The sequence below is a fragment of the Micromonospora sp. WMMD961 genome, from assembly GCF_029626145.1.
Classification (GTDB): domain Bacteria; phylum Actinomycetota; class Actinomycetes; order Mycobacteriales; family Micromonosporaceae; genus Micromonospora.
Map to the genome: position 1 here is coordinate 5,962,501 of NZ_JARUBJ010000002.1, position 57,671 is coordinate 6,020,171.

Sequence of the window (57,671 nt, forward strand, 5' to 3'; positions counted from 1 at the left end):
GGACCTCCCAGTGGTCCCGCCCGGTGTGCATCATGAATGCCGCAGGCACCACCAGCAGGTGTGCGCCCCCATCGGTGGCGAGCAGCCGGTACAGCTCCGGGAAGCGTAGGTCGTAGCAGATCGACAGACCGACTCGCAGGCCCTCGACGTCCACCACCACCGGTTGGACCCCGGGCGCGACGGTTGCGGACTCCAGATAGGAGACCCGACCGGGGATCTCCACGTCGTACAGGTGGATTTTGCGGTAGCTCGCGGCCAGGCTGCCGGTGCGGTCGAAGACCAGCGACGTGTTCCAGGTGTGTTCCGGGTCCGGGCCGGCCTCGTGGAACGAGCCGGCCACCACCCAGATCCCGAGCCGCCGGGCGATCCCGGCGAAGAAGCTGCCGACCTCCCCGTCCACCGGCTCCGGTTCGGGCAGCCCGGCGGCCGGGCCGAGGTAGTCGACGTACTCCGGTAGGACGGCCAGGTCCGCGCCACCCGCCGCCGCGCGTTCCAGCAGGACCTCCGCGGCGGCCAGGTTGGCCTTGCGGTCCTCCCGGGCGTTGAGCTGGCAGACGGCGACACGCATGAGGCCAGGGTACGGCCGGAGGAGCCGGCATGGACAGCGTCAGAGGCTGGCCAGCACCAGCGCCCCGGCGGCGAACCCGAGCCCGGCCACCTGGACCGGGCGCAGCCGCTCCCGGTCGACGGCCAACGCCAGCAGCACGGTGCTGGCCGGGTAGAGCGCGGTGATCGCCGCGATGATGCTCAGGTGCCCACGGGCGGCGGCGGCCAGGAAGAGCCCGTTGGCGGCACTGTCCAGCAGACCGGCGACCGCCGCCCAGCCCAGCACCCGTCGTCCGACTCGCAGGCGTACTCCGGTGCTGGCGGCCAGCGCGAGGCCGACCGCGATCGAACTGGCCCGCACGGCCGCCACCGGCCACATCCCGGCACTCTCGTCGGCCTGACCGAGGAGGGTGAAGAAGACACCGAACAGCGCTCCGGCGGCGAGGGCGAGCCAAACGAGCCGTACCGGGACCCCCCTCCGTTCACCCCTCTCCCCGAGGCTGACCAGGGCGATCGCCAGCACCGCGAGACCCGCGCCGGTGAGCGCCAGCACACCGGGGAAGGACGCGGTGAACAGGCCGGCGACGATCGGCACCACTGCGGCGGTGATGGCGGTGACCGGCGCCACGACGGCCATCATCCCGCCGGCGAGGGCCCGGTAGAGCAGCATGACCCCGCCCGCGCCGGCCACCCCGGCGAGCAGGCCCCAGCCGATGTCCCCGACGGTCGGGGTGCCGGGCACCAGCAGCACCAGGACGACCAGCAGTGGAACGCTCAGGAGTTGGGACACGACGGTCACCGCGATCGGGTTGGCGCGACGGGACGCCTTCCCGCCGGAGAAGTCGGCGATGCCGAACGCAACGGCGGACACCGTTGCCAGGACAATGGGGAGCATGCCACTGTCGTATCACAATAGTGACCGTGAAGGATAGTTCAATGACCGAGGCGGGAGCGGATCGGGTGGTCGCGGTGACCGCCGGGGTGGCCCGACAGGTACGTGACCTACGGGCCGCCCGAGGCTGGTCATTCGAGGAGTTGGCCGGCCGGTCCGGGGTGAGCAAGGGAATGCTCGTGCAGATCGAGGGCGCGCGCACCAACCCGAGCGTCGGCACGCTGTGCCGGGTCGCCGACGCCTTCGGCGTCAACATCGCCCAACTCCTGGAGCCGGCCGAGGAACGGGCCGTGAAGATCACCTCAGCGGCCCAGGCGCCGGTGCTCTGGCAGGGTGGGCACGGCGGCGAGGCCCGTCTGCTGAGCGGGCTGGGCGAGCCGGATCTTGTCGAACTGTGGGACTGGCGGCTGGAGTCCGGCGAAGCCCACCGTTCCGCCGACCATCCGCGCGGCACCCGGGAGGTGCTGCACGTCCTCACCGGTGCGGCGATCGTCCGCGTCGACGGGCAGGACCACCGCGTGCGGGCCGGCGAGACCATCGAGTTTCATGCCGACCGGGAACACGGCTACCGCAACGACAGCGACGAACCGTGCCGGCTGATGATGGTGACCGTCACCCCGTCGGGCGAGTGGGACCGCCGAACGCGATCACGCCGGCCGCGTCAGGACTGAGCGGCCGGCGTGCGGCGGGGAGGGTCAGGCCGACTTCTCCTCGCGCTCCCGCCGGGCCCGTCGCCCGGTGAACTCGCGCGGCACGATCGTCGGGTTGACGTTTTCCAGGACGACCTCGCGGGTGATCAGCACCCGGGCGGCGTCCGGGTTGCTCGGCACCTCGAACATCGCGGAGAGCAGGACCTCCTCGATGATGGCCCGCAGACCACGGGCACCGGTGCCCCGCAGCATGGCCTGGTCGGCGATCGCCTCCAGCGCCGGCTCATCGAACTCCAGCTCGACCCCGTCCAGCTCGAACAGGCGCTGGTATTGCCGAACGAGCGCGTTGCGCGGCTCGGTGAGGATACGCACCAGGGCGCTGCGGTCGAGGCTGCGTACGTTGGTGATCACCGGCAGCCGGCCGACGAACTCGGGGATCAACCCGAACTTGAGCATGTCTTCCGGCATGACCTGGCTGAAGATGTCATCGGTCGACCGCTCGGACACCGACCGGAGCCGGGCACCGAAACCGGTGCCGCCCTGCCCGGTGCGGGACTCGATGATCTGATCGAGGCCAGCGAAGGCACCACCGCAGATGAACAGCACGTTGGTGGTGTCGATCTGGATGAACTCCTGATGTGGGTGCTTACGGCCACCCTGCGGCGGCACGTTCGCCACCGTGCCCTCGAGCATCTTGAGCAGCGCCTGCTGCACACCCTCACCGGAGACGTCGCGTGTGATCGACGGATTCTCCGACTTACGGGCGATCTTGTCGACCTCGTCGATGTAGATGATGCCGGTCTCGGCGCGCTTGATGTCGTAGTCGGCGGCCTGGATCAGCTTGAGGAGGATGTTCTCCACGTCCTCGCCGACGTAGCCCGCCTCGGTCAGCGCCGTGGCGTCGGCGATGGCGAACGGGACGTTCAACATCCGGGCGAGGGTCTGCGCCAGGTGCGTCTTGCCGCACCCGGTCGGGCCGAGCAGCAGGATGTTGGACTTGGCCAGCTCGACGGCATCACTGCCGGAGCCGGGCGCGTTGGCCGCCTCGGCCTGGATCCGCTTGTAGTGGTTGTAGACCGCCACCGCGAGCGCCTTCTTGGCCTGGTCCTGCCCCACCACGTAGTTGTCGAGGAACTGGCAGATCTCCATCGGCTTGGGAAGCTCTTCCCACTTCACCTCGCCGGACTCGGCCAACTCCTCTTCGATGATCTCGTTGCAGAGATCGATGCACTCGTCGCAGATGTAGACCCCTGGGCCCGCGATGAGCTTCTTGACCTGCTTCTGCGACTTGCCGCAGAAGGAGCATTTCAGTAGGTCGCCGCCGTCACCGATCCGTGCCACCTACGTTCTCCCTGCACTCATCGGCCGGAACCCCGGCCCTGACCTGCGGACGCTGCGCGCCGCCCGGTTAGTTCACCCCGCCGGCCCGACCGGCGAAGCGGTACGGACCCGACGTTACCCGCTGCCGGGGCAATCTCCGACCCCCAAAACGGGTGTGTCAGAGGTCGGCCGGGAACTTCACGCCCCGGCCAACCTCTGACCCGGTACTGCTCAGCTCGCGGCCTGAGCGGCCAGCAAGCCCTTCTTGCGGCTGGTCAGAATCGTGTCGACCAGCCCGTACTCCTTGGACTCCTCGGCCGTCATGATCTTGTCACGGTCGATGTCCTTGCGAACCTGCTCGATGGGGCGGTTGCAGTGGCGGGACAGCATGTCCTCCAACTGCGTCCGCATCCGCAGGATCTCCCGAGCCTGGATCTCGATGTCCGAGCCCTGCCCGTAGCCGCCCTCGGTGGCCGGCTGGTGGATGATGATCCGCGAGTTCGGAAGAGCCATCCGCTTACCCGGAGTGCCCGCCGACAGCAGCACCGCCGCCGCGCTGGCGGCCTGCCCGAGGCAGACCGTCTGGATGTCCGGACGGACGTACTGCATGGTGTCGTAGATCGCCGTCATCGCGGTGAACGAGCCACCCGGCGAGTTGATGTACATGATGATGTCGCGGTCCGGGTCGGTGCCCTCGAGCGTCAGCAGCTGGGCCATCACGTCGTTGGCCGACGCGTCGTCCACCTGGACGCCGAGGAAGATGATCCGGTCCTCGAAGAGCTTGTTGTACGGGTTGGACTCCTTGACCCCGTACGACGTGCGCTCCACGAACGACGGCAACACGTAACGGTTGTGCACGGCCGCGAACTGGGGCGGCAGGCTCAGATCAGTCATCGTCAGCTCCTCAGCTCAGGGTCCCGGCGCCATCCGGAACCTGAGCGGCCCCGATGATCACCTTGTCGATGAAGCCGTAGTCCATGGCCTCCTGGGCGGTGAACCAACGGTCCCGGTCCGAGTCCGCCTCGATCTGCGACTGGTCTTGGCCGGTGTGGTGCGCGACCCGCTCCTGGAACATCCGCTTGGTGTAGAGCATCTGCTCCGCCTGGATGGCGATGTCGGACGCCGTGCCGCCCAGCCCGCCGGACGGCTGGTGCATCATGATCCGGGCGTGCGGCAGGGCGTAACGCTTGCCCTTGGTGCCCGCGCAGAGCAGCAGCTGGCCCATCGAGGCCGCCATGCCCATCGCCACGGTCGACACGTCGTTGTCGATGAACTGCATGGTGTCGTAGATCGCCATGCCGGAGTAGACCGAGCCACCCGGCGAGTTGATCCACAGGTTGATGTCGCGGTCCGGGTCCTCCGCGGCGAGCAGCAGCAGCTGCGCGCAGATGCGGTTGGCGACCTGGTCGGTCACCTCACTGCCCAGGAAGATGATGCGTTCCTTGAGCAACCGGTTGTAGACCGAGTCGTCGAGGTTGCCAATGGAGTCGCCACCGCGCGCGTCAATCGCCCGGAGCGACTTCTTGGGGATGTGCATGTCGGTCATGGCAGCCCTTCGCTCTCCGTACCGTCTTTCCCGACACTAACCGCTGTGCGGGGCGGCAGAGTCCCGGTCGGGGCACTGTTCGCTCTCAGCGCAGCTGTGTCAGGCACACCCGCGACGCGGGCTCCCGGCGTACCCGGGAAAGGATTCGGCCGCCGTCCACCGCACAGCGGCGGACGGCGGCCGCACCCGATGATCAGTGCTGGTGGTTGTGCTCGGCCTCGTTGGCGGCACGCAGCGCGTCAAGGGTGATCCCGTTGCCGGCCGCGTCCTTGATCGTGATCCGCTCCATGACGGCCGCGAGCGCCTTGCCCCGCCGCACGTCGCCGAACACGGCGGCGGCCGCGCCGGAGCGCACCAGCTGGTCGTAGTACTGCTGCGGGGCCATCCCGGCGCGCTGCGCCCGGTGCACGATCTCGTGACCGAACTCGTCGTCGGAGACCTGCACGTCCTCGGCGTCGGCCAGCGTGTCCAGCAGCAGCTGGACCTTGACGCCCTCGGTCGCCGCCTCGGTCAGCTCGGCGTCGATCTGCTCCTCGGTCTTGTCCTCGGCCGCGAGGTATTCCTCCATGGAGGCGCCGATCCGCTCCAGCTGGTCGACCATCGCCTGCTTGCGGCTCGCGACCTCCTCGCGGACGACACCCTCCGGGGCCGGGATCTCGGCGGCCTCGACCAGCTGCGCCAGGGCCTTGTCCCGAGCGGCGTAGATCTGCTCGACCTGCTTGCCCTGGGTGACCCGCGCACGCAGGTCGCCGCGCAGCTCCTCGATCGTGTCGAACTCGCTCGCCATCTGGGCGAACTCGTCGTTCAGCTCGGGCAGCTCCTTCTCCTTGACCGTGCGCACGGTCACCGCCACCTCGGCGTCGCGACCGGCGAAGTCGCCGCCGACCAGCTGGGTGGTGAAGGTGGTGTCGTCGCCGGCGGCCAGGCCGACCACGGCCTCGTCGAGGCCCGGGAGGAGCTGCTTGCTGCCCACCTCGTGCGAGATGTTGCTCGCCTGCCCGCCCGGCACGTCCTCGCCGTCGACGGTGGCGTTGAGGTCGATCTGGACGTAGTCACCCTCGGCGGCGGCCCGCTCGACGGTCTTGAGGGTCGCGAACCGCTCCCGCAGGTTCTTCACCTGCTCGTCGATCTCGCTCTCGTCGATCTGCAGCTCGTCGACGACCACCTCGATGGTGGTCGGGTCCGGGATGGTGATCTCCGGGCGGACGTCGACCTCGGCGGTGAAGTTCAGCGAGTCACCGTCGTTGAACTCGGTGATCTCGACGTCGGGGCGCCCCAGCGTCTTGAGGTCGTGCTCGCGCACCGCGGCGAGGATGTTCTCCGGGATGGCCTCCTGGACCGCCTCGTTGAGCACGGTGCCCCGGCCGACCCGCTGGTCGATCACCGCGGTCGGCACCTTGCCCCGGCGGAAGCCCGGAACCTGGACCTGCGAACCGATCTCCCGGTACGCCTTCTTGAGGCTCGGCTCGAGCTCGACGAACGGCACCTCGATGGCGAGCCGCACGCGCGTCGGGCTCAGAGTCTCGACGGTGCTCTTCACAGGCGTACTCCTTGACGGATCTCAGTTGAGTCTGGGCGTGATTCAGCCCATCGAGTGTAGGCGAGCCGGCCTGACGCTCCGGCATCGCCCGGGGACCGCACTGGACGGCACCCGGGTCGGCCCGGCCGCGGACGACAGTCGGGGTGGCGGGATTTGAACCCACGGCCCCTCGCTCCCAAAGCGAGTGCGCTACCAAGCTGCGCCACACCCCGTGGCGACGAGCAGTCTATGCCGTCGTCGCGCCCCAGGCGGTGCCGGGGCATCCACCACCCGGGCAAATATCCCAAAGCTCCCAAAACTCCCGATGCCAGACCACGCAGGGCCGACCCCCGCACCGCAGGACCCGCGCGACCCGGGCCACGCGACCGCTCCCCGCGCCAGGATCCGCACAACTTCCCGGTTGTAGCGGCCTCACGACGCGCGGAGACCACTACATCCCTGATGTAGTGCGGATCTTGAGGGGTCGCGCGACGGATGCCGTGCGGATCTTGAGGGGAGGTGCGACGCGGCGTCGGGACGACCCGGCACCGCGGGGCGGTGGCGCGGTTACGCGTCGGGCGTCGACATTGGGTACGCTGTGCATGCGCCTCGTTCCGGCGGGGTGCACGCGGGCGTAGCTCAATGGTAGAGCTTCAGTCTTCCAAACTGACTACGCGAGTTCGATTCTCGTCGCCCGCTCCACCACGAAGGCCCAGGCAGACCGCATGATCGCGGCACCTGGGCCTTCCGCGTATCTCCCCGTCTTCGATCGCGCGTGCCACCCGCCCGCTCCGCTGGCCGACGGCGCTGGCGGCCGTCGGGCAGCGGCGGCCGTCCGGCCACGTCGCCGCAGATGGAGGCCTCCGATCCCCGTTTCGAGGTAGTCACGCGGGGTCGGGCGCAGAGGGTTGCTCCTGAGCTCGCACTCGTCTCACGGTGGTCAACGACCACCTGTCGCGGTCAGCGGCGTACGGCCCGCCAGAGCTGACGGTAGAAGTCGAGATACGTCTTCTCCACGTGTTCGGCGTACCGGAGTGTCTCGGGGTGTCGCGCCGGCAGTTGGCTGATCGGCACGTTCATCGCCGCGTGGTGCTCGATGTGCAGGTTGTTGCCGTTGGTGTACCAGGTGCTGAACCAGCTGCCGCGGATGGATCGGGTGTTGCGGAGCACGTCGGTGCTGTCGGTGTCGCAGAGCACGTGCTCCGGCAGCTCCACCAGGAAGTGGGCCGGCACCGCGAGCAGGAGGGGCAGCAGCCACAGCCGCAGGACCGGCTCGTGGTGTCCGGTGCCGGCCAGCACCGCTACCAGGAGGAGCACGGCCCCGAGGATCACGTGCTCGGTGACGATCCGGCGGCGCATCGTCGGGCTGATGTCACCGAACTCGTACCGCCAGCGTCCGGTCGCCGCCCGGACGACGTCGCGGAGGACGGCGGCCAACCGCGAGTAGTCGAACAGCCCGCGCAGCAGCATGCCCCGGGTCAGCGGCACTCGCGTGTCGAAGCCGAAGAACTCGGTGTCCTGCGGGGTGCCCAGGTAGCGGTGGTGTTGCAGGTGCCGGACCCGGTAGTGGCTGTAGACGACGAGCAGCGGCAGGCCGAGGGGCACGCCGACCAGCCGGTGCGGCCAGGATGCCCGGAACGCCGAGTGGTGCAGGGCCTGGTGCTGCAACTCGACCGCGTGGGTGTACATGGCGGCGAGCAGCACCACGCCGACGAGCGCGGCGAGGGGTTCGGGGCGCAGGGCGAGCACGCCGCCGAGGGCGGTGAGGACGACCAGCACGGCCAGCTTGGCGATGAAGATCCGTTCGTCGGCGCGGGAGGTACGAGCGCGGGCGAACAGCAGCAAGGGGGGTGCCACGGTTGTCATGGGGGTGGTCTTTCGTAGTGGGAGTGCTCAGCGCCCGCTGAGCAGCACGACGTGGGTGCCGGTGAGAGCGGTGGTGCGGGCGTGCCGGAGCAACCCGGCCAGGGCGACCGATCCGGCGGCGGTGGGTTGGGCACCGTGCTGGGCGAGCAGCGCCTGCGCGTGCAGAAGCTCGTCGTCGTCGGCCCCGTGCACGAGCCCGCCGGTGGCCGCGACCGCCTCCATCGCCTCGGGCCCCTGTAGGGCGTGCCAGTTCACCAGCGGCTGGTTGTGGTCGGTGGTGACGACGCAGTCCGGCGGCAGGGTCTGGTACGGGCCCGGCCAGCAGGTGACGACCGGGTTGTTGTCGGCGGAGCCGACCCCGTGGATGGGTACGGACCAGCCGAGCGCCCGCAACTGCCGGTGCACCGCGATGATCGTCGTACCGTTGCCGACCGGGATCCACAGCGCTGCCGGCGGCTCGCCGAGCGCCCGGTGCAGGGCGTGGGCGACGACGCCGTGACCGGCGAAGACGGCGTCGACGTAGGGGCCGTCGACGTTCCCGTCGATCGAACCCTCGGTCTGCGCGAGCCGGCGCGATTCGTCGACGGCGTCCTCGTAGCTGCCCGGCACGAGGTGCACGTCGGCCCCGGCGGCCCGCATGAAGGCGCCGCCGTCACTCCAACCGGTGGGCAGCACCACAGTGCAGGCCATCCCGGCGTCGGCGCTGGCCATCGCCATGGCCCGGCCGTAGTTGCCGCAGGTGGCGATGACGACCCGGCGGTATCCGGCGGCGGCCGCACGGGCGACGACTGCCCGGGCGGCGGGCTCCTTGTGGCTTCCGGAGGCGTACCGGGTCTCGTCCTTGATCAGGACACGGGTGCCGGGCACGAGTTCTCCGGCGTCGATGAGTGGCGTGCCGTACGCGTCGACGGGCGCCTCGGACAGGACTTCGGTGGACACAGGGCTTCCTTATCGGGTGAGCGCGAGCAGGGCGTCTGCTTCGCGTTGGAGTTCGTCGCGGGACCCGATCTCGGCGGGCGGCAGGGCGTCGGGCAGGTGGTCTTCGAGCAGGCGCAGGCGCGGGGTGAACCACCCGCGTACGGCCCAGGCCAGTTGCAGCAGGCCGCTGACGACGACGAGCAGGGCGAGGCCGCGTCCGGGGCCGGTGCCGAGCAGGTGGCCGACCGAACCGGCGAGGGCGCCGCCGGGTTCGAGCAGGGGTTGGACGTAGCGTTCGGCGAGCGGGCCGACGATCAGGTAGCCGACCGGCATCGTCAGCATCATCACCGTGATGAAGATCGACAGGACCCGGCCCTGGAGTTCGAAACCGACCTTCGTCTGCACGAGGGCGATCCAGTGGCCCTCGGCGAGGGATTCACCGAAGGTCACCAGGAACATCCCCGCCACGACGAGGACCGGCGCGTTACCGAGGCCGACGACGGCCATGGCGAGGCTGCCGACGCCCATGAAGATGATCAGACCGTTGGCCCGGCGGGCGGTGCCGCCCCAGAGGCCCATGGTCAGACTGCCCACCAGCCCGCCGAGACCGCCGGCCCCCAGGGCGAGGCCGAGTACGGCCGGGCTCTGCTCGATCAGCAGCATCGGTGTGATCACGGCGAAGCCGAGGGTGTAGAACGCGTGGTCGATGACGAAGAAGCGCAACGCGGCGCGCAGCCCTGGTCGCCGGGTGATGTACCGCCAGCCCGCGGTGATCTCGGTGCGGAAGGTCTCCTCCCGGCGGTGGAACATCAGATCCGGGAACCGGACCGCCAGCAGGGTCAGCACGCCGATGGCGAAGGAGACGACGTCGATCGCGATCACGCCCGGCACACCGATCAACCCGACCAGCCCCGCGCCGAGCATGGGAGCGAAGACCAGGCCGACGCTGACCCCGAGCTGGCTGATGCCGTTGGCGTGCCCCAGGTACCGCTTCGGAACGAGCTGGGCGACCGCGGCGAGGTAGGCGGGCCGTTGGAAGGCCCCGGCCAGTGATGTCACCGATACCGCGAGGTAGACGTGCCAGAGCTGGAGGCCGCCACCGGAGAACACGACCACGGCGAGGGCCGCCATCGCCGCCGCCGAAGCGCCGTCGCTGGCCAGCATGACGGTGCGCCGGTTCCATCTGTCGGCGACGGCACCGGCGAGTGGTCCGACGAGGATGCCGGGCAGCAGGCCGACCGCGTTCACCACCGCGAAGTCGGTGATCGACCCGGTCCGCTGGAAGACCCAGATACTGAGGACGAGTGCACTCAGCCCGCTGCCGACCATGGATACCAGCTGGCCCAGTGCGACAAGCGCGAACCGGGACAGGCTGGGCTCGGGCCCCTGCCTGCGCGGCGGGGCGGGCGGCGCGGCCGGCGCGTTCTCGTCCGCCGACGGTGCGGGCTCGACGAACGACACCAGTGCCTGCGCGAGTGGTTCGGCGTGACTCTTGACGAAGAAGTGCCCGGCCTTGGGCAGGACCGCCAGGCCCACCTCGTCGGCGAAGTGTCCCCACTCCTGGTGACGTTCCTGGTAGTGCTCGGTCACCCGGTCGCGCGCACCGACGACGGCCAGCACCGGTGTCCGCAGCCGCTCGGCCTGACGCTGGTACGCCGCCGTGAAGTACTCCTCGGCGTCGCGGGCGTCGTGGCGGACGTTACGCAGGACGAATGCCTCCTGGGCCGGGTCGTCCACGTCGGTGAAACCACCCCGACCGCGCAGGTACGCGAGGTACTCCCGGTCGGAGGTGAACCGGTCGGTGGGCACCAGGCGGTAGAACCAGTCGAAGAAGCGGCCGGGAAGTCGGGCCGTGGGGAAACCCGCGCCCAGCGCCACGCCGGCCAGTGGCACGCCGGCCTCCTCCGCTCGCCGCGCGATCTCGACGGTCGCCGCGACGCCGAGGCAGTGGCCGTACAGCAGGATCGGCCCGTCGATGTCCCGCAGCTCGGCCAGGACCAGATCCGCGACGGCCCGCGCCGACAGCAACTCCTCGTCGGGTCGGGAGTGGTCGTGGCCGGGCAGTTCCACCGCCTGCAACGCCCAGTTCGAGGGGAGGGCGGCGGCGAGTGGCTGGTAGGCGATCGCGCTGCCCCCGGAATAGGGCACGGCGACGACAGTGACGCCGCCGCTTGCCAGGTCGGCGTCCGACGCGGTCAGCCGGTGCAGCATCCGGCGCTCGTCGAGGGAGTCCGGGTCGCGCTCGCCGAGCGCGGCGGCGAGTCGACGCACGGTCGGGTGCTGGTAGATGTCGAGCAGGGCCGGGGCGGGCTCGATGCGCCGGATGACCCGCAGGGCGGCGAACGAGTCACCACCGAGGGCGAAGAAGCTGTCGTCGATGCTGATCTCGTCGATGCCGAGCACCTCGGACCACACGCCCGCGATCTGCCGCTCCAGCGGCGTTCGCGCGGCCGTGCCGGCGGCGTCGCCGGTCGCGTGAGCGGGTGCGGGCAACCGGCGCCGGTCGAGCTTCCCGTTCGGGGTGAGCGGCAGTGCCGGCAGGCTCACCAGCCGGGCCGGGACCATGTGCACGGGCAACGTCTTGGCGAGCGCGTCGCGGATCGACACCTCGTCCACCGGCTCGTCCCCGCCCGGCACGACGTAGCCGACGAGCTGGGCGACGCCGGAGGGCAGTGGGTGCACCGCGACGGCGCACGCGACGACGTTCGGCAGTGCACCGAGAGCCGCCTCGACCTCGCCCAGCTCCACCCGGTAGCCGTTCACCTTCACCTGGTCGTCGAGGCGACCGAGGAAGTCGACGTCCCCGCCGAGGTGGTAGCGCGCCGAGTCGCCGGTCCGGTACATCCGGGCGTCCGGCTCCGGCGCGTACGGGTCGGGCACGAAACGGTCGGTCGTCAGCTCGGGACGGTCGTGGTAACCGGGCGCCACGCCCAGACCGCCGAGGTACAACTCGCCCACCACCCCCGGAGGCACCGGCTGGCGGTACGCGTCCAGCACGTACACCCGGTTGTTCGGGAACGGCCGGCCGATCGGCAGCGGCGCCTCGTCGGCGAGGTGGTCGACCGGGCCGTCGAAGTAGACGTTGTCCACGGTGACCTCGGTGACGCCGTAGGCGTTCACCACCCGGTTGCCCGGCCCGACGAGCCGGCGGGCCAGCTCGTACTCCCGCACGTGCCACTTCTCGCCGCCGCCGACGAGCAGGCGCACGAAATCGAGGCTCTGGCCGGTCTGGTCGGCGTACGCGAGCAGGTTGCGCAGCACCGCCGGAACCAGTTCGGTGCACTGGACCTGCTCGGCGCGCATCAACGCGTACAGGTCGGCGGGGTCGAGGAGGGTCTCCCGGGGTACGACGACCAGTCGACCCCCGGTGCACAGCGCCCGCAGCGTCTCACCGACGAACATGTCGAACGAGAAGCTGGCCGCCTGCTGGTAGGTCCAACCGGGTTCCAGGTGGTAGGCGTGCTGCCACATCCGTGCGGCGTGCACCAGGTTGCCGTGGTTGACGACGACGCCCTTGGCCTTCCCGGACGACCCGGAGGTGTAGATGACGTACGCCGGGTCGGTGCTGGCGTTGACCAGTGGCAGGTCGTCCTGCTCCGACGGGAGCGGGCCCCGCAGGTAGTCGTCGTCGACGAACACCGCCGCCCGGCTGTCCCGGCGCATGTAGTCGAGCCGTTCCGGCGGGTACGCCGGGTCCAGCGGGACGTACGCTCCGCCGGCCTTGAGCACCGCCCACATGGCGACGAACAGGTCGATGCCACGGTCGAGGCAGATGGCCACCCGGTCACCAGGTCCCACGCCCTCGTCGCGCAGCCGGCGGGCCAACCGGTTCGCGCGACCGTTGAGCTCGCGGTAGCTGACCGTGGTGTCCCGGAACGTCAGCGCGGGCGCGTCCGGGGTCGCCGCTACCCGACGTTCGAAGAGCTGGTGCACTGCGGTCGCGTCGGGCACGGCGATCACGCTGTCGTTCCACCCGTGCACGATCCGCTGCTGCTCCTCGACGGTGAGGAGAGCGAGCCGGCCCACCGTCTGCCGTGGTGCGCTGACCGCGGCGTCGAGCAGGGTGAGCAGGTGGCCGACCAGCGCCTCGACGCGCGCCCGGTCGAAGAGTTCGGTGGCGTAGTCGACGTTCAGCACCGGGCCGCCGTCCGGGAAGTCCAGGCTGATGCCGAGGTCGACCAGGGTCGCCGCCGGCGGCACCTCCCCCACGTACCGCACGCCCGGGTGGTCGATCTCCGGTGTGTTGTGCACGGTCAGCATCACCGGGCTGAGCCGGTTGCGGTTGCCGCTGCCGGGCCGCCTCAGCGCGTCGATCAGGTCGGGCAGGGCGAGACCCTGGTGGTCCAGGTCGTCGAGGACGGTGCGCCGGACCCTTGCAAGCAGTTCCGCGAAGGACGGTTCGCCAGCGACGTCACCGCGCAGCGGGAGGATGTTCAGCAGTGGCCCGACCACGTCCTCCAGGTCCGGGCTGGTGCGGCCGGCCACCGGCGACAGGATCGTGATGTCGTCCCGCCCGGTGTAGCGGTGCAGCACCGCCTGCAACCCGGCCAGCACCACCATGAACAGGCTGGCCTGGTGCGCCTGGCCGCACTCCGTCACCCGGCGCAGCAGCGCCGGGTCGAGTCGGCGGCTGATGCGCGCGGAGGCGAAGGACCGGACCACCGGACGTGGCCGGTCCGCTGGCACCTCCAGGTCCAGGTCGGCGTCGGCGAAACGACTCCGCCAGTACGCCGTCAGCGTCGCGTCGGCCTTCGCGGTGGCGTAACGGGCGGCCAGATCGGGTACGGCGGGGGCCCGGGGCAGTCCTGCTGCGGCGCTGAGGTCGTCGGTGTCCGGTCGGCGCAGCGCCGCCTGGTAGAGCGCGGCCAGTTCGGTGCCGACGACGGTGCTCGACCAGCCGTCGTACACGAGGTGGTGCACGAACAGGACCAGTTCGTCGTCGCCGTCGGTGCGGACCAGAACGGCGCGGGCCAGCGGGCCGTTGGCCAGGTCGAACTTCTCCACGGCCAGATCGGAGCGCGGTGCCTCGGTCAGCGGGATCACCGCGTCGTCGTCGATGACCAGGCGCGGCTCGGCACCGTCGTCGGGGAACCGGGCGCGCAGCAACGGGTGCCGCCGGGTCAACTCACGCAGGCCACGGGTCAGGGCGTCGACGTCGATCCGGCCGTCCCACCGGAAGCGGGCACCGAGGGTGTGCGCGGGCAGCTCGGCGCAGACGCGTTCGGCCACCCAGAAGTCACGTTGCAGCGGGCTCAGGGCGAGCGGGACGCCGGCGGGTACGCCGTCGGCCGGCATCTCGTCGACGCCGGGCCCGGTGCCGAGCCGCGCCGCGAGTGCGGCGAGCGCCGGAGCGGCGTACAGCTCGCTCAGAGTGAGGTTCACCCCGTGGCGCTGGCGGAGGGCGCCGATCAGCCGGATGGCGGCGAGCGAGCTGCCGCCGAGGGCGAGGAAGTCGTCGTCGGGGCGTACCTCCCCCACCCCGAGCAGGGTGCGCCACAGGGCGGCGACCTCGGCCTGCGCGGGGGTCAGCCCCGACCAGTCGGTGACCGGCGGCTCGTCGGTGGTGGTTGCCAACGCCCGCCGGTCGATCTTGCCCTGGGGGCCGATCGGGAAGGTGTCGTGTCGGGTCAGCACAGCGGGGACCAGGTAGGCGGGCAGCCGGTCGGCGAGACTGGCGCGCACTGCGGCGAGGTCGACGCCCGGTGCCGCGACCACGTGGCCCACCAGGCGTTGCTGCCCGTCACGGTCCTGCACGACGACGACCGCGTCGCTGACGTGCTCGACGTCGCGCAACGCGGTCTCGATCTCACCCAACTCGATCCGGAAGCCGCGGACCTTCACCTGGTCGTCGGCCCGGCCGAGGAACTCGAAACCGCCGTCGGCCCCGCGTCGGACCCGGTCGCCGCTGCGGTACTCGGGTTGGCCGTCTGGCCCGGGACGGAACCGCTCGGCGGTGAGGGCCGGCTGGTGCAGATAGCCGGTCGCCACGCCCGCGCCGCCGATCAGCAACTCCCCGACCTCGGCCTCCGCTCCGGAGTCGTCGACGATGCGGCAGGTGACCCCCGGCAGCGGGTGCCCGATCGGCACGGCCCCACCGGTCCACGTGGTCAGGTCGGCGACCGTGGCGACCACTGTGGTCTCGGTCGGCCCGTAGGTGTTGAGCAGCCGCACCGAGGTGCCGACCACCTCCTGCCAACCACGGATAAGGTCCGCACGCGCGGCCTCGCCCCCGATGATCACCAGTCGGACCGTCGCGGGCAGGGTCACCTCGCCCCGCACCAGGGCGCCCACCAACTCGTGCCAGTACGCGGTCGGCAGGTCGAGGACGGTGACGCCGAGGGCGGCACACCGGTCGAGGAAGAGGTCCGGCCGGCTGATCATGTCCTCGTCGCGGATCACCACAGTGGCCCCGCTGACCAGCGGCGGGAACAGCTCCTCGATGCTGGCGTCGAAGCTGAGCGAGGCGAACTGCAACATCCGGTCGGCCTCGGTCAGCTCGTACCGGCCGACCGCGGCGCGGCAGAAGCTGTCCAGGGCTCTGCGCGGCACCATGACGCCCTTGGGGCGGCCGGTGGATCCGGACGTGAAGATGACGTACGCGGTGTCCGAGGCCGATCGCCGGGCGTCAGGTGACGACGACACCCCGTTCTCGTCGATCACCACGCGGGGGCGGGCGTCGGAGAGCATCAGCCGGATCCGGTCCGCCGGGTACGCGGGGTCCAGCGGCACGTAGCCCGCTCCGGCCCGGAGGGCCGCGAGGATCGCGATGATCGCCTGACGGCCTCGGGGCAGCCGGATTCCGACCAGGTCTCCGACACCGACACCGGCGGTGACGAGCTCGACCGCCAGGGCCTCGACCTGTTCCACCAGTGCCGCGTACGTCACTTCGGCGGACTGCTCCACCAGTGCGACGGCTGCGGGAACACGTCCCGCCCGTTCGGCGATGGCCGCCCACATCTCCCCGGGAACAACGTTGTCCAGCGCGATGCGGCGACCGTCGATTGCCTGACTCACGAAACCTCTTCCGTTAGCGATCGAACGTCGCGCCAAAGGGTAGAGGGAATGAGGCTTGTCGAGCGTGAACGTCGCCTAAATCGTGAACCACGAACTGTATCTGCGAATTCTGTTTTTCTTCACTTGACCGGCGCGGCCGTGCCGCACTGTCCCGACGAACAAGCGACACGCTGCGGATACCCGCAGGACGACAGGCGTTCAGCCGCCGTTACCGCAACGCCAGTAAACGCGGCAACCAGGCCGCCGCATCGAATATCCACCCCAAGATCCGCCCACCATGTGGGGATATTTGCTGCCTCTCCCAGGTGCGAGAGGTGGCAACATCCGGGACATTGTTCGAATCATGACGAGCAGCGGGAACGACGGAAATGGTCGGGCCGTGGCCGAGACCTTTCGCCGTCGAATTTCGCCCCAGGATTTCGGGGTCGGCAATGACAGATGCAACCTGGCAATCGAACCCGGCACGCTGGCCGTGGTCTCGCACACCGAGGGCACGGCGGCAGCCACCGACCGCCGTACCGACGCACCCGGCCACCCCGAACGGGGTACCAGACGGACCGGCCGGCCACGGATGAACCGTGGCCGGCCGGGTAAGCAGCGGCCTTGCCTGGTGGGGAGACGACCGGTGTCGCGGCGTGCCGCGACCGGGCGTACGGGCGGGCGGCCCCGAGCCGACCCGCCCGTGCGCGGCCGGTGTCAGTTCGAGGAGATCCAGTTCCAGGCGGACACGACCCACTCGGTCTGCTGAAGCCAGGCCACGCCGAGGCCGGCGAGGAACACCGCCGTCGCCAGGTGCGCGCCTCGGGCGCTGCGCCGGACCCGCCCCAACTGCCGCTCCAGCACCACTCGACCGACCAGCCGGGACAGGGCGAACAGACCGACCGCCACCAGCAGGCTGAGCACCAACACCAGCAGCGGGCCACTCAGGTCCCCCTGGCCGGAGAGCGCCCAGATCCCCCAGCAGACGAACGCGAAGAGCCCGGCCGCCGCACTCCACTCACCGCCGCGACGCAACTGCGCCATCCGCGAGCCCAGCGACCGGCGCGGAACCGGCCCTCCGGGCCACCCGGTGCCGGTCGGCTCCTGCTCGACCACCGGGAACGACTCGGTCCGCGGGGTGCGCGGTTCACCCACCGGAGCGACGCCCCGGCGGAACCCGTCCCGCTGCGGCGGCACCCCGACGCCGGCCTGCGGCGGCACCTCCACGGTCCGCTCCGCCCACGGCTGCGTCTGGTCTGCCATCTCGTCCTCCCCCTGACCGACGGCAACAGCACCGCCTGATTCGAGGGTAGTCAGCCGGCAAATCGGTCGCCGACCCCGGCCGGGGCCCGAGATCGCGCGACGGTGCCGGATCCCACCCCGGGCAGGGTACGGTCGGCTGATGGGTGACCCCGACCGACGACGGCGACGGCTACGCCACCACCCCGACTCCGAACCGGCCGGACGCGGTGCCGACACCCCGACGGTCAGCACCGCCGGTGTGCACGACGGGGACGACCCACCGCCACGCCGCCGAGGCCCGGGCGGCGACGAGCGCGACGGCGAGCGGGGGCTACGCGGGCTGGTCGGTTCCGGCTCGTCCCAGGTGGGGCTGAGCGCCGCGCTGCGAGCCCGGGACGCGGCCCGGCCGACCGAGGCCGACCTGGCCGAGGCGGAGGCCCGGGTGGTGGTCGTCCGACGCAACTGGGTGCCCCGCGAGGAGCTACCCCGCTCGCCGCGCTGACCGCCTGGCTCAGGGCAGGTCGGGCAACTGCCGGGTCTGCTCGTACTCGGCCACCTGGGCGATCCGACGGGCGTGCCGCTCGTTGCCGGAGAACGGCGTGTTCAGGAACGCCTCGACGATGCCGGTGGCCTCGTCCAACGTGTGCTGCCGGGCGCCGACCGCGACCACGTTGGCGTCGTTGTGCTGGCGGGCCAGCTGGGCGGTCTCCACGCTCCAGGCCAGCGCGGCCCGGACCCCGGCGACCTTGTTCGCGGCGATCTGCTCACCATTGCCGGACCCGCCGATGACCACGCCGAGACCCGCCCCGTCGGCCACCACCTGGGTGCCGGCGTGCAGGCAGAACGTCGGATAGTCGTCGTCCGGGTCGTAGGCGTGCGGGCCGACGTCGATCACGTCGTACCCCTGCTTGGCCAGGTGATTGGCCAGGTGCACCTTCAACTCGAAACCGGCGTGATCGGATCCCAGGTAGACGCGCATACCGGGCAGTCTGTCAGGCCGCGCTCTCCGACGTCGCGGGGGCGGCGTCGGAGAGCCGGGTTCGTCACACGGTCGTGCGGTGGACCGTTCAGCGCGGCAGCTCGGCGACCACCAGACCGCCGCGCGCCTTCGGGGTGAACCAGGTGCTCTTCCGGGGCATCTTCTCCCGGGCCAGGTTCACCGCGACGAAATCCTCGACGGTCACCGGCGCGATCAGGATGGCCAGCTCGGCCCGGCCAGCGTCGACCTCACCGGTGAGCCAGCTCGCCGGGTAGTCACCACCGACGTAGGTGATCCGCTTGTCGCCCGGGTCCAGACCGAGCGCGTCGCGCAGCAGCAACCGCTCGACCAGAGCGTGGTCCAGGTTCTCCAGCCGGGCGGAGGCCGTGGCCGGCAGGCGCACCGCGTACCCCTGGCCGTCGAGGCGGAGGTGCACGGTGCCGCCGCCCGCCGGGACCTCGACCGGGCCGTCGATCGGCTCGACCTCGGCACCGGCGGCCCGCAGCCGGTCGAGCAGCTCGGCTGGCGTCGTGGTCAGCTCGCTGACCAGCCGGTTGTATGGCTGGATGGCCACCGACGCGGGGGTGGTGACCACGGCCAGGAAGCGGGACAGCCCGCCGGTCTGGGCGGCCAGGCTGCGGTGGTTGCCGTCCGCGACGACCAGTTCCCCGCCGCCGGCGAGGTCGATCAGCGCGGTCTGCTCCGGGCCGGGGCCGAGCAACCAGATCGCGTGCGTGCGCCCCGCCTGATCGGTGTCCGTCGCGGCGGGCGCGCCAGCCGTCTCGGTCGCCGTCGCGAGGGCGGCGTGCAGCTCGTCGCCACGCCCGGTCTGCAGCAGGAGTACGGGTGAGAGCAGGTGACCCAGCGCCTCGGCCAGCGCCACCCGCTCGCGCACCTTGGCGATGAACACGTCCTCGTTGCGGATGACCAGGCCCGGCTCGTCGGCCCGGGTGGAGATCTGGTCGGTGTCCACCATCGCGAACAGCCCGAACGCGGGCTCCTCGCCGGCCGCGGTGATCCGGTAGAGCACCACCACCTGCTCGGCGGGGGTGTAACTGCCGTCCGCCTTGGCCTCGGCGAGGCGGGAGACCGCGTTCGGCAGCGCGTCGAGGAACGACGTGCCCAGGCTCTGCGGGGCACGGTGCGGCATCTCGATGCCGAGGGCACTGTGCGGGTTCGCCTCGATGATCGCGGTGATCTCCGCGTCGTCGGCGAACTCGTCGTAGTTCTGCGCGCCGGTGCCACCAGTGGTGACCCACGCCCGGGTGATCGGATGCACGACCGTCATACCCGTGACGCTACCGGCGACGGTGTTGCCGCCGACGGGGACCCGCAGGGCGTCCACCAGATGAAAGCGCCAGGCCCGGCGCGGCGGTCAACCCGCGCGGTCGGACACGCTCCGGCGGTGCCGACCCGCGCTCACCGGCCCGCCGTTGCCCCGTCGGACGGTCCCGACCGGTCCTGTGTTCACGCTGCGGCGAGGCGACGCGGGCGGCCCGGGCACGGGACGGTCCGGGGGCGGCGACGGGACGGGCCGGGGGTTCAGTGGCGGCGTCGGCACCGGGCGCGGGGCGGCCGGCGCCGGCGGTGGGGGCGCGGGTTCCGCCGGCGCCGCCAGCGTCGGCAGACCCGTCGACCCGGAGTCGGCGGCCGAGGGCAGCGGGTTGGCCGGCGCGGGCGGTGTGAGCCGGGACGTCACCGGCACCCGGGCCACGCCCACCACGATGGGCGGCGCGAGCAATTCGACCAGGTGGGCGGGCAGGTCCGGACGGACCGCCGGCCAGCGAGAGTCGTCAACGGACCAGTAGTCCGCGCCGGGAGTGTCGATCACCCCCGGCCGGGTCAGCTGATCGTCACCGGACGCACGGTGCTTGGCCATCGGGATTGCCTCCACGAACTCCGGGTGCGGCCCTGCGGGTCGCTGCGGCGGACATGCAGGCCAACGAGTGCAGCGGTCTCCCGGTGACGGGGCGGGCAACGCGGCGCCCCAACACGCCGCGCTGAAAGGAAGGGCCCCTTGTTAACGCATAGCGTTAACAAGGGGCCCTTCCTTTCAGCGCTCAGTCGAAGATCGGGTCCTGCTCACGGGTGCGCTTGAGCTCGTAGAAGCCGGGCGTGGCGGCGACCAGCAGGACACCGTCCCAGAGCCGGCCGGCGGCCTCCCCCTTCGGAGCCGGGGTGATCACCGGGCCGAAGAACGCGACGGGGGTGCCGTCCGGGCCGGGCGCGTGCACGACCGGGGTGCCGACGTCCTGTCCGACCGGGCGCATGCCGGCCTCGTGGCTGGCCCGCAGCGCCTCGTCGTAATCGGTGCTGTCGGCGGCGGCGGCCAGCGCCGGGTCCAGGCCGGCGTCGGTCAGCGCGGCGACGTACAGCTCGTGCCCCCGCTCCTCCTTGCCGAGGTGGATCCGGGTGCCGAGCGCGGTGTAGAGCGGGCGCAGGACGTCGTTGCCGTACCGCTGCTCGGCGGCGATGCAGACCCGCACCGGGCCCCAGGCGGTGCGGAGGAAGGACTTGTAGTCCTCGGGCAGCTCGTCCCGGCCGTCGTTGAGAACGGCCAGGCTCATCACGTGGAATCGGATGTCCACGTCACGAACCCGCTCGACCTCGAGCAGCCAGCGGGACGTGATCCACGCCCACGGGCAGGCCGGGTCGAACCACATGTCGGCGGTGACACGATCGGTCACGGTGAGGTCCCTTCGCAACGGGGCGCCGGCAGTCCGGCGTCTCACCGAAATCTTCACCCCGCACGGTATCGACCGGCACCCGAATGAGAGCGTGACCTCGGCCACCGCCGGCTGCCCGTACGTGGAAGACTCGAATCGGGCCAGCCGCCACGAGTGGCGGTCAGACGGACGCCGCCGGGCGTCGGCGTGATGTGGGATGGAGACGAACAGTGCCGGGAGTGCGCAACCTGACCCAGGTCGAGGCGACCGAGCGGGCCCGCCTGCTCAACGTGACGGGGTACGACATCAGGCTGGACCTGTCGAGCGCCGTGCTGGCGGCGGACGGCCGCACCTTCCGGTCCGTCACCGAGGTCCGTTTCCGCTGTTCGGAACCGGGGGCGAGCACATTCATCGAGCTGGCCGCCGACTCGGTGCGTTCCGCGACGCTGAACGGCAGGCCGGTCGACCTCTCCGACTGGTCGGCCGAGAAGGGCCTGGTGCTGTCCGGTTTGGACAGCGACAACACCCTGGTGGTCGACGCCGACTTCGGTTACTCCAACAGTGGTCAGGGTCTGCACCGCACGGTCGACCCGGTGGACGGCGAGACGTACCTCTACAGCCAGTTCGAGACCGCCGACGCGCAGCGGGTGTTCGCCTGCTTCGACCAGCCCGACCTGAAGAGCGTCTACACCTGGCACGCCACTGTGCCGGCGCACTGGCGGGCGGTGTCCAACATGCCGGTGCAGCGGGAGGAGCCGGCGGGTGAGGGGCTCAAGACGCTGCACTTCGCCGAGTCGCCCCGGATGAGCACCTACATCACGGCGATGTGCGCCGGGCCGTACCACGAGGTGCGGGACAGCCACGACGGCATCGACCTGGGGGTGTTCTGCCGGGCGTCGATGTCGCGCTATCTGGACTCCGACGACCTGTTCCTGATCACCAAGCAGGGCTTCGACTTCTTCCACGAAAAGTTCGACGTGCGCTACCCGCTGCCGAAGTACGACCAGCTCTGGGTGCCCGACTTCAACGCCGGCGCGATGGAGAACTTCGGCTGCGTCACGCACGCCGAGTCGCACTACCTGTTCCGCTCGCAGGTCACCGACTTCGAGTACGAGCAGCGGGCCAACACGATCCTGCACGAGCTGGCCCACATGTGGTTCGGTGACCTGGTCACCATGCGCTGGTGGAACGACCTGTGGCTCAACGAGTCCTTCGCCGAGTGGGCCAGCCACTGGTGCAACACCAACGCCACCCGGTTCACCGAGGCGTGGACGACGTTCCTGTCCATCCGGAAGAACTGGGGCTACCGGCAGGACCAGCTCTCCTCCACGCACCCGGTCTACACCGAGATGCCGGACATGGAGGCCGTCGAGGTCAACTTCGACGGCATCACGTACGCCAAGGGCGCGAGCGTGCTCAAGCAGCTCGTCGCGTACGTGGGCGAGGAGCCGTTCGTCGCCGGGTTGCGGGCCTACTTCGGCAAGCACGCCTGGGGCAACGCCACCTTCGACGACCTGCTCACCGAGTTGGAGGCGGCCTCCGGCCGGGAGCTGCGCAAGTTCGCGGCGCAGTGGTTGGAGACCGCGCAGGTCAACACGTTGCGCCCGGAGGTCACCATCGGCGCGGACGGCACGTACGAGCAGGTGGCGGTCCGGCAGGAGGCGCCGACGGCGTACCCGACGCTGCGGACGCACCGGATCGGCGTGGGCCTGTACGACCTGACCGACGGGCGGCTGGTCCGCCGCGAGCGGTACGAGGTGGACGTGACCGGCGAGCGGACCGACCTCGCCGAGCTGCGCGGTGTGCGCGCCGCCGACGTGCTGTTGCTCAACGACGACGACCTGAGCTACACCAAGCTGCGCCTCGACGAGCGGTCGATGGCGACGGTGGTGCAGCACATCGGCGGCTTCGAGTCGTCGCTGGCCCGGGCTCTGTGCTGGACGGCCGCGTGGGACATGACCCGCGACGCCGAGCTGTCCGCCCGCGACTACGTGGCGCTGACGTTGAGTGGGCTGCCCGCCGAGACCGACATCAACCTGGTCACCGCCACCCTGCGGCAGGCGACCACCACGCTCACCGTGTACGCCGACCCGGCCTGGGCGCCGACCGGCTGGGCCGAGCTGGCCCGGACCGCCCGGGACGCGCTGGCCAACGCGGAGCCGGGCAGCGGTTTCCAGATCGCCTGGGCGCGCGCGTTCACCTCGGCGGCGCGGTCCGAGGAGGACCTGGCCACGCTGCGCGGTTGGCTGGACGGCACGGGCATTCCGGCCGGGTTGACGGTGGACACCGAGTTGCGCTGGTCGGTTCTCGCCGCTCTGGTGGCGAACGGTGCCGCGGGTGCGACCGAGATCGAGGCGGAACTGGCCGCTGACCGCACCGCCAGCGGTGAGCGGGAGGCCGCGTACGCCCACGCGCTGGTGCCGACGGCCGAGAACAAGGCCGCCCTGTGGGCGCTGCTGACCGGCCCGGACGCGCTGCCCAACTGGCGGCACCGGGCGCTGTTGCAGGGCTTCGCGCACCCGACGCAGGTGGAGTTGGTCGCCCCGTACCGGGAGCGGTACTTCGCGACCGTCGCGCAGGTGTGGGCCACCCGGGACAGCGAGCCGGCGCAGGAGTTCGCGCAGTTGGCGTACCCGACCTACCTGGTGGAGGACGACACGGTGGCGGCCACCGACGCGTGGCTGGCCGGTGACGGGCACCCTGGCCCGCTGCGCCGGCTGGTCGCCGAGGGCCGCGACGGTGTGGTGCGGGCGCTGAAGGCCCGCGCGAAGGACGCCCAGCAGAGCTGACCAGCGAGTAGACGGCCCGGGCCGGTGTGGGCTGAGAGCTCACGCCGGCCCGGGTCGTTATGGTTGCGGAAGGAGGTGGACGTGTTGGCACAGCCGACTCACCAGTGGCAGCCCTCGGAGCGGGGCTGGCGCGAGCAGGACCTGTCCGACCTGCCTGAGAACGGTAACCGCTACGAGATCATCGACGGGAGCCGGCACGTTACGCCACCGGCCGGTCCCGAACACCACGAACTGGCCGACGAGATCCGAATGGCGCCCCGCTGACACATCGAAGCCCGGCCCACTGGACGCGGGCCGGGCTTCGTCGTACGAGGGAGGGCTCAGCCCTTGCCGGCGTGACTGGCGAGCTGGTCGAGGCCGTTGATGATGCCGCCGGCCAGGTCGCCCCCGCTGAACGCGCCGGCCATGGAGAGCGCGGCCAGCTTCGCGTACGTGTCGGGGATGCGCTTGCGGGCGTACCGACCGGTGATGATCTCCAGCTGGCGCTGGTTGGGCGACACCGCGATCAGCACCGACTTGTCGGGGTCGGCGAGCTGGCGGTGCAGCCGCTGGGCGTGCTCCCGGACAGGCTCGTCGAGACCACCGACGAAGACCGAGAAGACCAGGCCGGTGCCCTGGTCGGCGAGGCGCAACGCCTCGTCGATGCGCAGCAGCTGGCGGGTCGAGAAGGGCCCGTCCAGCACCTCGGGCGGATTCTCCGACCCGGCCTGCTTCTCACCAACGGTCACTTGCGCCTCCGGTTCCACCGGCCGGCGCCTCGACGCTGGCCTTCTCAAGCTTGTGGCTGGTCAGCGCGGGCGCCTGCGCCCCGGCCGTCAGCGCGGTGCCGGCCGAGTCGGCCAGCTGCTCCGGGCGGCCCAGGAACCAGACCGGAGTGAAGTCGAAGGGCCGGCCCGGGCGGTAGCGCTTGGCGCCACCGCCGCCGGTGGTGGCACCACCACGGCTGCTGGCGTAGGTGAGACCGGTGATGACCAGCACCGCGGCCAGCGGGATGCCGACAAAGACCAGCAACGTCTCGGTAACAGACAATCCCAACGCCCCCAGGCGGAAGAAGGACGACCTCGAACTGCCGGGTCGAATGGACGATCATGATGCCGGCCACCCGACGCCGTCACCATTCACGTTAGCGGAGTCGGCGGCCCGCCAGATTGCGGGGTGCCGATCCCATCCGTCACTGGAGTCCTCCAGTTGCGCAGCGGTCGCGATCAGCCGCGCGTCGTCACCGTACCGGCCGGTGAGCAGCACCCCGACGGGCAGTCCGTCGGTGGTGCTGCCCACCGGCAGGGAGACGGAGGGGTCACCGGTGACGTTGAAGATGGCGCAGTAGGGCGAGAAGCGGCGTTGCCGGTCGAAGTCGGCCGCCGGGTCACCATCGGCGGTGAACCAGCCCACGGGTGCCTGCGGGGCCGCCAGGGTGGGGCAGAGCAGCAGATCGACCCCGGCGGTGCGGCGGGCGCCGAGGCGGACCTGCGCCTGCAACTCTCCCAGCGTGGCGGCGAGCGTGCCGGCGCTGATCTCGGCACCCCGGGCGCGCATCAGCCGGGTCAACGGCAGCAGCTCCGCTTCCCGTTGCGGGGGCACCGGGGCGAGCGCCAACACGTACCAGAGGATCTCGAACAGCGGCCACACCGCGGGCGTGAGCGGCGGCGGCACCTCGACCACCTCGTGCCCGGCGGCGGCGAGCAGCGCGGCGGCGGCGTCCACGGCGGCCACGCAGTCGGGGTGCACCGGCTCGTCGGCGAGCATCGGCGTGGTGAACCGGCCGATCCGCAGCGGGCCGGGATCGGCCCGCCTCGCCACGGCCAGATAGCCGTCGGAGGGCGCGGGCGGCGACAGGTAGGGCTCGCCGGGCACCGGCACGGCCATGACGTCGAGCAGCGCGGCGACGTCGGCAACGGTCCGCCCGAGCGGGCCACTGGTGGGCAGGCCGAACGCGCCGGAGCCGACCGGCCCGCCGGAGACCAGGCCGCGGCTGGGCTTGTAGCCGACCAGGCCGCAGAGCGACGCCGGGACGCGCAGCGAGCCGCCACCGTCGGAGCCCTGGGCGACCGGGACCAGCCCGGCGGCCACCGCCGCGGCGGCCCCGCCGCTGGACCCACCCGCGGTGTACGCCAACTGCCACGGGTTGCGGGCGGGCGGAGCGACCCGACCCTCCGAGTAGAGCGAGCACCCCAACTCGGAGGTGGTCGTCTTGCCCAGACTCACCAGGCCGGCGGCCTTGATGAACCGGACCACGTCGGCGTCGACCGGTGGGACGAAGTCGAGGAAGGCCGCCGAACCGAAGGTGGTACGGACCCCGGCGGTGAGGGTCAGGTCCTTGATCGCGGTCGGCACGCCGTGCAGTGGACCGCGCCCGTCGGCGGGGGCGGCGTCGGCGGCGAGGGCGGCCTCCCGGGCCAGGTCCGGAGTGACGGTGACGAACGCGCCCACGGTGTCACCGAGGGCGGTCACCCGCCGCAGGTGGTGCTCGACCAACTCGACGCTGGACAGCTCGCCGCGCGCGACGGCGGCGGCCTGCTCCAAGGCGGTCAGGTCGTGCGGCTCGGCCATCCCGCCATCCTGCCGGTCGCCGGCGCTTGGCGCAGCCGACACGCGCTGCCGCCCGAAAACGGACCAACCGGACCCCGGCGTGGTTCTACGCCACGCCGGCCCGCGGATCTTGGAAAGTTTCCGTTACGCGAGAACGGAAACTGTCCAAGATCTGCTTACGCCACGGGTGCGGGATCCTTCACCTTGCCGAGGAAGCGCAGAGCGTTGCCGGACGAGATCTTGTCGCGCTGGGTGTCGGTGAGGAAGTCGGCGTCGCGGACCACCGCACCGGCCGGACGTTCACCCAGCGGGTACGGGTAGTCGCTGCCGACCAGCACCCGGTCCTCCCCCATCGTGTCGACCAGCAGCCGCAGCGCGGGCGCCGCGAAGACCACCGAGTCGACGCTGAACCGGTCGACGTAGCTGCTGGGCGGGGCGACCGACGCGCCACGGACCAGGTCGCCCCGGCGGTGCCAGGCGTTGTCGGCGCGGCCCAGCCAGAACGGGAAGCTGCCACCGCCGTGCGCGAAGCAGATCCGCAGCGACTCGGGCACCCGGTCGAAGACGCCGCCCAGGATCATCGCCAGCACCGACAGGTGCGTCTCGGCGGGCATCCCGGTGAGCCAACGGGCCATCCAGCGGTCCAGTCGCGGACCGTCCGGCATGTCCCACGGGTGGACGAAGACGGGCGCACCCACCTCGGCGCAGTGCTGCAGGAAGGTGACCACACCTTCGTCGTCCAGATCCCGGTCGCCGACGTGGTTGCCGATCTCCACACCCACGTGTCCGGCGGCCAGGCTGCGATCCAGTTCGGCGCAGGCGGCGTCCGGGTCCTGGAGCGGCACCTGGCAGAACGGCACCAGTCGGTCGCCACCGGCGGCGGTGACCTCCAGGGTCAGGTCGTTGAAGATCCGGGCGACCTTCACCGCCTGGTCGGCCGGGCGGTCGTAGCTGAAGAAGACCGGCGTGGGCGAGACCACCTGCACGTCCACGCCGTCGGCGTCCATGTCGGCCAGTCGGCGGGACGCGTCCCAGCACTCGGCGCCGACCGGGCGGAACTCCGTCTCCCCCACCATGATCATGGCGGCGCGCTCGGAGTCGACCCGTAGCCACGGCCAGCCGGACCCACCGCACGCCGCGCCGAGGTCCGGCCACCCCTTCGGTACGACGTGCGTGTGCACGTCGACCACACCTGCGCGCATCAGCCCTTGCCCGGGTGCAGCGTGCCGCAGTTGGCGCAGGTACGCGCCGCCTCGTCGGCGTAGAACGCCTGGAACACCGGCGGCAGGTCGGCGGCGATGTCGCGAACCTGCAACTCCACCTCGTGCACCTTGTTGCCGCACTCCGGGCAGTACCACTGGAACGTCTCCAGCGTGCCCTCCTCACGGACCCGCTCGACGACCACACCGATCGAGCCGGCCTCCGGCCGCTGCGGCGAGTGCGGGGTGTTGCGCGGCAACATCCACATCTGACCCTCGCGCACGTGCACCGTACGCGGCCCCTCCGGGGTGACCAGGTTGATGTGCATGTTGCCCTTCACCTGGTAGAAGAACTCCTCGTACGGGTCCACGTGGAAGTCGGTGCGCTGGTTGGGCCCGCCCACCACCATCACGATGAAGTCGTCCCCGCCGGGGAACATCTCCTTGTTGCCCACCGGCGGCTTCAACAGGTGCTGGTTGTCCGCGATCCAACCGGGAAAGCTGAACGGTTCGGCGATCTCACTCACGACTGACCTCCCGCAGGAAGAAGGGCCACGGCCTGGATCTCGATGAGCAGGTGCGGGTGCGGCAACTGGTGCACCGCCACCGTGGTGCGGGTCGGTCCGGACGCGTCGAAGAACTCCGCCCACACCTCGTTGTAACCACCGAAATCGTTCATGTTGACCAGGTACGACGTCACCTGCACGAGGTCGGTGAGGTCCGCGCCGACGGACCGCAGCAGATCGCCGATGTTCTCGATCACGGCCCGCGTCTGCGCCCGGATGTCGAGGTTCGTCGTACCGAACTCGTCGACCGACACACCGGCGAAGCTGTTGTCCGGCCGACGCGACGACGTACCCGAGACGAAGACGAACCCACCCGCCACCTTGACGTGCGGAAACGCCCCCCGAGGAACGGCCTTGCCGGCCACCACCCGAGCGCCATCGACACTCATGACAACCCTCCCCCGGGCGCCGCCGTGCGGACCGCGACCAGGTCAGGGGTTCCGGGCAGCCCGACCGGCGCAGGGATCAAGCCTGACCGCCCGGAGCCGGTCGGGCTGCCCGGAACCCCCACGCCACCGATAAGGGTCGGGCTGCCCGGAACCCCCACGCCACCGATCACGGTCGGGCCGCCCGGAACCCCCACCACCGCGCTCACGACGCAGCCCGCAGCGACGCCGTGCCGAGCTTCTCGACGACGGCGCGGACATGCGTGCCCGGACGCAGCGGAACGGCAGCGGTGGCCGCGCCGGCCAGGAAGACCCAACCCGACTCCAACCGCACCCCGTGCCGGCCGGCCAGTCGGATGCCCTCGTCGAGCGCCCGACGGGGGTCACCGAGGATCGCGGCCGTCGAGCCGACCTGCGCGACCCGTCCGTCGACCTCCAGCAGGACGCCCAGGTTGTCCAGGCCCGCCGGCACCGGCGACCACGGCCCGATCACGAACGCGGCGGCGGAGGTGTTGTCGGCGATCACGTCCGGCAGCGAGAAGCGGAAGTCCGCGTACCGGGAGTCGATCAGCTCGATGGCCGGGGCGACCGCGCGGACCGCGTCGGCGAAGTCGCCGACCGGTTCACCGGGCTCGGGCAGCCGGTCCAGCAGGAAGGCCACCTCCGGCTCGACCCGGGGGTGGATGTACGCGGACGGGTCCACCACGCCACCGTCGGGCACCCGCATCACGTCGGTGAGCCGCCCCCAGATCACCTCGTCCACGCCGACCTGGGCCATCTTCGCCCTGCTGGTCAGCCCCATCTTCAGCCCGACGAGCCGCTCACCCGCGTCGACGCGGCGCTGGAGCAGCGCGGCCTGCACGGCGTACGCGGCGTCGACGTCCAGGCCGGTCTCGGCGGCGAGCTGTGGGATCGCGGTGGCCGTGTCGGCCGCTGCCCCCAACTTCTCGGCGATTCCCGCGATGTCCGGTCCGATCATGCTGCGCCACCTTTCGTTCGCGACTGCGGGGCTCGCAAACCCGGCTCACTCCTCGCGCTCGCCGCCTGCTCCTTGCCGGCCAGGTCGAGTGCGACGTCCACGATCATGTCCTCCTGGCCACCGACCATCCGGCGGCGGCCCAACTCGACCAGGATCGACCGGACGTCCACCCCGTACTTCGCCGACGCCCGCTCGGCGTGCCGCAGGAAGCTGGAGTAGACCCCGGCGTACCCCAGGGAGAGCGTCTCCCGGTCTACCTGGACCGGCCGGTCCTGCAACGGGCGGACGATGTCGTCGGCCGCGTCCATCAGCGCGAACACGTCGCAGCCGTGCTTCCAGCCGTGCAGCTCGGCGACCGCGACGAAGACCTCCAGTGGGGCGTTGCCGGCGCCCGCGCCCATGCCGGCGAGGGAGGCGTCGACGCGGACCGTCCGGCCGTGGGCTGCGTCCGGGCCGGCCGGCGCGGAGCCGGTGACCCGGCCGTGTTCGACGGCGAGCACGCTGTTGGCCACCCCGAGCGACAGGTTGTGGTGCGCGTGGATGCCGATCTGCGTCTCTGGTGCGAGGACCTGCCGGTACGCGTCGACCCGCTGCGCCACGTCGGACATCAGCAGCCGGCCGCCGGAGTCGGTGACGTAGACGCAGTGCGCGCCGTACGACTCCATCAGCTTGGCCTGCCCGGCCAACCCGGCCGGATCGTTCATGTGCGACATCATCAGGAACCCGGCCACGTCCATGCCGTTCTCCCGGGCCCAGGAGATGTGCTGGGCGGAGATGTCCGCCTCGGTGCAGTGGGTGGCGATCCGCACGCTGGTCACGCCGAGCGCCTTGGCGGCCTTCAGGTCGGCGATGGTGCCGATGCCGGGCAGCAGCAGCGTGGTCAGCTTCGCCGTGGTCAGCACCTCGGCGGCGGCGGAGATCCACTCGGCGTCGCTGGCCGCGCCGTGGCCGTAGTTGACGCTGGAACCGGCGAGCCCGTCGCCGTGCGCCACCTCGATGGCGGCTACCCCGGCGGCGTCCAGCGAGGCGGCGATCGTCCGCACCTGGTCGACCGTGTACCGGTGGGCGATGGCGTGCATGCCGTCGCGCAGCGTCACGTCCTGGATGTAGAGGTCGGTCACGCCACCGCTCCCGTCGACCGCAGGGCAACCAACCGCTCCGCGGTACGCAGCGCGGCGGAGGTCATGATGTCCAGGTTGCCGGCGTACGCAGGCAGGTAGTGCCCGGCTCCGGAGACCTCCAGGAAGACCGACACCTGCAACGCGGTGAGCTGCCGCCCGAGCGTCGGCAGGTACGCCTCGACCCGGTCGAACTGCACGTCCTGCTTGAGCCGGTAACCGGGGACGTACTCCTGCACCGTCGCCACCATGTCGGCCACCGAGGCGGCGATGGCGTCGGTGTCGGCGTCGGCGTCCGGGCAGAGGCAGTAGACGGTGTCCCGCATCAGCAGCGGCGGGTCCGCCGGGTTCAGCACGATGATCGCCTTGCCCCGTTCGGCCCCGCCCACCACCTCGATGGCCCGGGCCGTGGTCTCGGTGAACTCGTCGATGTTGGCCCGGGTGCCCGGACCGGCGGACTTCGAGGCGATCGAGGCGACGATCTCCCCGTACGCCACCGGGGTGACCCGACGGACGGCGGCGACGATCGGCACCGTGGCCTGCCCGCCGCAGGTCACCATGTTGACGTTCGGTTCGCGCAGGTGCTCGTCGAGGTTGACCGGCGGCACCACGTACGGGCCGAGCGCGGCCGGGGTCAGGTCGACCACCGTACGGCCGTGTGCGCGCAGCACCTCGTCGTGACGTCGGTGGGCGCCGGCCGAGGTGGCGTCGAAGACCAGTTCGACGTCGGCGAACTCGGGCATCGCGACGAGCCCCTCGACGCCCTCGGCGGTGGTGGCGACGCCGAGCCGGCGGGCCCGCGCCAAGCCGTCGGAGGCCGGGTCGATGCCGGCCATCGCCACGATGCGCAGGCTGTCGCTCAGCCGCAGCACCTTGATCATCAGGTCGGTCCCGATGTTTCCCGATCCCAGCACCGCCACGTCAGTGGTCACTGTTCGCCCCTGTCACTGAAGGATGTGCGCACCGAGCCGAGCCCGGAGATCCGTGCCTCGTACGCGGCCCCCGGGGTGACCGGGACCATCGGGCCGAGCGCCCCGGAGAGCACCACGTCCCCGGCGCGCAGCGGGTCACCGGCGCGGGCGAGGGTGCCGGCCAGCCAGTTCAGAGCGTGCAGCGGGTTGCCCAGGCAGGCCGCGCCGGCTCCCACCGAAACCGGCTCACCGGCGTGCTCCAGCACCATTCCGCACAGCCGCAGGTCGACGTCGGCGAGCCGACGTGGTGTGGTGCCGAGCACGAAGAGCCCGCTGGAGGCGTTGTCGGCAACGGTGTCCACGATGGAGATGTCCCAGCCGGCGATCCGTGAGTCGACGATCTCGATCGCCGGCAGCACGTGGTCGACGGCGCGGATCAGGTCGACCGTCGTGATCTGCGGGTCCGGTAGGTCCTTGTCGAGCACGAACGCGATCTCCGCCTCGACCCGCGGCTGGAGCAGCCGGTCGATGGGCACCTCGACCCCGTCGCCGACCGCCATGGCGTCGGTCAGCATGCCGAAGTCCGGTTGGAACACCCCGAAGGTCTCCTGCACCGCCCGGGAGGTCAGCCCGATCTTCGCGCCGACCCGACGTTCGCCACGGCCCTGCCAGGCCCGCGCCTGGAGCTGCTGCACGCGGTACGCGGACTCGACGTCCCCCTCCGGCAGCAGCCGCCCGCGCAGCGGTGGGCACGGCTTGCCGGTGCTGCGGGCGTCGGCCAGCTCCCGGTTGGCGGCCTCGATGTCAGCTTCCATTGCCCGCTCCCTCGCTACGGCTCACGACAGGTCCACGCAGACGTTGGTGAGTTCGGAGTAGAAGTTCAACGAGTGCACGCCACCCTCCCGGCCGATGCCGGACGCCTTCACCCCGCCGAACGGGGTCCGCAGGTCACGCAGGAACCAGGTGTTGACCCAGACGATGCCGGCGTCCAGCCGGACGCCGGCCCGGTGCGCGACACCCACGTCCCGGGTCCACACGGTCGCCGCCAGGCCGTACTCGGTGCCGTTGGCCAGGCTGTACGCCTCGTCCTCGGTGTCGAACGGCGCCACGTGCACCACCGGCCCGAAGATCTCCTCCCGGTTGGTGCGGGCGTCCGGACCGAGCCCGGTGAGCACCGTCGGCTGCACGTACGAACCGCCGTCGCGGGTGTCACCGAAGGTGGGCGTGCCGCCGCCGGTCAGCACCTCGGCGCCCTCGGCCCGGGCCAGGTCGTACGCGCCGAGCACCTTCGCCCGATGCTGGTGGGAGATCAGCGGCATGGTGGCGGTCGCCTCGTCGGTCGGCCAGCCGTACGCCAGCTCGCCGGCCCTCTTCGCCAGCCGGGCGGTGAACTCCTCGAAGACCGGGCGCTGCACGTAGATGCGTTCGGTGCAGAGGCACACCTGACCGCCGTTGGTGAAGCTGGACCGCACCGAGCCGGCCACCGCGGCGTCGAGGTCGGAGTCGGCGAACACCAGGCCGGCGTTCTTGCCGCCCAACTCGAAGCTCACCGCCTTCACGCCGTCGGCGGCGGCCCGCATGATCGCGCCGCCGGTGGCCGACTCGCCGGTGAAGGTGATCGCGTCCACGCCCGGATGGCGGGTGAGGAACTCCCCCGCCGAGTCCGGCCCGAACCCGTGCACCAGGTTGAACACGCCCTCCGGTACACCTGCGGCGGCCATCACCTCGGCGAGCAGCGTCGCCGAGGCGGGCGTCTCCTCGCTGGGCTTGACCACCACGGCGTTGCCGCAGGCCAGCGCCGGGGCCACCTTCCAGGTGAGCAGCAGCAGCGGCAGGTTCCACGGCACGATGACAGCGACCACACCGACCGGCTTGCGCAACGCGTAGTTGAGCGCCCGGCCGCCGGTCGGTGTGACAGTCGTGAACGACTCGGTGGGCGCGGTCGCCACGATCTCCGCGAACGCCCGGAAGTTCGCCGCCCCACGGGGGATGTCCAGCGTGCGGGCCTGCGAGATGGACTTGCCGGTGTCGGCGACCTCGGCGGTGACCAGGTCGTCGAAGCGGCGCTCCAGCTCGTCGGCGACCCGGCGCAGCACCTCGGCCCGTTCCCGCTCGCCCATCCGGCCCCACGGGCCGCGCAGCGCCGCCCGGGCGGCGGCCACCGCGTCGTCCACGGTGGACTTCGACGCCTCGACCACCTCGAAGACCTGTTCGCCGGTCACCGGGCTGGCCTTCGCGAACGTCGGCCCGCCGTCGACGAACTCACCGGCGACGAAGTTGCGCAGCCGCTGCGGGCCCGCCGGCGCGTGGCCGGCCATCAGTCGCGGATCCCACCGGCCGGTCATTCTTGCCTCCCTCGGCTCAGTGCCGCGCCGATCGCGCCGACCAGCAGCAGCGCGGCCCCGCCGACGACCGCCCCCAGCACCCGGTGCTGCCGGCGCACCCGGCGGCGCACCTCGGCGTACGGGGTGGTGGAGAACGACACCAGCTCGTACTGCGACACGTACCGGCCGGGCAGGGCGCGTTCCAGGGCGTGCTCCACCCGCCGCCGGGCCTGGAAGACCGGCGAGGCGACCTTGTCCCGCATCTCCACGAAGTTGGTCAGCGCCATCGTGGCGATGGCCTCGGCGTTCTCCTGCCGGCGTCGCTGGAACAGCGGCAGCGCCGCCGCCCAGTCGTCGGCGCACTCGTCCAGGCAACGGTCCAGCTCGACCACGTCCTCGAACGCGCAGTTGGCGCCCTGACCGTAGAAGGGCACGATCGCGTGCGCCGCGTCCCCGAGCAGGCCGACGTTCCCGTTGACCTGCCAGGGCGTGCAGCGGACCGTGCCGAGCACGCCCACCGGGTTGTGCTGGTAGTCGTCGACCAGGTTCGGGGCCAGCGGGACGACGTCCGGGTAGTGCTCGGCGAAGTGCCGTTCGATCTCCGCCGGGCCGGTCAGCGAGGCGAAGCTGCCGGCGCCGTCGTTGGGCCAGAACAGGGTGCAGGTGAACGAGCGGTCCGGGTTCGGCAGGGCGATCATCATCGAGGTGCCACGCGGCCAGATGTGCAGCGCGTCCGGCTCCAGGGCGAAGTCCCCGCCCAGCGGCGGGATCGTCAACTCCTTGTAGCCGTAGTCGAGGAAGTCCACGCTCTCGTCCAGCAGCCCGTACGCGAGCAACTGCCCACGCACCGCGGAGCCGGCGCCGTCGGCGCCCAGCACGACCGACGCCTTGGCCGCGACCGTGCCCTGCGGGGTGTCGAAGCTCAGCGAACCGTCGGTCGGGTCGAGCCCTACCAGCCGGTGGTCGAAGACGACCCGTACCCCGGGCAGCGCGGCGGCCTCGTCCAACAGGGCGTTGTTCAGCGCGCCCCGGCTGATCGAATTGATCGCCCGGTCGCCGGCCGCGCTGTACGACTGGAACTGCTGCTCCCCCTCGACCGGGTGGATCATCCGACCCCGCATCGGCAGCGCGTCGGTCATGACCTGCTCGGCGAGCCCGATCCGCCGCAGCGCGTCCAGGCCGCGCTCGGAGAGCGCCAGGTTGATCGAGCGGCCCCGCTCGGCCGTGCCGGCGCGCGGGTCGGCGCGGCGCTCGTAGAGAGCCACCGGATAGCCCCGCCGGGCCAGGAAACAGGCGGCCAGACAGCCGGCCAGCCCGGCACCGATGATCGCGATCTCGTCGCGTCGCACGGTCATGATGGCTCCTGCCCGACAGCGGCCGCCAGCGCGGCAGCGGCACGCCAGCAGTCGAGGTACGTGGAGTAGAGCGGCACCGGAGCGAACCGGATGATGTCCGGTTCACGGGCGTCGGCGATGACGCCGTACTCGTACCGCAGGCGTTTGGTCAGCTCGGCGGCGCTGCCGGCCCCGATGCGCACCGAGAGTTGGCAGCCACGCCGTTCTGGGTCGCGCGGCGTGACCACGCGCAGTGGCCGGCCGACGACGACCTCGTCGAGCAGCGACTCCAACCAGCCGGTGAGTCGCCGGCTGCGGGCCCGCAACACTGGCATGCCGACCGTGTCGAACAGCTCCAGCGACGTGCGGACCGGGCCCATCGCGAAGATCGGCGGGTTGGAGATCTGCCATGCCTCCACAGTGGCCGGTGGTCGGGAAACCGGGGTCATCTCGAACCGGGTGGCCGCCGCGGTGCTCCACCATCCCTCGAAGCGGGGCAGGTCCGGATCACCGAGGTGCCGCTCGTGCACGAAGACGCCCGCCAGGGCACCCGGCCCTGCGTTCAGGTACTTGTAGGAGCACCAGGCCGCGAAGTCGACGTCCCAGTCGTGCAGGGCCAGCGGCACGTTGCCGACCGCGTGGGCCAGATCCCAACCGACCACCGCGCCGGCCGCCCGCCCGGCAGCCGTGATCGCCGGGATGTCCAGCAGCTCACCGGTGAGGTAGTTGACCCCGCCGAGCAGCACCAGAGCCACCCGGTCGCCCTCGGCGGCCAGGTAGTCGGTCACGTCCTCGGTGCGCAGCGAGGTCTCGCCGTCGCGCGGGCGCAGCCGGACCACTGTGTCGTCCGGGTCCAGACCGTGGAACCGGGCCTGGCTGCGCACGGCGTAGCTGTCCGAGGGGAACGCGGAGTCCTCGATGACGATGCGGGTGCGGACGCCGGCCGGGCGGTAGAAACTCACCATCAGCAGGTGCAGGTTGACGGTGAGTGAGTTCATCACCACGGTCTCCGCGGGCCGGCCGCCGACAAGTCGCGCGGCCGGCCCGGTCAACAGCTCGTGGTACGGCAGCCAGGCGCGCTCCGCCTCGACGTGCCCCTCGACGCCGAGCCGCGCCCAGGCGTCCAGGTCGGCGAGGAGTTCGTCGCGGGTGGCCCGGGGTTGCAGGCCGAGCGAGTTACCGGCGAGGTACGCCGACTCGGGATGGTCACCGCCGTCGGCCGGCGGCACGTGGAACAGGTGCCGGTGGCCGGGGTCGGCCTCGTCCCGGCGGTGGGCTTCGGCCTCGCCTCCGGCGAGGCGGTGGGCTTCGGCCTCGCCTCCGGCGAGGCGGTGGGCGTCTTGGGCAGGGGTGTGCATCTCTCGCTCTCCGGTCACATCGCGGTGCGGGCCGACCACAGCTCCGGGAAGACCACCCGGGCCATGCTGCGTTGCAGCCACGCCAGGCCGGCGGAGCCTCCGCTGCCGACCTTGGCACCCATCGTCCGCTGCACCGCCTTGACGTGGTTCCAGCGCCAGTCGCCGAACTCCTCGGCCACCGCGCTCAACGCCTCGCCGAGCATTCGCAGGTGGTTGTCCGGGGCGGTGTCGTCGTAGATCCGCACCCAGGCCGCCTCGACCGACGGCTGCGGATCGTGCTCGACGGCCACGTCCCGGCCGAGCAGGTCGGCCGGGAGGTCGAAGCCGCGCCGGGCGAGCAGCCCGACCACGTCGTCCCAGAGGCTCGGGGCGGCCAATGCGGTGGTCAACGCGGCGTACACCTCGGTCTGCCGACGGAACGGTCGGATCAGCGTCGGGTCGCGCAGCCCGAGCAGGAACTCCAACTGCCGGTACATGGCCGACTGGAAGCCGGAGGCCTCGCCGAGCAGGTTGCGGAACCGGTTGAAGTCGGCCGGGCTCATCCAACGTAGGCCCAGCCAGGCGGCGTTGAGCCCCTCCAGGTGCAGCTTGGCCCGGCGCAACGGGGCCAGCGCCTCCCAGACCTCGTCGGCGCGGATCAACCGCTGGGTCTCCCGCAGCTCGTGGCAGGTCAACCCGAAGTACAGCTCCATGATCTGACTGACCATGAGGAAGGACATCTCGCCCGGGTCGCTGCTGAGCGGGTGCTGCATCTTGTGCAGCGCGCTGGCCTGCACGTACGCGTCGTACGGCACCATGTCGGCGAACTCCAGCGTCGGCTCGCCGCCGGTGCGTTCCGCCTGCTGCGCACGCTGCACGGGGGTCACCGGTCGCACCGTGGCGCGGCGGTTCGGCGCCCGCCGCTCCGTCTGATCCACCATCTCGTTTCCCTCCCCCGGACTGGCCGACGTCATGATCCCGCGGCCGGATCGGCCTGTGGAATGCCGAATCAACGGCTCTCGTCGCCATCTTCTGGCGAACCAAAGGCAACTAGGCGAAGTCGGTTCACGAAAGTAAGGTCTGAGCGTGGACGACATGGACTGGGCGCTGCTGCGCGAGTTGCAGGCCGATGCGCGGCTCTCCTTCAGCGAGTTGTCCCGACGGGTGCACCTGTCACCACCGGCGGTCGCCGAGCGGGTTCGCCGGCTGGAGGAGTCCGGCGTCATCACCGGCTACCACGCCCACGTCGACCTGAACCGGGCCGGTCGCACCGTGGTCGCCCTGATCAGGATGTCCTGCTACGGCGCGCGGTGCATCCTGCACGACTCGTCGGTCGCCGGCTGGCCGGAGATCCTGGAGATCCACCGGATCACCGGGGACGCGTGCAGCATGCTGAAGGTGGCCGCCGGGTCGATCGGCGCGTTCGAGGGGGTCATCGACCGGCTCGCCCCGTACGGCCAGCCGTCGAGCACGATGGTCCTCTCCTCCCCGCTGGGCTGGCAGCCGATCACCCCGCTCCCGTCGACCCAGGCCACCCCGCGTCAACGCTGACCCACCCCTGCCCGCCTGCGGGTTTGCCCCCACGCCAGCGGGAAAGCAGCCCGCGTGCCCAGGGGAGGGTTCCGGCGGTCGTCGCCGGTTGGGGGGTAATCATGCAGGGAATCCGCACTGTCAATCGCGCGCTCTCGTCCGTACTGACACTGGTGGGGCTGATCGGGGCGTTCGTGCTGATGTCGGCCGCCCCGGCGCGTGCCGGCGAGAACACCTTCGTCGAGGTGACACCGAACAGCGCCCAAGCCGGTAGTCGGGTCACCATCCGGGCGAACTGCGACAACGACAACAACAGCCGGCAGGCGAGCGTGCACTCCGACGCGTTCGGGTCTGTGACGCTCAGGCCGGACCGGGGGTTCCTGACCGCGCAGGCCTCCATCCCGCGGGACAAGCCGGCCGGCGACTACCAGGTCGACCTGCGCTGTGAGAACGGGCAGGCAGCCTCGACCACGCTGACCGTGCTGAACATGGCCTCACCCAGCAAGGGACCGGCGACCGGGGGCGGCGGTACGGCCGGCGGTCGCGGTACCGGCTCGCTGCTGGTGCTCGGCGGCGTGGCGCTGGTGGGCACCGCCATCGCGCTCGGCATGGCGGGCGGACGGCGCCGGACCGGAGCCGGTTCCTGAGCCGGACGACCCATGACCCGCAGATCCGCGCGTGCGCGGCCGGACCGCCGCGCCCGCCTCCGGGCCGGGCCGGCGCTGCGCGCGTCCGGCCGGCTGGTGGCCCGCGCGTCCCGCCGGCTGCGTCGGGTCGCCGGGCAGGCCGGGTCGGCCAGCGTCGCCACCACCGATCCGGCCGCCCAGCCGCTGCCACCTCGGCGCCCGGCCGGAGCGCCGTCGCCGTTGGCCCGACGCCGTTTCGGTACCGGCCCGGGGTTGCCGGTGCTGGCCGTCGCCGCGCTGATGGTGCTGATCGTGGCGATGCTCGGCGTCGAGCAGGTGACCGGCGTGAGCCTGTTGCCGGACCGGATCAGCGCCGGCCTGCGGCCGCCGCCGAAGAAGTTTCCGGTGCTGTCGTCGAGCCGCCCGACCAGCCTCGCCATCGAGAAGATCGACCTACAGGCCCCGGTGCACGACGTGGGCATCGCCCCGGACGGCACCATCGCCGTGCCGGACGCGGCCCGCGCCCAGGAGGCCGGCTGGTACGACCAGGGGCCGACCCCCGGCCAGTACGGCCCGGCGGTGATCGTCGGGCACGTCGACACCACCAGCGGGCCGGCGGTCTTCCACCAGCTCCGCGAACTGCGCTCCGGCGACCAGATCGAGGTCACCCGCACCGACCAGAGTGTGGCGATCTTCGAGGTGGACTCGGTGGAGCGGTTCGACAAGGGGCGACTGCCGGTTGACGAGGTGTACGGCGACTTCAGCCGCCCGAGCCTGCGGCTGATCACCTGCGGCGGCCGGTGGGTCGGCGGTGAGACCGGCTACTCGGACAACGTGGTGGTCTTCGCGTCGCTGGTCAAGGCGCGTCCAGGGTGAGGGCAGGCGACAGACCAGCACGGGTGAGCCGGGTGGCCGGACCGCGCCGTTCGGGGTCAGGCGGCGGCCTCGGGCTCGCGCAGATCCAACCAGTCGGCCCAACGAGGGTCGGGGGCGCGGTGCCCGAGGACCCGCCAGGCGGTGCCCTTCGGCGCGGTCGGCAGCGCGTGCAACCGCCACCCCATCTCGGCCGGGGTCTTGTCACCCTTGGTGTGGTTGCAGCGGGCGCACGCGGCGACCACGTTCTCCCAGGCGTGCCGACCGCCCCGGCTGCGCGGGAAGACGTGGTCGATGGTCTCGGCCGGGCCCCGGCAGTAGGCGCACCGCCACCCGTCCCGGGCGAAGATCGCCCGCCGGGACAGCCCGACGTGCGTCCTGTACGGCACCCGGACGAAGCGCGTCAACCGGACCACTGACGGCACCGGGAGCGCGTCGCGCGCACTGTGCAGGATGCCGTCGCCGTCGGCGACGCAGACGGCCTTGGCGGAGAGGACGAGGATCGCGGCGCGACGCACCGACACGACACACAGCGGCTCGTAGGTGGCGTTGAGGACCAACGCGCCGGAGCCCACCGTGGGTCGTATGTCAGGCATCGCGCTCACCCTCCCGGTTCAGCGGCTGCTGCGAACCGCCGCCGACCGGGGCAGGGCACGACGGCCCGCCCGGGCGACGCCGGGCCGATCACCGACGTCCGTTGCGCCAATAGTCCCTGATCGGACCCCGGATTGCACGTACTAATCCGGGGTCCCTCATGAAGCTCTTTACCGCACCTGTCACGATGGCCGGTTCGCCCCGTTCCGGCCATCCCCTCGGCGGTAGGTCACCCGGCCGGTGGGTCGGCGACGGACCCTCGGCCCTCTTGCGGTACGAAGACAGGGTGAGTGCCGCCAGCGTGACGCCCCTCGCCCTGTCCGACACCGTCTCGGTGAACTGCCAGGGCAGCACCTCCTGCGAATTCCTGTACGAGCTGACCAGGTCGGCCTGGTTCGCCGAGGGCAGTTACTGGATCCTGCTCAAGCCGCTGCGGGTGCTGCTGATCCTGGCACTGGCGATGGTGGCCCGCTGGGCGGTGCACCGGACGATCAACCGGCTGGTCCGGACGACCACCGACGGTGCGGTGCCGACGATGTTGCGTCCCCTGCGCGAACGGGTGCCGAGCGCTGCGGTCGACCCGGCCGAGTTCGTGCCCGAGCGGCGACGGCAGCGGGCCGAGGCGATCGGTTCCGTGCTGCGCAGCCTGACCACCGCGTTCGTCTTCGGCATCGCGCTGCTGATGATCCTGCGCGAGTTCAGCTTCGACCTGGCTCCCCTGCTGGCCAGCGCGGGGATCGCCGGCGTGGCGCTGGGCTTCGGCGCGCAGAGCCTGGTCAAGGACCTGATCGCCGGCCTCTTCATGCTCATCGAGGACCAGTACGGCGTGGGTGACAACGTCGACCTGGGTGAGGCGATGGGTGTGGTCGAGGCGGTCGGTCTGCGCGTCACCACCGTGCGCGACGGTCGCGGGGTGCTCTGGTACATCCGCAACGGCGAGATCATCCGGGTGGGCAACAAGAGCCAGGGTTGGGCCCTCGTGGTGGTGGACCTGCCGATCGGTTTCAACAGCACCGAGGAGGCCACCGCCGTCCTGCGGACCGCCGCGGCCTCATTGGCGGTGGACCCGGAGCTGTCGCCGGAGATCGTCGAGGCGCCGGAGGTGCTGGGTGTCGAGCAGGTGACTGTGGACGGGGCGGTCATCCGGACGGTGGTGAAGACGACCGCGGACGGGCAGTTCGCGGTGGGCCGGGAGCTGCGTCGGCGGCTCGCGGAGGCGCTGGAGAACTCGGGGATCACCGCGCAGATCGCCGCCGCCCGCATCTTTCCCGGGTTGCCGACCCGGCCGTTGTCGGACAACGAGACTGGTCAGGGCGGCGCCACCTGACCCAGCGACACTGGCCACCGATGCAGGGGTCGCGAGCCAGCCGGCCCCTCAGGTATCGTCCGTTCGTTCAGTCGGGGAAGCGACGATCGATCCGTTCGCCCTAGCTAGTTGTCAGACGATCGGGCAGAATCCGGGGCATGCGTTCCCGCCGGAACGTGATCACATCCTCGCCGATCCGGCAGATCTGACGAGTGCTTCCGGCAGGGCTGCCACGAGCGGCCAATCCGGGGCCGATGGAGGCGACGGTGCCCGACGAGCGACCTTCCGTGGAAGGCCCAGCCACATTCCGCGAGGTGTTCGCCCAGCGCGAGTTTCGGGCCGTCTTCGTTGCTGGCGCTCTCTCCTGGGTCGGCGACTACGTCGCGAAGGCCGCCGTCACCCTGCTGGTCTACCAGCAGACCCGGTCCGTCGCGCTCTCCGCGGCGGCCTTCGCGGTCAGCTTCCTGCCCTGGCTGCTCGGCGGTCCCGTGCTCGCCGCCCTTGCCGAGCGGTACCCGTACCGACGGGTGATGGTGGCGTGTGACCTCATCCGGATGGCGTTGATGCTGCTCATCGCCATCCCGACCCTGCCGTACCAGGCGGTGTTGGTGCTGATCTTCGCCGCCACGCTGGCCAACCCGCCGAGCCAGGCGGCGAAGTCCGCGCTGATGCCGCAGATGCTCGCCGGGGACCGGCTGGTGCTCGGGCTGTCACTGAACAGCAGCGTCGGGCAGGCCGCCCAGATCATCGGGTACGTGTTCGGCGCCGCCGTCGCCTCGATCAACCCAGAGGTCGCGTTGCTGTTCAACGCGGCGACGTTCGGCCTCTCGGCGCTGCTCGTCCGCCTCGGCGTACGGCACCGGCCGGCGTCCATGGCCCCCGCGCACCGCAGCCACCTGCTGCGGGAGACCCGCCAGGGGTTCACCATCGTCTTCGGCACTCCGGTGTTGCGGGCGATCGCCGTGCTGGTGTTCAGCGCCATGCTCTTCTCGATCGTCCCCGAAGGCCTCGCTGCGGCCTGGGCCAACGAAGGCGCCAGGGACGACGTGAACCGGGGTGCGGCCCAAGCGGTGATCATGGTGGCCAACCCGATCGGTTTCATCCTCGGCGGGTTGCTGGTGAGTCGGCTCTTCGCGCCGGCCCGCCGGATGAAGCTGATGCGGCCGCTCGCGGTGCTGGCCCCGCTCGTGCTGGTGCCGTCGCTGCTCGACCCGCCACCGCTGGTGGTGGCACTGCTGGCCGCCCTCTGCGGGTTCGCGGTCGCCGGCATGCTGCCGATGGCCAACGGGCTGTTCGTCCAGGCCCTGCCCAACGGCTTCCGCGCCCGCGCTTTCGGTGTGATGGCCACCGGTGTCCAGGTCATCCAAGGGCTCGCGGTGCTGGTCACCGGGCTACTCGCCGAGCGGATCCCCATCCCGGTGGTGGTCGGGCTCTGGAGCGCGGCCGGCGTGGTGCTCATGGCGGTGGCCGCGCTCAGCTGGCCGGACCGGCAGACGGTGGACGACGCGATCGCCGCAGCCGCGGCGGCCAACGCCGAGACGCCACGCGCCATGGGTCGCCCCGACGACGGGGGCACGGCCAGCGCTCCTGAGCCGCGTTCCGGCGAGGGCCACCGCCGCCACGCGGTCACCTGATCCGTGGCGTCGCGGCCGATCCGGACGGGTCGGGTCAGCGCCCTGCCATTCGGGCCCGTCGACCCGGCGTGATCCGACGCACGCCGAAGGGGTCGAGCCGGCCCGTAGAGCACCTGGCAGGATGGAACGGTGAACCCCGCAGGTGAATCCGACCGTCCTGGTGCGTCGATGACCCTCTTCGAAGCGGTCGGCGGCGAGCCCACCTTCCGCAGGCTGGTCGACGAGTTCTACGCCGGTATCGCCACCGATCCCCTGCTGCGGCCGATGTATCCGGAGGAGGACCTGGGGCCGGCCGCGGATCGGATGACCCTGTTCCTGATGCAGTACTGGGGCGGCCCCAACACGTACTCCGCCCAGCGCGGCCACCCTCGGTTGCGGATGCGGCACGCGCCCTTCCGGATCGGCGCGGCCGAGCGGGACGCCTGGCTGCGGAACATGCGCCGCGCGGTGGATCGGCTCGACCTGGAGCCGGAGATCGCCGCGACGCTCTGGGACTACCTGGAGCGGGCCGCGTACTTCATGGTCAACGTCGAGGACGACCCGGCCACCGGCGTCTGACCCGCCCGAGGCGCGCGCAGCGTCAGAGCAGTGCGCCCTCGTCGTGCAGCCAGTCCACGAAGCTGGTGGCCACCGCCGCGCCGCAGTCGAGCATCTCGACCAACAGCGCGTCGTGGGTGCCGGCGCCGAGTGGCACCTGGAGCTCCGCGTAGATCGGCAACTGCCCACGTTCGGTCGGGTCGCCGATGTACGCCTTGCAGAACCGGCGGGTGTGGTTCCACTCGTTGACCACCCGGTACGCCCGGTCGGCCCAGTCCGGCGGGACCGTGGCGTGTGGGCGTGCCCGCATGACCAGGATCTCGTCCTCCGGCCCTTCGAGGGTGACCAGCACGGCGTGCCGCTCCCACATGGCCAGCAGGTTGCCGTCGCCGTCGGCCAGATAGCGCACGTCGAGCAGGTCGAGTGCGTCGCAGACCCGGCGCAGACTCACCGGCTCGACGGTGGCGGGCATCTCCGCCAGCGCGGGCCGCTCGCTGGCCGGGCAGTCGTCCCCCGGCTGGCGAGGGCTGGGCGGCCCGATTCGGACCGCGCTCTCCATCGTGATCCCGCTTCGGGTTTCCGGATCGCCGCCGTCGGCGGGACCGGGGCGCCATGACCACCACGGCATCGCTCGCGCACCTCACTCCCCAGCGGATCCAGCCGCCTACGGTGCGTTGGATCCGAGGATGGACGGTACCCGGACAGCCGAGTTGAAGCACCCCCCCAACGACCGCCCCAGCCCAGAAGAATGAGCCGGGGTCATCCGTTCGGACGAGTACCCAGGGGTGTCACGGCAAGATCCGTGGCCTTCTGCGACCACGCGGCTCCGTATGGTCCCACCAGGCCGACCCACCGACCCGCCACCCGCACCTGAACAGTGGGCTCGCCGGGGCCTGCAGCCGGGCCGTCAGCAGCGCCGAGGAAGCCCATCCGGACCACCGCCTGCACCAACCGCTGCGGCACCTCGACCGGCGCGGCGGGCGTCGCGTCGGGAGTGACCACCACCGCCACGTGGTCGAGCAACGCGTCGCGCAAGGCACGCTGACCCACCGCGCGGCCGGCCACTCCCTGCTGGCTAGCCGTCCGCAGGGTGCCCGCCGCCGCTTGCGCGATCCGGCGCAGCTCGACGACGGGCAGCGCCTCCACCTGCCTGCTCCGCGCCGGCGGCAGCGGCCACCGCCACTGCGCGTCGCGGCGGGTGGGCAGGGCCACACCACCACGCTCCAGCTCGGCCAGCAGGTCGGCGGCGGCAACGGTGACATCGTCGGCGGGCCCACCGGCCACCGTGCGGACCACCAGGACCTGCCAGGGCAGCCGTGCCCACAGGGCGACCCGGCCGGGGCCGCCGGCCGGCCGCAGCCGGACCGGCGCGAGCGGATCCAGCCGGACCAGCCGGGCCAGGAAGGCACCGGCGTCCGCCACCCCGGCGACCCCGTGTGTCGGGGTCGACGCCGCCGCCCGCCCCGACCCGGCCGCACCCGGCTGGGTCATCGCACACCCCCGCCCTGCGGCGCGTACGTCAGCAGGAACTCCCGCTCCTCCGCGGTGATCCGCCGGGGCACCTGGCGGGTCAGGTCGAACGGCACCAGCACCGAGCGGGCGCGGCTGGCCAGCACCTCACCGTCGTACAGCTCGTAGGCGACGGTGAACCGGGAGGCCCGGATCTCCTCCACCCACAACTCGATCCGGACGGTGGGCGCCGCCTCCGCGGTGGCCCGACCCAACGCGTAGTCGACCGGGCGCAGGTAGTCGACCTCGTGCCGGCGGATCACCACCCCGTCGGCGAACGAGCCGACCCCCCAGGCCCGGCCGCCGGCGAACATCAACGCCACCCGCGCCTCCTCGTACAGCGTGAGGAAGCGCGAGTTGTTGACGTGGCCGTACGCGTCCAGGTCGGACCAGCGCAGCGTGCAGTGGTAGACGAACCGGTCAGACACCGTCTCCGCCGGTCAGTCGCGGGTCAGCTTGCGGTACGTCACCCGGTGCGGTCGGGCGGCCTCCGCGCCGAGGCGGTCGATCTTGTTCTTCTCGTACGCCTCGAAGTTGCCCTCGAACCAGAACCACCTGGACGGGTCCTGGTCGTCGCCCTCCCAGGCCAGGATGTGGGTGGCGACACGGTCCAGGAACATCCGGTCGTGCGAGATGACCACGGCGCAGCCGGGGAACTCCAGCAGGGCGTTCTCCAGGCTGGACAGCGTCTCCACGTCCAGGTCGTTCGTCGGCTCGTCGAGCAGGATCACGTTGCCGCCGATCTTCAGGGTCAGCGCCAGGTTGAGCCGGTTGCGCTCACCACCGGAGAGCACCTTCGTCGGCTTCTGCTGGTCCGGCCCCTTGAAGCCGAACGCGGCGATGTACGCCCGCGACGGCATCTCGACCTTGCCCACCATCAGGTAGTCCAGCCCGTCGGAGACGACCTCCCAGACGGTCTTGTCGCCGTTGAGGCCCTCGCGGTTCTGGTCGACGTACGACAGGGAGACCGTCTCGCCGACGCGCACCGACCCGGCGGTCGGCTCCTCCAGCCCGACGATGGTCTTGAACAGGGTGGTCTTGCCGACGCCGTTGGGGCCGATGATGCCGACGATGCCGTTGCGCGGCAGCGAGAACGACAGGTTGTCGATCAGCAGCCGGTCACCGAAGCCCTTGCTGAGGTTCTTCGCCTCGATCACCGTGTTGCCCAGGCGCGGGCCCGGCGGGATCTGGATCTCCTCGAAATCGAGCTTGCGGGTCTTCTCCGCCTCGGTGGCCATCTCGTCGTACCGGTCGAGGCGGGCCTTCGACTTGGTCTGCCGGGCCTTGGCGTTGGAGCGGACCCACTCCAGCTCCTCGGTGAGGCGCTTCTTCATCTTGGCGTCGCGGCGGCCCTCGACGGCCAGCCGGGCGGCCTTCTTCTCCAGGTAGGTGGAGTAGTTGCCCTCGTACGGGTAGGTGCGGCCACGGTCCAGTTCGAGGATCCAGTTGGCCACGTTGTCGAGGAAGTACCGGTCGTGGGTGATCGCCATGACGGTGCCGGCGTACTTCGCCAGGTGCTGCTCCAGCCAGGAGACGCTCTCCGCGTCCAGGTGGTTGGTGGGCTCGTCGAGCAGCAGCAGGTCGGGCGCCTCCAGCAGCAGCTTGCAGAGCGCGACCCGGCGGCGCTCACCACCGGAGAGCTGGGTCACGTCGGCGTCCGGCGGCGGGCAGCGCAGCGCGTCCATCGCCAGTTCGAGCTTGGAGTCGACGTCCCAGGCGTCGAGGTGGTCCAGCTCCTCCTGGAGCTTGCCCATCTCCTCCATCAGCTCGTCGGAGTAGTCGGTCGCCATCTGCTCGGCGATCTTGTTGAACCGCTCCAGCTTGGCCTTGGTCTCGGCGACCGCCTCCTCGACGTTGCCGAGCACGGTCTTGGCCTCGTTGAGCGGGGGTTCCTGGGCGAGCATGCCGACGGTGTAGCCGGGCATGAGCCGGGCCTCGCCGTTGCTCGGCTTGTCCAGCCCTGCCATGATCTTGAGGAGGCTGGACTTGCCGGCGCCGTTCGGACCGAGCACACCGATCTTGGCTCCCGGCAGGAAGCTCAACGTGACGTTGTCGAGCACGACCTTGTCGCCGTGCGCCTTGCGCGCCTTTTCCAGGACGTAGATGTACTGGGCCACGGTGCGGGCTACCTCCGTCGGTTGCTGTCGCTGATCGGCGGCGCGGCGCGGGCTGTGAGATCCGCCCGCCGCCGCCGGCCGGGAGCCGGCCACGCGCACGCCATCGTCAATCCTGACAGGTACGGCGCGCTTCGCCCACATCACCCCGCCCCAGGAGTACGCGGGTGCGCCTCCTTGCCCGAGCCGGTAAGGCAAATTACGGTTTAGGTATGACCAAGAAGATCACCATCAGCCTGCCCGACGATCTTGCGGAGAGACTCGCACTGGAACCCAACGTGTCCGCCTTTGTGGCCGACTCCCTACGGAGGCGGGTCGCCGGGGAGAAGACCCGGGAGATCCTCCGGAGCGTCGGCTTCAAGCTGACCGATGAAGGCCTGGCGCGGGCGCATGCCGAGATGGAGCAGGCCAAGGCGAGCATCACCCCCGAACTGCGCGCCCAGGCCGCCCAGTTGCAGGCAGAGGTCGAAGCGGCCCGTGCACGGGTCCGCCGGTGACCACCTTCGGCCTTGCGCTCGACACAACCGCACTACTCGCCTATTCAGCGACGACTCAGGAGGTGGGGCACCGGATCGCCGAAGTCGCCGACCACGCTCTTGATGTACTCGTGCCGGCACTCTGCCTAGCGCGGGCACACCAACAGGCGACTCCCGAGCAGTGGGAACTGTTGGAACTGCTCTCGGCACTGCCGAACATCCGGGTCACACCAGTCGAAGCCGACATGTGCGCCATTCTCGGTGGCTGGTCTCGCCGAATGGACGGTCGCATGGATCTCGCTCAGCTCGCCATGGAGGCCGCGTCGCGTCCGCTCGTGCCGATCCTGACGGATCGGCGGGAACTGCTGGGCGAGGTGCTGCCCAAGGAGTGGCCGATCATCGACCTCTGACCCGCCGGCTGTCGACAAGATCACCCTCAGGATTTCGGCAGGTGCGAGGCGGGTAGGAGACTCCGGCACGGGGCACCAGACGCCGCAGCTACGCTCAGTACGCTCATCGCGGTGGACCCGTCAGTACCTGGAGGTGGCCGATCGTGACCGTCCGTAGCTCCTTTGTCGTAGTGGCGAACCGTTTGCCGGTCGACGAGGTGAGCACACCCGAGGGACGGCAGTGGCGGCGTAGCCCTGGTGGGCTGGTCACCGCCCTGCATCCCGTACTCGCCGAGCACCAGGGCACTTGGGTCGGCTGGGCCGGCGGCACCGGCCCCGCTCCCGAGCCGTTCGACCTAGAGGGGATCCGGCTGCACCCGGTCCCGCTCAGCGCGGAGGAGTTGGAGCGCTACTACGAGGGCCAGTCCAATGCGACGATCTGGCCGCTCTACCACGACGCGGTGGAGACGCCGGCCTACAAGCGCCGGTGGCGGGAGGCGTACCGCCTGGTCAACGCCCGGTTCGCGGAGGCCGCGGCGGACGTCGCGGCCGAGGGCGCCACGGTCTGGGTGCAGGACTACCAGCTGCAACTGGTCCCGGCGATGCTCCGTGAGCTGCGTCCGGACCTGCGGATCGGGTTCTTCCTGCACATCCCGTTCCCGCCGATCGAACTGTTCATGCAGATGCCGTTCCGCACCGAGATCCTGCGCGGCCTGCTCGGTGCCGACCTGGTCGGTTTCCAGCAGCGGCTGGCCGCGCAGAACTTCGTCCGCCTGGCCCGCCACCTGCTCGGGCTGCGCTACGAGGGCCAGATGATCCAGGTCGACGGTCGGCAGGTGAAGGCGGGCGCCTTCCCCATCTCGATCGACACCCAGGAGATGGAGCGGATGGCCGCCGACCCGGCCATCCAGGCCCGGGCCAAGCAGATCCGTGCCGAGCTCGGTGACCCGAAGACGATCATCCTGGGCGTGGATCGCCTGGATTACACCAAGGGCATCGAGTTGCGACTCAAGGCCTTCCGCGAGCTGCTGGCTGACGGAAAGTTGACAGTTCCCGACGCGGTCATGGTGCAGGTGGCCACACCAAGCCGCGAACGCGTCGAGCACTACCAGGCACTTCGCGTCAAGGTGGAGCGCGAGGTGGGTCGGATTAATGGCGAATTCGGCAGGGTCGGCGTGCCGGCAGTGCATTACCTGCATCAGTCGTACAGTCGCAGTGAACTGGCCGCGATGTACGTTGCCGCCGACGTCATGATGGTGACCCCGCTGCGAGACGGAATGAACCTGGTGGCGAAGGAATACGTAGCATCACGTGCCGACCAGGGTGGCGCGCTCGTGCTCAGTGAGTTCGCCGGTGCCGCCACCGAGCTTCGCCAGGCATTTTTGTGCAACCCGCACGACCCGGACGCGGTCAAAGACGCCCTGCTCCGGGCAGTGCACGTGGAGAAAACCGAGGCGCGCCGCCGGATGCGGACAATGCAACGTCACCTGCGTACCCATGACGTGGGCCACTGGGCCAAGTCCTTCCTCTCCGAGCTTGGGGTTCCGGAGGCGGAGGCCGAGTGAACACGTCCGTCAACGATGGGGCGGCGATCGCCACCGGGGTGATGGACCCCGAGCTGCGCGCCGCCATCGGCCGGATCGCCCGGGTCCCCCAACTCCTGGTCGCCTGCGACTACGACGGCACACTCGCGCCGATCGTGGAGGACCCGAGCACGGCCGTCCCGCTGCCCGAGGCGGTCGCCGCCGTCCGCGCGCTCGCCGCGCTGCCGCAGACCACCGTGGCCGTGGTCTCCGGCCGGGCACTGCGCGACCTTGCCGCGCTCTCCCGGCTGCCCAGCGAGGTGCACCTCGTCGGCAGCCACGGCTCCGAGTTCGACATCGGCTTCGTCGAGCGGCTCTCCCCCGAGCTGGTCGCGGTGCGCACGCAGGTCCGCAACGCGCTACGCGACATCGCCGCCGAGCATCCGGGCGTCCGGCTGGAACGCAAACCGGCGAGCGTCGCGATGCACACCCGGGGAATCGACCCGGAGGTGGCCGCCGCCGCCATCGAGGCGGTCCGCAACGGCCCGGCCACCTTCGACGGTGTCACGGTGACCCAGGGCAAGGAGGTCATCGAACTCTCCGTCGTGGCCACCCACAAGGGCACCGCCGTCGACCAGCTACGGACCCAGCTCGCCGCCAGCGCGGTGCTCTTCATCGGTGACGACATCACCGACGAGAACGCGTTCGGCCACCTGCACGGCCCCGACCTCGGCATCAAGATCGGCCCGGGGGACACCCAGGCCGGCTACCGGGTCGCCGACCCGCTGGAGGCCGCGCGCGCGTTGGCGCTGCTGCTGGAGACCCGACGGCACTGGCTGTTCGGCGAGCGGGCGGTGCCGATCGAACGGCACTCCATGCTGTCCAACGGTCGTACCGTCGCCCTGCTCACCCCCGAAGCCAAGGTGAGCTGGCTCTGCCACCCCAAGCCGGACTCGGCGGCGATCTTCGCCGACCTGGTCGGCGGCAGCCCGGCCGGTCACTTCAGCGTCGCCCCGGAGCGCGGCGGTATCCCGCTGGGCCAGCGCTACCGCTCCGGCACGATGACGGTGGAGACCCGGTGGTCCGGGCTCACCGTCACCGACTGGCTGGACAAGCCGGCCCGGGAGACCACCCCGGACGACAGCCCGGCGGTCATCACCGGCGACTCCACCCTGGTCCGGGTGCTCACCGGCAGCGGCAAGGCGCGTGTCGAGTTCGCGCCCCGGCCCGAGTTCGGTCAGGTCGCCGTGCAGTTGCAGCCGATCGGCGACGGTCTGCTGGTGCTCGGCTCCAACGAGCCGGTCGCGCTCTACGCGCCCGGCCTGGAGTGGGAGGTCCGCAACGACGGTGGGTACGAGACCGCCAAGGCGGTCGTCGACCTCTCCGCCGCCGGTGGGCAGGTCGTGCTGGAGCTGCGCTTCGGCACGCACAGCCTGGAGCACCACCGGGTGCCGATCCACGAGCGGCAGGCCGCCGCCGAACAGCCGTGGAAGGACTGGGTGGCCTCGCTCCGGCTGCCGTCCACCTCCCGCGACCTGGTCGCGCGCAGCGCCCTCACCCTGCGCGGGCTCTGCCACGAAGCCACCGGTTCGATCCTGGCCGCGGCGACCACCTCGCTCCCCGAGGAGCTCGGTGGCGTCCGCAACTGGGACTACCGCTACTGCTGGCTACGCGACGCCGCACTGACCGCCCGCTCGCTCGTCGACCTGGGCTCCATCGAGGAGGCCGAGGCGTTCCTGCGCTGGGTGGACGGCTGCATCGAGCGCACCGGTGGCCACCCCGAGCGGCTGCACCCGCTCTACACCATCGACGGGTACGAGCTGGGTGCCGAGGCGGTCATCGACACGCTGCCCGGGTACGCCGGCTCCCGGCCGGTCCGGGTCGGCAACCTCGCCAACCACCAGCTCCAACTGGACGTCTTCGGCCCGATCGCCGACCTGATCGCGGCCGTCGCCGACGCTCGCGGCTCGGTGCGCGACGACGAGTGGCGGGTCCTGGAGAACATGGTCGAGGCGGTCCGCCGGCGCTGGCACGAGCCCGACCACGGCATCTGGGAGGCCCGGCTGCCACCACGGCACCACGTCTTCTCCAAGGTGATGTGCTGGATGACCGTCGACCGCGCGCTGCACGTGATGCGCGAGCACGGCGGTGAGGACCGGCCCGAGTGGAAGGACCTGCGCGACCGGATCGGCGCCAACGTGCTGGAGCACGGTTGGCACTCCGACGTCGAGGCGTACAGCGTCGCGTACGGGGACGAGGACATGGACGCCTCGTCGCTCTGGATCGGCCTCTCCGGCCTGCTCCCGGGTGACGACCCGCGCTTCCTGTCCACAGTCCTGCGGATCGAGGCGGACCTGCGCAGCGGCCCGGTCGTCTACCGCTACCACTGGGACGACGGCCTGCCCGGCCGCGAGGGCGGCTTCCACATCTGCACGGCGTGGCTGATCGAGGCGTACCTGCGCACCGGCCGCCGCACCGACGCCGAGGAACTGTTCGCGCAGATGGTGCTCACCGCCGGCCCGACCGGGCTGCTCCCCGAGCAGTACGACCCGCTCGCCGAGCGCGGCCTGGGCAACCACCCGCAGGCGTACAGCCACCTCGGTCTGATCCGCTGCGCCCTGCTGCTGGACAACATGGTCAAGCAGTAGTTCGCCGTACGTGTGACGGAAGGGGCCGGAGCGCAAGCGCTCCGGCCCCTTGTCGCTTCGGCTCCGCCAGTCCGTGGCTTCACCGGCTGGAACCTGCGACCCGAGCGGGCTGCCGCTACGTCGCAAGCCTCCAGACAAGCCAGCGTTTGGCGTCAAGCTGGGTCGGCCGATCCTCGTCCCCGAGCCCGTCATCCAAGACGCATCGGCCGGCTGAGGTCCAACGGGCACACCCTGCGCGCCATCGGTGACCAGTTCAACGTCGATTGGGTGCCGACCGTCCACAGGTTGCGACCGCTGGCACAGCTCAACGGTCCGAGGCGTTCTCAGCCGGCTCGGAGGCGACCCACACGCCCAGGGACAACATGCGGGGCGGCCCGTCTATACGGCTTAGGCTGGGAACCCTCGTCCGCCCCGATTGCCCGCCCGTCACGGGTGCCGGGGCCGACCGCAGTCCGGCCTTCATGACGAAGATTGATCGGCGGGCCACCGCGTCGCCCTTCTTATTGATCTCGTATCCGTCGAGCCAGACCCACCCGTCGTAGGTAATCCAGTCGAGCACGCGGATCACGCGGAATCTGATCGGGTGGATGAACTGCACGCTGGCCTCTCGGGTGACGTAGAGCAAGTCACCCGCTTTCACGGCAGCCACCCCACGAACCTCCGATGCAGCAGCCCTGCGGGGGCCCAGCCCATGTCCTGCGAAGCAGAGACCAGACACGAACTCATGTAGAGAACCAAGGACACGGGGGCTCGGTCGTACTCGGCTTGCAGCTCAGCGCGACGGGTACGACATGGCCAAGGCGCACCACGCCCGCCACAGGTCCAGATCGGCAGAATCGGCCCATGGGTGGTCACGAATTCTCTCCCGGCCAATGGCCCCGGTTGATCGGGATCTTGTGTCTCGCCCGGCACGGCAGTTCGTTCCCGCATCGGCAGACGTTCCGCCATCTCTGCCACGACCACACCCGGCGATGTCGTCTTGCCAGGGTCAGAGCTGGTGCCATGACGTACTCGTCGTAGGTAACGCGCCTGCGCATCCGCCCCTCCTCGCGTGAGGAGCATGGCAGCCGGCCCACGCACGGTCATCCGGCCACCACACCCAACGTCATCGTTTACTCACAGCGAGAGAGATGCAATATTACATTCTGGATGAAACGCAAGAGCAGGTTTCATCTTGATAGATTCCGTTGCTAAGCGTGGCCGACAGGTGTTACATATCGAGCGCAGGTTCCGCCCGGTATGTAGTCACGGAGAGGAAGTAGTCAGTGACGACTGACACCGGCTCGACAGTTCCGAGGCGGCAACTCGGGCGGTATCTGCGGCAGCTCCGCGAGGAAGCGCGCATGACCGTCAAGGCAGCAGCCGACTCGCTGGAGTGGTCGACCCCGAAGATTTGGCGCATCGAGACCGGCGCTACTTCGATGCGGTCGCTCGACGTGGAGGCGATGTGCAAGGTCTACAGAGCGTCACCAGAACTGACCGAGGCTCTGATGGGTCTTGCCAAGGAGACCAAGGGGCGGGGCTGGTGGCACTCCTACGGCGACGCCATCCCCGAGTGGTTCGAGCTGTACGTCGGACTCGAAGCCGCCGCGACTCGTCTGCGGAAGTACGAAGCGCAGTTGATTCCGGGCTTGCTTCAGACGAAGGCTTACGCCACCCGCGTCTACCAGGTCGCACGGCCCGACATGACCGCCGAAAGGGTTGACCGAGGCGTCGCGGTGCGACTTGGCCGGCAAGCGCTGTTGACCCGCACCACACCCCGCGCGCCCCAAGTCGACATCATGCTTGACGAGGCTGTCCTACGCCGAGGAGTGGACGCTGAACAGTTCGGCCACCTGGTGACGGTCAGCCGTCAGCCCAACGTGTCGCTGCGGGTGGTGCCGTTCAGCGTCGACCTGCACCGTGCCAGCATGACCAACGGGGCGTTCACGATCCTCGACTTCGACGGGGGCAGTGAGCCATCGATCATCTACTCCGACGGACTGACCGGTGCCCTCTACCTCGACAAGCCTGCGGAGGTCGAGGCGTACGGAGACGTATGGTCCGCCACCGAAGAGAAAGCCCTCAGCGAGGCGCAGTCTCGCAAGCTCATCGCATCAATCGCAGAGGAACAGACATGACCACGCTCGACTGGAAGAAGAGCACGCGGAGCAACGGGGGCGGAGATTGCGTCGAGGTCGCCGCCCCGCCCCAGGTCGTCATGGTCCGCGACAGCAAAGACCGGCAGGGACCGGTGCTGTCCTTCAACGCCGACCAGTGGGCCGGCTTCGTTCGCGGCGTCAAGGCCGGCAAGTTCGACGCCTGAACATCGGTGCCGGGTGTGGTGACCGTCAGTGACCACACCCGGCTCTCGTGGACGTCCGTTGGCTGTCAGGGCGCACGGCGGAACCATGACCCGACGCGGAACAGTTCCCCGAGCGCCTTCAGTACCGCCGGAAGTCGCTCCGGCGGGATCTTGAACAGTGCAACCACGGCCACGATTAGCCTCGGCACGGCGTACACCAAGGCAAGGATTACCAGCGCCCAAGGCCCCGCGGCTAGAACAGGCTCAAGGATTGAGAGCCCCACGATTCTCTGCCCCTCACTCCGGTCGAGTGAGGCACGCAGGGCTCAGCTCGACCAGTACGCAATGACTGGTGAAGCTGAGTTCCTGCACCGACTGCACAAGATCTCAGGTGTTACTGAGTGCCTTCAGGGCACCCGATGTATCGCTTTGACCACCTTGAGAACGGCGAACAGGCTTAGTTAGGTGAGCGTCCGTCGGCGACTCCCACCCCAGGGCTTCCAGCTTCCAAAATTGCATTTACACATTTAGGGAAGGCCCTGTGCCCTACTGCCGGTTGCAACCGGCGGCAAGACCTGCACAGAGTAACCGATCCACGCAGCGTGAGGCCAACGCGAACACGTCTCAGATCGCTCGCTCCACAGGCGCGGACGCGGCCCGGCGGTAGTGGGGTACCAATCGAACCCCATCACATCTGCCTTGGAAGATGTGGTCGTCTTCCTGGCGTCGTGCAGGGGTTAGAGCAACATCCCTTCCGAACCTGAGAATGGCTGCGCCAGAGGCGCGACCTCATCCTCGCTGGAGTAGCGCCGAAGCCCGCCCGCCCCTCAGCCGTCGAGCGTGTTCACCACATTGCCAAGCACGACTACGGCGGGTGGGCGTAGGTCGGCCGTGAGCGCGTCGGCGGCCACCTCGCCCAAAGTGGACCGGAGGACCCGCTGCGCGCCGGTGGTGGCTTCCTGGACGACTGCGGCCGGCGTCTCCAGTGGGCGGCCGTGGGCGATCAGGGTGGCCGTGATCGCGGCGAGGTTCTTCAGCCCCATCAGGATCACCAAGGTGCCGCGCAGGCCCGCGAGGGCGTCCCAGCGCACCAGCGAGGCCGGCGCGTCGGGTGCCAGGTGCCCGGAGACCACTGTGAACTCGTGCGCCACCCCCCGGTGGGTGACCGGGATCCCGGCCGCGGCCGGGGCGGCGATCGAGCTGGTCACACCGGGGACCACGGTCACCGGCACACCGGCTTCCGCGCAGGCCAGTAGCTCCTCACCGCCGCGACCGAAGACGTACGGGTCGCCACCCTTGAGCCGCACCACGAAGGCACCCGCCAGGGCCCGGTCGACCAGGATCTGGTTGATCTCCTCCTGGGCCCGGGACGGTCCATAAGGGATCTTCGAGGCGTCCACCAGCTCGACGTCGGGGCGCAACTCGTCCAGCAGCAGGCCGGGCACCAGCCGATCGGCGACCACCACGTCGGCCTCGGTGAGCAGCCGCCAGCCGCGCACGGTGATCAGCTCCGGGTCCCCCGGCCCCGACCCGACCAGCGCCACCCGCCCGACCCGCCGCCCTCCGGTCCCAGCGGCATCGGTCGCAGCCTTCGCAGCGTCGGGCCGGCTCTGCGTCGGAGCGCCCTCCAGGGGTGCCAGACGTACCGCCAGCAGGTCGCGGATCGCGTCGCGGACGGTCATCGCCCGACGGGGGTCACCGCCGCCGAGCACCGCCACGGTGACCGGGCCGTGCCGGGTCACCGCCGGAGTCCAGGCGGTGGCGGCCGACCGGTCGTCGGCCCGGACACAGAAGATCCGCCGCTCGGCGGCGAGGGCGCTCACCGATGCCGCCGCGATCGGGTCGTCGATCGCGACCTGGACCAGCCAGGCGCCGTCCAGGTCCTCGGGCGCGAACCGGCGCGGCACCCAGTGCAGCCGACCCGCGTCGGCCCGGGCGCGCAGCGCCGGGGTCAGCTCCGGCGCCACCAGCAGGACGTCCGCGCCGGCGTCCAGCAGCGCGGGCACGCGCCGGGTGGCGACCGCGCCACCGCCCACCACGACCACCCGCCGCCCGTCGAGCCGCAGACCGAGGGGGTACGGACTGGCGGTCACGCCGCAGCCCCGAGGCGCACGGCTCGCTCGCTGCGCGTGCTCACTTCTCGGCCACCCCGGCGGAGTCGAACGTGGCGACCTCGTGCAGCACCCGGACAGCGCCGGTGACCACGGGCAACGCCAACAGCGCGCCGGTGCCCTCGCCGAGGCGCAGCCCCAGATCGACCAGCGGGTCGAGGCCCAGGTGCCGCAGCGCCACCGTCGCGCCCGGTTCGGCCGAGCGGTGACCGGCGACCATGGCACCGACGGCGTCCGGGGCGAACGCGGCGGCGGCCAGCGCGGCGGACACCGCGATCACGCCGTCCAGCAGCACCGGCGTACGGCGCGCCGCCGCGCCCAGGATCAGCCCGGCCAGGGCGGCGTGCTCCAGGCCACCGACGGCAGCCAGCACACCGAGCGGGTCGGTCGGGTCGGGTGCGTGTCGAGCCAGCGCCGCGCGCACCACCGCCACCTTGTGCGCGTACGTCGGGTCGTCGACCCCGGTGCCCCGACCGGTGGCGTCGAGTGCGTCGACACCGGTGAACGCGGCGATGAGGGCGGCGGCCGGGGTGGTGTTGCCGATGCCCATGTCGCCGGTGAGCAGGATGCGAGCACCGGCGTCGATCAGCTCGTCGGCGATCCGGATGCCGGTCTGCACCGCCGCCAGCGCCTCGTCCCGGGTCAGCGCGGCGGTCACCGCGAGATCCCGGGTGCCCCGGCGGACGGACGCGACGACGAGCCGGGGCACGGCCGGGTTCAGCCCAGCCGGGTCCAGCACGGCCGGGTCAAGTGCCGCCGGGTCAAGTGCCGCCGGGTCAAGTGCGGCCGAGTCGAGAGCAGCCGGGTCGAGAGCGGCCGCCTCGGCGGCCAGCGGGGTGGCCACCCCGACGTCGACCACGGTGACCGACGCGCCGGCCTGCCGGGCGAACGCGTTGACCACCGCTCCG

General features: G+C 70.9%; 52 protein-coding genes and 2 tRNA genes (2 of these 54 only partly in view). 17 read left to right on the forward strand and 37 right to left on the reverse strand.

What is annotated here, in order from left to right; translation table 11 throughout:
- Both O7614_RS27135 and O7614_RS27140 read right to left on the reverse strand, forming a co-directional pair.
- Positions 1–568, reverse strand: the 5' portion of a protein-coding gene (locus tag O7614_RS27135) for a carbon-nitrogen hydrolase family protein (RefSeq protein ID WP_278141254.1). Its footprint begins 230 nt before the window's first position; 568 of the gene's 798 nt are visible here — the first part of the coding sequence; the start codon lies at positions 566–568; its stop codon lies off the left edge, out of view.
- 39 nt (positions 569–607) lie between these two features.
- Positions 608–1,441, reverse strand: a complete 834-nt coding sequence (locus tag O7614_RS27140; protein WP_278141255.1) for a DMT family transporter — start codon at positions 1,439–1,441, stop codon at positions 608–610.
- Positions 1,442–1,482: 41 nt separating this feature from the next.
- Here O7614_RS27140 and O7614_RS27145 point away from each other — a divergent pair, with 41 nt between their 5' ends.
- Positions 1,483–2,109: an XRE family transcriptional regulator gene (locus O7614_RS27145; protein ID WP_278141256.1), complete on the forward strand. Its 627-nt coding sequence runs from the start codon at positions 1,483–1,485 to the stop codon at positions 2,107–2,109.
- 24 nt (positions 2,110–2,133) lie between these two features.
- Here O7614_RS27145 and clpX read toward each other — a convergent pair whose 3' ends face one another.
- From clpX to O7614_RS27170, 5 genes are all read right to left on the reverse strand, one after another.
- Positions 2,134–3,429 (reverse strand): ATP-dependent Clp protease ATP-binding subunit ClpX, encoded by a 1,296-nt coding sequence (clpX, locus tag O7614_RS27150; RefSeq protein WP_278141257.1) that lies wholly within the window; start codon positions 3,427–3,429, stop codon positions 2,134–2,136.
- Positions 3,430–3,639: 210 nt separating this feature from the next.
- Positions 3,640–4,302: an ATP-dependent Clp protease proteolytic subunit gene (locus O7614_RS27155; RefSeq protein ID WP_088988028.1), complete on the reverse strand. Its 663-nt coding sequence runs from the start codon at positions 4,300–4,302 to the stop codon at positions 3,640–3,642.
- Between the two features lie 10 nt (positions 4,303–4,312).
- Positions 4,313–4,954, reverse strand: a complete 642-nt coding sequence (locus tag O7614_RS27160) for an ATP-dependent Clp protease proteolytic subunit (RefSeq protein WP_088988027.1) — start codon at positions 4,952–4,954, stop codon at positions 4,313–4,315.
- Between the two features lie 193 nt (positions 4,955–5,147).
- Positions 5,148–6,494, reverse strand: coding sequence for a trigger factor (tig, locus tag O7614_RS27165; RefSeq protein ID WP_278141258.1), 1,347 nt, complete (start codon positions 6,492–6,494; stop codon positions 5,148–5,150).
- A gap of 138 nt (positions 6,495–6,632) precedes the next feature.
- Positions 6,633–6,706 (reverse strand) — tRNA-Pro (locus O7614_RS27170).
- 395 nt (positions 6,707–7,101) lie between these two features.
- On the opposite strand from O7614_RS27170, the gene O7614_RS27175 reads away from it, so the two are divergent.
- Positions 7,102–7,175: transfer RNA gene (locus O7614_RS27175), tRNA-Gly, on the forward strand.
- A gap of 258 nt (positions 7,176–7,433) precedes the next feature.
- Here the strand turns inward: O7614_RS27175 and O7614_RS27180 are convergent.
- The 4 genes from O7614_RS27180 to O7614_RS27195 all read right to left on the reverse strand — a co-directional run bounded on the left by O7614_RS27180 (position 7,434) and on the right by O7614_RS27195 (position 17,513).
- Positions 7,434–8,330 (reverse strand): fatty acid desaturase, encoded by an 897-nt coding sequence (locus O7614_RS27180; RefSeq protein WP_278141259.1) that lies wholly within the window; start codon positions 8,328–8,330, stop codon positions 7,434–7,436.
- A 36-nt stretch (positions 8,331–8,366) separates the two neighbouring features.
- The gene (locus O7614_RS27185) at positions 8,367–9,278 is read right to left on the reverse strand and encodes a pyridoxal-phosphate dependent enzyme (RefSeq protein ID WP_278141260.1); all 912 of its coding nucleotides are present in this window, start codon (positions 9,276–9,278) and stop codon (positions 8,367–8,369) included.
- A 9-nt stretch (positions 9,279–9,287) separates the two neighbouring features.
- Complete coding sequence (locus O7614_RS27190) at positions 9,288–16,271, reverse strand: non-ribosomal peptide synthetase/MFS transporter (protein WP_278141261.1); 6,984 nt, start codon at positions 16,269–16,271, stop codon at positions 9,288–9,290.
- Between the two features lie 696 nt (positions 16,272–16,967).
- Positions 16,968–17,513 (reverse strand): hypothetical protein, encoded by a 546-nt coding sequence (locus O7614_RS27195; RefSeq protein WP_278141262.1) that lies wholly within the window; start codon positions 17,511–17,513, stop codon positions 16,968–16,970.
- Positions 17,514–17,652: 139 nt separating this feature from the next.
- Between O7614_RS27195 and O7614_RS27200 the strand changes: the two genes are divergently transcribed.
- Complete coding sequence (locus O7614_RS27200) at positions 17,653–17,994, forward strand: hypothetical protein (protein WP_278141263.1); 342 nt, start codon at positions 17,653–17,655, stop codon at positions 17,992–17,994.
- A 9-nt stretch (positions 17,995–18,003) separates the two neighbouring features.
- Here O7614_RS27200 and O7614_RS27205 read toward each other — a convergent pair whose 3' ends face one another.
- The 4 genes from O7614_RS27205 to O7614_RS27220 all read right to left on the reverse strand — a co-directional run bounded on the left by O7614_RS27205 (position 18,004) and on the right by O7614_RS27220 (position 21,158).
- Entirely contained in the window at positions 18,004–18,471 is a 468-nt protein-coding gene (locus O7614_RS27205) for a ribose-5-phosphate isomerase (RefSeq protein ID WP_278141264.1), read from the reverse strand.
- A gap of 88 nt (positions 18,472–18,559) precedes the next feature.
- On the reverse strand, positions 18,560–19,759 hold the full coding sequence (locus O7614_RS27210; protein WP_278141265.1) for a DUF1015 family protein: 1,200 nt from the start codon (positions 19,757–19,759) through the stop codon (positions 18,560–18,562).
- Between the two features lie 87 nt (positions 19,760–19,846).
- Positions 19,847–20,350 carry a hypothetical protein gene (locus tag O7614_RS27215; protein ID WP_278141266.1) on the reverse strand — a complete coding sequence of 168 codons (504 nt, stop codon included), beginning with the start codon at positions 20,348–20,350 and terminating at the stop codon, positions 19,847–19,849.
- Positions 20,351–20,531: 181 nt separating this feature from the next.
- The gene (locus tag O7614_RS27220) at positions 20,532–21,158 is read right to left on the reverse strand and encodes a disulfide bond formation protein DsbA (protein WP_278141267.1); all 627 of its coding nucleotides are present in this window, start codon (positions 21,156–21,158) and stop codon (positions 20,532–20,534) included.
- A 218-nt stretch (positions 21,159–21,376) separates the two neighbouring features.
- Here O7614_RS27220 and pepN point away from each other — a divergent pair, with 218 nt between their 5' ends.
- Together pepN and O7614_RS27230 are read left to right on the forward strand one after the other, a co-directional pair.
- Positions 21,377–23,926: an aminopeptidase N gene (pepN, locus tag O7614_RS27225; RefSeq protein ID WP_278141268.1), complete on the forward strand. Its 2,550-nt coding sequence runs from the start codon at positions 21,377–21,379 to the stop codon at positions 23,924–23,926.
- 81 nt (positions 23,927–24,007) lie between these two features.
- Positions 24,008–24,190: a hypothetical protein gene (locus tag O7614_RS27230; protein ID WP_278141269.1), complete on the forward strand. Its 183-nt coding sequence runs from the start codon at positions 24,008–24,010 to the stop codon at positions 24,188–24,190.
- Between the two features lie 56 nt (positions 24,191–24,246).
- Here O7614_RS27230 and O7614_RS27235 read toward each other — a convergent pair whose 3' ends face one another.
- The 14 genes from O7614_RS27235 to O7614_RS27300 form a co-directional block, all read right to left on the reverse strand.
- The gene (locus tag O7614_RS27235) at positions 24,247–24,654 is read right to left on the reverse strand and encodes a DUF5130 family protein (protein ID WP_278141270.1); all 408 of its coding nucleotides are present in this window, start codon (positions 24,652–24,654) and stop codon (positions 24,247–24,249) included.
- Positions 24,641–24,937, reverse strand: coding sequence for a hypothetical protein (locus O7614_RS27240; protein ID WP_278142390.1), 297 nt, complete (start codon positions 24,935–24,937; stop codon positions 24,641–24,643). The genes O7614_RS27235 and O7614_RS27240 overlap by 14 nt, the downstream gene beginning before the upstream one ends.
- 75 nt (positions 24,938–25,012) lie before the next feature.
- Complete coding sequence (locus tag O7614_RS27245; protein ID WP_278141271.1) at positions 25,013–26,476, reverse strand: amidase; 1,464 nt, start codon at positions 26,474–26,476, stop codon at positions 25,013–25,015.
- Between the two features lie 155 nt (positions 26,477–26,631).
- Entirely contained in the window at positions 26,632–27,657 is a 1,026-nt protein-coding gene (locus O7614_RS27250; RefSeq protein WP_278141272.1) for an amidohydrolase family protein, read from the reverse strand.
- Positions 27,657–28,181: a 3-hydroxyanthranilate 3,4-dioxygenase gene (locus O7614_RS27255; protein ID WP_278141273.1), complete on the reverse strand. Its 525-nt coding sequence runs from the start codon at positions 28,179–28,181 to the stop codon at positions 27,657–27,659. The genes O7614_RS27250 and O7614_RS27255 overlap by 1 nt, the downstream gene beginning before the upstream one ends.
- Positions 28,178–28,609: a RidA family protein gene (locus tag O7614_RS27260; protein ID WP_278141274.1), complete on the reverse strand. Its 432-nt coding sequence runs from the start codon at positions 28,607–28,609 to the stop codon at positions 28,178–28,180. Before O7614_RS27260 ends, O7614_RS27255 begins: the two co-directional genes overlap by 4 nt.
- A 202-nt stretch (positions 28,610–28,811) precedes the next feature.
- On the reverse strand, positions 28,812–29,585 hold the full coding sequence (locus O7614_RS27265) for a fumarylacetoacetate hydrolase family protein (protein ID WP_278141275.1): 774 nt from the start codon (positions 29,583–29,585) through the stop codon (positions 28,812–28,814).
- Entirely contained in the window at positions 29,582–30,706 is a 1,125-nt protein-coding gene (gene dmpG / locus O7614_RS27270) for a 4-hydroxy-2-oxovalerate aldolase (protein WP_278141276.1), read from the reverse strand. Before dmpG ends, O7614_RS27265 begins: the two co-directional genes overlap by 4 nt.
- Complete coding sequence (locus tag O7614_RS27275) at positions 30,703–31,635, reverse strand: acetaldehyde dehydrogenase (acetylating) (protein ID WP_278141277.1); 933 nt, start codon at positions 31,633–31,635, stop codon at positions 30,703–30,705. Before O7614_RS27275 ends, dmpG begins: the two co-directional genes overlap by 4 nt.
- Entirely contained in the window at positions 31,632–32,429 is a 798-nt protein-coding gene (locus O7614_RS27280) for a fumarylacetoacetate hydrolase family protein (protein ID WP_278141278.1), read from the reverse strand. The genes O7614_RS27275 and O7614_RS27280 overlap by 4 nt, the downstream gene beginning before the upstream one ends.
- Positions 32,430–32,450: 21 nt before the next feature.
- Positions 32,451–33,932 carry a 2-hydroxymuconic semialdehyde dehydrogenase gene (locus O7614_RS27285; protein ID WP_278142391.1) on the reverse strand — a complete coding sequence of 494 codons (1,482 nt, stop codon included), beginning with the start codon at positions 33,930–33,932 and terminating at the stop codon, positions 32,451–32,453.
- Positions 33,933–33,955: 23 nt separating this feature from the next.
- Positions 33,956–35,293 (reverse strand): NAD(P)/FAD-dependent oxidoreductase, encoded by a 1,338-nt coding sequence (locus O7614_RS27290; protein ID WP_278141279.1) that lies wholly within the window; start codon positions 35,291–35,293, stop codon positions 33,956–33,958.
- A complete protein-coding gene (gene kynU, locus O7614_RS27295) occupies positions 35,290–36,630 on the reverse strand; it encodes a kynureninase (protein WP_278141280.1) in 1,341 nt (446 codons plus the stop codon). Before kynU ends, O7614_RS27290 begins: the two co-directional genes overlap by 4 nt.
- Before the next feature lie 14 nt (positions 36,631–36,644).
- Entirely contained in the window at positions 36,645–37,547 is a 903-nt protein-coding gene (locus O7614_RS27300) for a tryptophan 2,3-dioxygenase family protein (RefSeq protein WP_278142392.1), read from the reverse strand.
- A gap of 148 nt (positions 37,548–37,695) precedes the next feature.
- On the opposite strand from O7614_RS27300, the gene O7614_RS27305 reads away from it, so the two are divergent.
- The 3 genes from O7614_RS27305 (at position 37,696) to O7614_RS27315 (ending at position 39,641) form a co-directional block, all read left to right on the forward strand.
- On the forward strand, positions 37,696–38,160 hold the full coding sequence (locus O7614_RS27305; RefSeq protein WP_278141281.1) for an Lrp/AsnC family transcriptional regulator: 465 nt from the start codon (positions 37,696–37,698) through the stop codon (positions 38,158–38,160).
- A 101-nt stretch (positions 38,161–38,261) separates the two neighbouring features.
- Positions 38,262–38,786, forward strand: coding sequence for a hypothetical protein (locus tag O7614_RS27310; protein WP_278141282.1), 525 nt, complete (start codon positions 38,262–38,264; stop codon positions 38,784–38,786).
- 75 nt (positions 38,787–38,861) lie between these two features.
- Entirely contained in the window at positions 38,862–39,641 is a 780-nt protein-coding gene (locus tag O7614_RS27315) for a class F sortase (RefSeq protein ID WP_278142393.1), read from the forward strand.
- Between the two features lie 56 nt (positions 39,642–39,697).
- Here the strand turns inward: O7614_RS27315 and O7614_RS27320 are convergent, their stop codons facing one another.
- Positions 39,698–40,234, reverse strand: coding sequence for an HNH endonuclease (locus O7614_RS27320; protein ID WP_238685452.1), 537 nt, complete (start codon positions 40,232–40,234; stop codon positions 39,698–39,700).
- A 266-nt stretch (positions 40,235–40,500) separates the two neighbouring features.
- On the opposite strand from O7614_RS27320, the gene O7614_RS27325 reads away from it, so the two are divergent.
- The 3 genes from O7614_RS27325 to O7614_RS27335 all read left to right on the forward strand — a co-directional run bounded on the left by O7614_RS27325 (position 40,501) and on the right by O7614_RS27335 (position 43,730).
- On the forward strand, positions 40,501–41,559 hold the full coding sequence (locus O7614_RS27325; RefSeq protein ID WP_278141283.1) for a mechanosensitive ion channel family protein: 1,059 nt from the start codon (positions 40,501–40,503) through the stop codon (positions 41,557–41,559).
- Between the two features lie 233 nt (positions 41,560–41,792).
- Positions 41,793–43,172 carry an MFS transporter gene (locus O7614_RS27330; RefSeq protein WP_278141284.1) on the forward strand — a complete coding sequence of 460 codons (1,380 nt, stop codon included), beginning with the start codon at positions 41,793–41,795 and terminating at the stop codon, positions 43,170–43,172.
- Positions 43,173–43,340: 168 nt separating this feature from the next.
- Positions 43,341–43,730 carry a globin gene (locus O7614_RS27335; RefSeq protein ID WP_278141285.1) on the forward strand — a complete coding sequence of 130 codons (390 nt, stop codon included), beginning with the start codon at positions 43,341–43,343 and terminating at the stop codon, positions 43,728–43,730.
- Positions 43,731–43,752: 22 nt separating this feature from the next.
- Here the strand turns inward: O7614_RS27335 and O7614_RS27340 are convergent, their stop codons facing one another.
- The 4 genes from O7614_RS27340 to ettA all read right to left on the reverse strand — a co-directional run bounded on the left by O7614_RS27340 (position 43,753) and on the right by ettA (position 47,335).
- Positions 43,753–44,337 carry a YbjN domain-containing protein gene (locus tag O7614_RS27340; protein WP_278141286.1) on the reverse strand — a complete coding sequence of 195 codons (585 nt, stop codon included), beginning with the start codon at positions 44,335–44,337 and terminating at the stop codon, positions 43,753–43,755.
- Positions 44,338–44,468: 131 nt separating this feature from the next.
- Positions 44,469–45,200, reverse strand: coding sequence for a hypothetical protein (locus tag O7614_RS27345; protein WP_278141287.1), 732 nt, complete (start codon positions 45,198–45,200; stop codon positions 44,469–44,471).
- Positions 45,197–45,646 (reverse strand): thioesterase family protein, encoded by a 450-nt coding sequence (locus O7614_RS27350; protein ID WP_278141288.1) that lies wholly within the window; start codon positions 45,644–45,646, stop codon positions 45,197–45,199. Before O7614_RS27350 ends, O7614_RS27345 begins: the two co-directional genes overlap by 4 nt.
- A gap of 12 nt (positions 45,647–45,658) precedes the next feature.
- Positions 45,659–47,335, reverse strand: coding sequence for an energy-dependent translational throttle protein EttA (gene ettA, locus O7614_RS27355; RefSeq protein ID WP_278141289.1), 1,677 nt, complete (start codon positions 47,333–47,335; stop codon positions 45,659–45,661).
- 209 nt (positions 47,336–47,544) lie between these two features.
- Between ettA and O7614_RS27360 the strand changes: the two genes are divergently transcribed.
- The 4 genes from O7614_RS27360 (at position 47,545) to otsB (ending at position 52,368) form a co-directional block, all read left to right on the forward strand.
- A complete protein-coding gene (locus O7614_RS27360; protein ID WP_278141290.1) occupies positions 47,545–47,829 on the forward strand; it encodes a hypothetical protein in 285 nt (94 codons plus the stop codon).
- Positions 47,826–48,218 carry a hypothetical protein gene (locus O7614_RS27365; RefSeq protein ID WP_278141291.1) on the forward strand — a complete coding sequence of 131 codons (393 nt, stop codon included), beginning with the start codon at positions 47,826–47,828 and terminating at the stop codon, positions 48,216–48,218. The genes O7614_RS27360 and O7614_RS27365 overlap by 4 nt, the downstream gene beginning before the upstream one ends.
- 143 nt (positions 48,219–48,361) lie before the next feature.
- Positions 48,362–49,762: a trehalose-6-phosphate synthase gene (locus tag O7614_RS27370; RefSeq protein ID WP_278141292.1), complete on the forward strand. Its 1,401-nt coding sequence runs from the start codon at positions 48,362–48,364 to the stop codon at positions 49,760–49,762.
- A gap of 41 nt (positions 49,763–49,803) precedes the next feature.
- Complete coding sequence (gene otsB / locus O7614_RS27375; RefSeq protein WP_278142394.1) at positions 49,804–52,368, forward strand: trehalose-phosphatase; 2,565 nt, start codon at positions 49,804–49,806, stop codon at positions 52,366–52,368.
- Between the two features lie 304 nt (positions 52,369–52,672).
- On the opposite strand, the gene O7614_RS27380 is transcribed toward otsB, so the two are convergent.
- Entirely contained in the window at positions 52,673–53,017 is a 345-nt protein-coding gene (locus O7614_RS27380; protein ID WP_278141293.1) for a hypothetical protein, read from the reverse strand.
- Positions 53,018–53,633: 616 nt separating this feature from the next.
- On the opposite strand from O7614_RS27380, the gene O7614_RS27385 reads away from it, so the two are divergent.
- Both O7614_RS27385 and O7614_RS27390 read left to right on the forward strand, forming a co-directional pair.
- Positions 53,634–54,488 carry a helix-turn-helix transcriptional regulator gene (locus tag O7614_RS27385; protein ID WP_278141294.1) on the forward strand — a complete coding sequence of 285 codons (855 nt, stop codon included), beginning with the start codon at positions 53,634–53,636 and terminating at the stop codon, positions 54,486–54,488.
- A complete protein-coding gene (locus O7614_RS27390; protein ID WP_269682687.1) occupies positions 54,485–54,673 on the forward strand; it encodes a DUF397 domain-containing protein in 189 nt (62 codons plus the stop codon). Before O7614_RS27385 ends, O7614_RS27390 begins: the two co-directional genes overlap by 4 nt.
- An 806-nt stretch (positions 54,674–55,479) precedes the next feature.
- Here O7614_RS27390 and cobA read toward each other — a convergent pair.
- Together cobA and O7614_RS27400 are read right to left on the reverse strand one after the other, a co-directional pair.
- Entirely contained in the window at positions 55,480–56,745 is a 1,266-nt protein-coding gene (cobA, locus tag O7614_RS27395; protein WP_278141295.1) for a uroporphyrinogen-III C-methyltransferase, read from the reverse strand.
- A gap of 40 nt (positions 56,746–56,785) precedes the next feature.
- Positions 56,786–57,671 carry the 3' portion of a nicotinate-nucleotide--dimethylbenzimidazole phosphoribosyltransferase gene (locus O7614_RS27400; RefSeq protein WP_278142395.1) on the reverse strand. The gene runs 278 nt beyond the window's last position, so 886 of the gene's 1,164 nt are visible here — the last part of the coding sequence; the start codon falls outside the window, past its right edge; it ends in the stop codon at positions 56,786–56,788.

Bases quoted from the DNA above. Each gene is read 5' to 3' on its own strand.
- O7614_RS27140 (WP_278141255.1), bottom strand. From the start codon at position 1,441: ATGCTCCCCATTGTCCTGGCAACGGTGTCCGCCGTTGCGTTCGGCATC.
- O7614_RS27145 (WP_278141256.1), top strand. From the start codon at position 1,483: ATGACCGAGGCGGGAGCGGATCGGGTGGTCGCGGTGACCGCCGGGGTG.
- O7614_RS27155 (WP_088988028.1), bottom strand. From the start codon at position 4,302: ATGACTGATCTGAGCCTGCCGCCCCAGTTCGCGGCCGTGCACAACCGT.
- O7614_RS27160 (WP_088988027.1), bottom strand. From the start codon at position 4,954: ATGACCGACATGCACATCCCCAAGAAGTCGCTCCGGGCGATTGACGCG.
- O7614_RS27195 (WP_278141262.1), bottom strand. From the start codon at position 17,513: ATGGCAGACCAGACGCAGCCGTGGGCGGAGCGGACCGTGGAGGTGCCG.
- O7614_RS27200 (WP_278141263.1), top strand. From the start codon at position 17,653: ATGGGTGACCCCGACCGACGACGGCGACGGCTACGCCACCACCCCGAC.
- O7614_RS27205 (WP_278141264.1), bottom strand. From the start codon at position 18,471: ATGCGCGTCTACCTGGGATCCGATCACGCCGGTTTCGAGTTGAAGGTG.
- O7614_RS27210 (WP_278141265.1), bottom strand. From the start codon at position 19,759: ATGACGGTCGTGCATCCGATCACCCGGGCGTGGGTCACCACTGGTGGC.
- O7614_RS27215 (WP_278141266.1), bottom strand. From the start codon at position 20,350: ATGGCCAAGCACCGTGCGTCCGGTGACGATCAGCTGACCCGGCCGGGG.
- O7614_RS27245 (WP_278141271.1), bottom strand. From the start codon at position 26,476: ATGGCCGAGCCGCACGACCTGACCGCCTTGGAGCAGGCCGCCGCCGTC.
- O7614_RS27250 (WP_278141272.1), bottom strand. From the start codon at position 27,657: ATGCGCGCAGGTGTGGTCGACGTGCACACGCACGTCGTACCGAAGGGG.
- O7614_RS27260 (WP_278141274.1), bottom strand. From the start codon at position 28,609: ATGAGTGTCGATGGCGCTCGGGTGGTGGCCGGCAAGGCCGTTCCTCGG.
- O7614_RS27265 (WP_278141275.1), bottom strand. From the start codon at position 29,585: ATGATCGGACCGGACATCGCGGGAATCGCCGAGAAGTTGGGGGCAGCG.
- O7614_RS27280 (WP_278141278.1), bottom strand. From the start codon at position 32,429: ATGGAAGCTGACATCGAGGCCGCCAACCGGGAGCTGGCCGACGCCCGC.
- O7614_RS27285 (WP_278142391.1), bottom strand. From the start codon at position 33,932: ATGGCCGGCCACGCGCCGGCGGGCCCGCAGCGGCTGCGCAACTTCGTC.
- O7614_RS27290 (WP_278141279.1), bottom strand. From the start codon at position 35,293: ATGACCGTGCGACGCGACGAGATCGCGATCATCGGTGCCGGGCTGGCC.
- kynU (WP_278141280.1), bottom strand. From the start codon at position 36,630: ATGCACACCCCTGCCCAAGACGCCCACCGCCTCGCCGGAGGCGAGGCC.
- O7614_RS27310 (WP_278141282.1), top strand. From the start codon at position 38,262: ATGCAGGGAATCCGCACTGTCAATCGCGCGCTCTCGTCCGTACTGACA.
- O7614_RS27320 (WP_238685452.1), bottom strand. From the start codon at position 40,234: ATGCCTGACATACGACCCACGGTGGGCTCCGGCGCGTTGGTCCTCAAC.
- O7614_RS27330 (WP_278141284.1), top strand. From the start codon at position 41,793: ATGGAGGCGACGGTGCCCGACGAGCGACCTTCCGTGGAAGGCCCAGCC.
- O7614_RS27335 (WP_278141285.1), top strand. From the start codon at position 43,341: ATGACCCTCTTCGAAGCGGTCGGCGGCGAGCCCACCTTCCGCAGGCTG.
- O7614_RS27340 (WP_278141286.1), bottom strand. From the start codon at position 44,337: ATGCCGTGGTGGTCATGGCGCCCCGGTCCCGCCGACGGCGGCGATCCG.
- O7614_RS27345 (WP_278141287.1), bottom strand. From the start codon at position 45,200: ATGACCCAGCCGGGTGCGGCCGGGTCGGGGCGGGCGGCGGCGTCGACC.
- O7614_RS27360 (WP_278141290.1), top strand. From the start codon at position 47,545: ATGACCAAGAAGATCACCATCAGCCTGCCCGACGATCTTGCGGAGAGA.
- otsB (WP_278142394.1), top strand. From the start codon at position 49,804: ATGGACCCCGAGCTGCGCGCCGCCATCGGCCGGATCGCCCGGGTCCCC.
- O7614_RS27390 (WP_269682687.1), top strand. From the start codon at position 54,485: ATGACCACGCTCGACTGGAAGAAGAGCACGCGGAGCAACGGGGGCGGA.